Genomic DNA, 57,034 nt, shown 5'->3' with positions numbered 1-57,034 from the left:
CATCTCTCGCTTCATAGTCCAGTCCGGGGCGGCTTTCAGTCCCGCCAGACCCAGCCCTACAGAGCCCTCTCCCACCGCCGCGTTGACCCGGTCAATAATTTTTCCCCGCCGTTGAGCTTCCAGATCCGGGGCAAACATGGGTAGCGGCTCTTGCGGGTCAGGTTTGCCCAGGTCTGTCAGGCAGATGCCCGCCCGCACGTAATCCGCTCGCGGATCGACTTGTCCCAGCAGGACTTTCGCGGCCGCTTTCAGGACTGTCACCGGGTCGTCAGTGCGCGGGTGCAGCGGAGCCATCGCGCTGATTCGTGAGAAAGGCTCCTTGTACCAGGCGGTAGAGGCAAAAGCCCACAGAGCCCCGGCGGTCATCTGTTGACGACGCAGACGGCGCGTCACATTTTGAGAGTAAATGGAGAGGACCTGATAAGCCTGCGTGACTCCGCGCACCGGCGTAGAAAATGAACGCGAATACATGACTTGATAAGTGCGCACCGCATCCCGTTCAATAATCTCGATACAGGGCACCCCATTGAGTTCCAGCACTGTTTGCTGCAGATTTACGTTGAAACGGCGGCGAATTTCGCTGGGGTCAGCTCTCTGTAGTTGCAACGCATCCGTGATTCCCAGAGCCTCCAGGCGTTTTTTGAGGCGTCGCCCCACTCCCCATAAGTCGCCGATTTCGGTACCGCGTAGAATCCGGTCGTGCTGGGCTGGGGTATAAGCGTCCCAGCTGGCCACCCCGCCCAGGGCCGGGGTATGTTTGGCGCCGTGGGAAGCGAGTTTTGCCAAAGTCCGGGTCGGGGCGATTCCAACCGAAACTGGCACCCCCAGGTCGTGCAGGATTCGGGATCGTAAACTGCGGGCTATACCTAGGAGCTCCGCGGGTCTGCCGTAGAGCGTCAGGAATGCCTCATCGATGGAATAGACCTCTACCGAGGCGGAAAACTGGCGCAAGATTTCCATGATTCGCGCCGAGATAGATCCGTAAAGTTCGTAGTTACTAGACCGGGCTACCACGCCGCAGGCCTCGGCCCACGCCCGGATTTGAAACCACGGCATGCCCATCTTAATGCCCAAGGCTTTCGCCTCCCGCGAGCGCGCCACCACGCAACCGTCATTGTTAGACAACACCACTACCGGACGCCCGGAAAGCTCCGGATGAAAAATCCGTTCGCAGCTGGCAAAGCAGGAATCTACGTCTACTAAGGCAAACCGATGCACCAGCCCGCTCTGGTATTCCTCCGTCTCGCGGGCTGTTTCCCCGCAGCTGGGAGTGCACTCCAGTGCGCGGCGGACCCCTGGGCTCAGAGCCGGTGCAGACATCGCGTCACCACCCCCCAAATTTGCAATTCGGAGGGGTGAAGTATGGGATAGGTCGGATTAGCGGGGTGCAGTTCCGGGCCATGAACCCCAAAGCGCAGGCGTTTCACTGTCATTTCACCGTCAATAACAGCGATAACGACATTGCCATCCCCTGCCTCTAAGGAACGGTCCACAATGAGTTCGTCTCCATCGCTGATGCCCGCGTTAATCATGGAGTCCCCCGCGACCCGCACCAGGAAAGTCGCGGGTCGATTGCGGATAAGGTGTTCGTTCAAATCAATGTCGCGGTCAAAGTAATCCTGAGACGGTGAAGGCCACCCTGCCGGCACCAAATCCGGCGCAAAAGGAAGGCCGGGGTGCGGCGCTGACTGCGCTAATGCGTAGGGGCGCCACGATTTCACAGACCGCATATCATCGAACATATGTTCGATTTTAGCATGTTTTGTCCCGTTTGGTCAGTAAGCCAAAAATTCGCGGCAAGCCCGAGAGCCTACCGCGAATTTACACTGAAAGCGCCTAGCTGTTAGGCAGCTGCCGAAACCAAATCCAATCCCAAGAAATCCAGAGCCCGGACCCGGCGAGCACCGCCCTCGTTCAAGTCACGCAAAGCCGACTCGATCATCGGATCGTGGCGGTAAGCGTCAAACCAGGGACGCGCTACCTCGGACAGAATTGACCGTGGGGACAAGTTAAGCGCTTGACGATCAGAGTTACGGTCAAAAAGCGACCAAGTCAGATGATGTATAGATTCATTCATATTCATTATGTTTTACCTTCTTCCTCTTCATCCTCTGAGGGGCGGACGCATAGGTTGCGCCGGTAACCCCCGCAGTAAAACCCCCTTGGAATTACTGCTTCAATACGACCATTATACCGTAACATTCGTAAAATAGCTGTTTAATCTGGGTTAGGACCAGGTACAAGTTTATTTTTCGGGGTTTTTCAAAGTATCGGCAGTCGTGTTTGTCTCGGCTTCGGATTCGGCGTCACAAGAGGATTGTCCTCGGTTAGGCTCTGTGGGTGGCGTTTCCGGTGAATCCGGGACGGGGCGTGGAGCCTCAGTCAGGACAGCAGGCAGTTTGCGGTGCCGAGCCGCCGCGAACACGGCTAATCCCACAACGGCGATGACGCCAGCGACGACTTGGAACCAGCGGACTCCCCCGGCCACCGTGTACTGGTAGTCGATGCGCACAAACTCCAGGAAAAACCGTCCCAAACTGTACAGGAACAGGTACAGACCAATGATTTCCCACGCACACAGGCGTCCCCAGGACTGACCGGTCGCGGGGCAAACATTGACTTGTTGGGCGAACTCGGAATCATGGGAACGCTTGCGAATCGTTTCATACAGCAGCAAGATACCCATGGCCAAAAGGTTCCAGATGATTTCATAGAGGAAAGTTGGGTGGAACAGGGTTCCGGGGGCTGTGTTTGCCGGTGCCATCTGAGGGCTAATCTCTAGCCCCCAAGGCAGGGTCGTAGCTTTACCGTAGACTTCCTGATTAAAGTAGTTGCCCAGGCGGCCTAAGGCTTGGGCGGCCAGAACTGTGGGTGCCAGGGCATCTAAGAACACCCCCAGGGGTTGCTTCTTGAAACGCAGGAAGCACACGGCGGCGAGGAATCCACCAATCAGACCACCATAGATGGCCAAACCGCCTTGCCAGATGGCAAAGGGTTTCCACCACGGAATACCGGGGCCAAAGTAGTCGCCGGGATAGGAAAATACCGCCATAGCCCGCGCCCCGACAATACCCAAGAGGCAAATCCAGATTCCGATGTCGCCCACCAGTTCGGGGTTGCCTCCACGGGCTTGGTAACGCTTGGAGGTCCAAAAAATCGCCAGCGCCATGCCCAAGATAATCCAAAAAGCATACCAGCGGATTGTGAGCGGCCCGAGGCTGAGCAAAATCGGCGAAGGCGGGGAGGGAATGCTGGCACGAACAGCAGAAAAAAGGCAGCTGGAGGAAAGCGGTGCCGAAAGTGCTGCGGCAAAAGTCAGGGAGGACATCAATCGTGCCCCTCGGCGTTATGACGATAGCGGGAAGCTCGGTCAGGCCGTAAAGCGGGATGCTGCGCCGCGGAAGTCATCTTGCGCAACAGAGTCACGGGATCCGGGGAACGCACCAGTGCCTCGCCGACCAAGATAGCGTCAGCCCCGACTCGGGCATAGTCAAAAACTTCCTGTGGGCCGTGGACCCCGGATTCGGCCACCACGGTGATGTCGGGAGGAATCACGTCAATAGTTTGCTCGCACATGGACAGGTCTACCGCACCCGTTTCCCGGTCCCGGGCGTTGATGCCGATGAGGCGCGCCCCAGCGGAAATGGCTTGGCGCGCCTCCAAACGAGAATGACATTCCACTAGGGCGCACATTCCCAGCGAATGCGTCCGTTCCACCAATGCTTCCAGCACCATAGGCTCAAGCAAAGCCACCATCAGCAGCACCATGTCCGCGCCCATCGCCCGCGACTCGTGAATCTGGTAGGGAGTGACTACGTATTCTTTCCGCAACAGAGGTACGTCCAGTGCGCGGCGGACCTGCACAAAGTCTTCGGTGGTGCCCAGGTAGTTGGGGCGATCAGTCACCACGGAAACCGCTACTGCCCCTCCCTCGATGTATTCTCGGGCCAATTCCACCGGATCTTCAATGGGATTGAGAAAACCTGCTGTCGGAGTCTGCCGTTTAATTTCCCCCATAATGGCCACAAAACCGGGTCGGGAGTGCAGCACCGCCAGGCCGTCTTTCGGACTGGTAGCGTGGCGGGCCTGTTCTTTCACAAGTTCCAAAGGCAGGGTGGCCTCACGCAGGGCCACCTCGGCTTTGGCTTGACGGTAAAACTCCTCATAAGTCAGCATCAGGGTCCCACCGTCTCTGTCGTCGGGTCGCCGGGTCCACACGAGGATGTCGCGACATCGGCGTCCAATCGCGCTGGTTCGATGACTCCTCCAGCATCGAAGCAAGACCTGGTGCCAGTATGGCAAGCCGCACCTACCTGTTTGACCTGGAGCAGCAACGCGTCTCCATCACAGTCAATCTCGATTTGGCGCAGGAATTGAACATGACCGGAAGTATCGCCTTTACGCCAGTACTCCTTACGGCTGCGCGACCAGAAGGTGACCCGTCCCTCGGAGAGGGTGCGCGCCAAAGCCTCATCGTCCATATAGCCGACCATGAGCACACGCAACGTGTCAAAATCTTGGATGACCGCAGCAAACAGCCCCTGGGCATCACGTTTCAGACGCTGGGACACATCATCGGGTAATTCGGTCACGGAATTATATTGCCAGCTGACGGGATATTTACCCAAATCGCTTAGAGCAAAATTAATTTTCAAAATGAAAAGAGCAGTCACCCGTCACGAAATAAAGCCGCAAAAATTTCACGCTTTACCGCGAAAACTAGCGAATCGGGAAGCCCGCCGCGCTGAGAGCAGCCTTAACTTCAGCGACTGTAATCTCACCGAAGTGAAAGACGGAAGCGCCCAACACCGCATCCGCCCCGGCTTGTGCGGCCGCCACAAAATGTTCAACACTACCCGCCCCGCCCGAAGCAATAAGGGGAACGGGACAGACCGGACGCACCGCCTGCAGCATTTCAATATCGAAGCCTGCCTTGGTGCCGTCAGCATCCATCGAGTTCAACAACACTTCCCCGGCTCCGCGTTCACAAGCCTGACCAATCCATTCCAACAGGTCGATCCCGGTCGATTGTTTGCCTCCATGCGTGGTGACTTCATATCCCGAAGGGGTGCGTACCCCACCCTGGACCCGCCGGGCATCGGCCGACAGCACCAACACCTGCACCCCGAAGCGGGACGCAATCTCGGTAATGAGTTCCGGGCGGGCAATCGCGGCGGTGTTGATACTGACCTTATCGGCACCAGATTTCAGTAACCGTTCCACATCGGCAACGCTGCGTACGCCCCCGCCGACCGTTAGGGGTACAAAAATTTCACGAGCGCACTGCTGCACGACTTCCGCCATCGTCGCCCGACCCTCCACGGAGGCCGACACGTCCAGGAACGTGATTTCGTCCGCTCCGGCTAAGCAGTAGCGCGCCGCCAGCTCGACCGGGTCTCCGGCATCGCGCATATTTTCAAAGTTGACACCTTTGACTACGCGGCCCGCGTTGACGTCCAAACAGGGAATGACACGCACGGTTAGGGTGTCGTCTGCATAACGATTCGGCATTTGTCACCTCAAGATTCTTTCGTCGCTTCGGGATTATCCCAAGCCGCTAAAATGTCTACCACCAGGATGGTCGCCTGATTGCCAGAGCCTTCGGCGGGCGGCACCTCCAGGAGCATCCGCGAACCAATCTTGCGGTCCACGATGCCGCGCGCCACCCCCTGCTGCACTTTATCATCAAGTTTCAGCTTCACCGGTTCGGACCAGTGGTCTTTCAACAACGCGGGTGGATTCGAGTAAGAAAATACTTGATATTTCACCAGTACGGTTTGGCCGGGATCAACCGTCGCCCCGGAGCCGGTTATCAAGGGGTAAGAACGAAAATCACCGCTAAAGTCCGAAAGAATCGCCAGGCGAACCTGGCCTTGGTCTTCGCTTACGGACAGCCCAGCATCGGGTGGCAAGGCTGCCATCTGGGAGTCCAGGGATGTCGGGATAATATCGATAACCCCGATTTCCATGGTGGAAGTACCCTGTTGTTCGACAGGCTGTTTCAAGATAAAGCGCGAGCCTTCGGTAGCGCCGCGCACCGCGTTATACAGTTCCGTACCAAAGACCTTGGCTGAAAGCGAGCCGACCAGCACGGATTCATCGCCAGAGGTGGACTGCAGTTTCCCGGTCATTCCGGAAAAGACCGTGACCCGCAGCGCCACGATAGAATCGTCTATAATCTGTTGTCCCCTACCTTTTATCAAAAGTTCGGTGGAACTTTGTTCCAGAGGGATGGGTTCGGACAGAGTCAGCACAGGTTGGGCACCAATCGCTCCCAAGACTTCGATTTTTGATTTCGCGGGGTCGCTGACGGACACGGCACTGCGGTACCACATAATCAACAGCAACAATGCCACGCTTAGCGCCAGCAAAATCCCCAAGGTGAGGGCAATCGGAACAACTTTCGTTTTCGCCAACGGTTTCGGGGTTCGGGGTAAAGATGCGGCACGCCGGAGTTTTGCCGCTCGGCGCGGACTGTGAGTGTTCGGCTTTTTCGATTCCGTGACAGCGTGGTTTTGTACATCTTCACGCCGCAAACTGACCGTGGGCACGACTTCGGGAGGAAGATTCAAGACCGAGTCTCGCACCGGCGCTTCTGGTGGCGCAGCTATCTGAGCTGGCGTGTCCGCAACAGCAAGAGAGGAGGCTGCTGGCGCTTCCGGGGACGCGACAGGCAACACAACGTCAGGCTCGGCAGGTACTGGACGCGAGGTGAAATCCAGTTGACGGGAGGCCGCGGCGGGAGTTTGCACTCCCTGGCGTACCGCTGAGCGAGTGGCTCGGCGCGGCAACGTGCTTGGCCGTGGCGGTAGTGAGGAGGGCACCTCCAGGTTCGCAGGGTCCAAAGACCTGGACACAGGATTTTCCGCCGAAAGCGCTGGGGAGGGAGCGGGCGTATCGCCTGTCGGTGCAGTTTGACGAAGCTGGGATTCGGCTCTGCGGGTCATCTCTTGGAAAGACTCCAAGTCCTCGAAACCGTTCGCTTTCAGCCAAGATGTCAGCAAGTCCTTGGCGCCGTCCGTCATCGGCGGGGCGGCCGGGGCGGACTGTTGCTCGACAGCTTGTGCCTGCATTCTGGCACGCCGGCGCGGCGAAAGGTTCGGGTCAACCTCACGCCTGACGTAAGTTCCTGCATCAACCGCGCCCGCGGCTCGGTGCGAGGAACGCCGGGGAGTTTCTTCGCTCAAGCTGCCTCCATTGTTTTCATAAGCATATCGACTTCCGCGCTGTCAACCGCGAAGGGGTCGCTGAGTGTCACGGTTCCCAACCCTGATTCCGGCAAACGCAAATGAGTCCAATCGGCTTGCAAATCCGCCCGGTGTTCTCGCGCTGCGGCAATCAACGCGCCGCGTACCTTGGCGCGAGTGTTTTGCGGAGGCACATTTTTCGCAGCCTCAACCGCGTCCGGGCAGGTCAATCGGGTTGCTAAGCCGCGCTGATCCAGGCGAAGTCCCCCGGGAGTGATGTCGTGGTATGCCAAATCCAAACGAGCTATCTTCGAATCGTCCAACGCCAGATTATGTCGCTGGCGCAGGCCATTGAGCAAAGACAACTTTGTCGCCCAATCCAACTGGCCAGTCAAAACCTCCAATTCCTGATTCCGCAAAGCCTCTAACCATTGCCCCCACTGGGCCAGCACCTCGCGGTAATCCGCACCCAACTCAGCCCCGGAGAACACGTCTGACAGACGGTCGCGGAAAACCTCTTGCACGTCCAGGGCGCCGTAGCGCCGGCCGTCCGTCAGTTCCACCCGGACTTGTCCCCCAAAACTCGTGACGTCCGAGGTAATACCGCGTAACGCGGCGATGGGCGAAACCAGAGCTAGGTCGGAGAAATCCACGCCGGCCTCCAAAGCGGCCAGCAACAGGTTCATCGTCGCGATTTTGAAACGTGTCGGAGGCTCCAAAACGTTGGAATCCCCGACAATGACATGTAAACGGCGATACCGTTTCGCGTCCGCGTGGGGTTCATCACGAGTATTGACTAAAGGACGGGTGGAGGTCGTGGCGGCGGAGACTGCGTCATCTGTCTGGAAAGCTCGCTGCGAAAAGCAAAAGCGGGTTTCACCCTGGATTCGCAGCAGGGCGCCGGCCCCGGTAAAGACTTGGCGCGTCACCAGGAATGAGACGAGGGAATCGACCAGGGAACGAAACTTCCCGTCCCGGTAGAGCAGATAGTTTTCGTGGCAACCGCACGAGTGACCCGCCGCGTCCAGGTTGTTCTTAAACAGGTGTACCTGGGTTTTCGTGCCGGTTTGGGCACTCAGGCGCTCGCTGGCCGCACCTGCCATTTCCGCCAGAATTTCCGCCCCGGCCCGGTCCTGGTTCAACATGTCGTCCAAGCTCAGGCATTCCGCGGTAGCGTATTCGGGGTGGGACCCAACATCGAGATAGAGGCGTGAACCATTGGGGAGGAACACTGAAGTGCTTTGGCTGCGGGCTAAAACGTCATGAAACAACACCCGTCCGGCCGTGTCCGCGTCCACCACCGGGGCACCGCCCGACACCGCGGCGGCGAGAATGCCGTATTCCGTTTCGATACCGAAAATGCGGCGCGGCAACTGTTCCAGGTGAGCGTTTCGCGCCAAGGTTCACTCCCCGCCTTTTTGCACAAATCCTTGCACAAAAGTTCCGGCGTCCTCGGCGACCAGGTCCTCGATTTCGTCGAGCAAGTCGTCCAGTCCGGCCGGTTCTTGAATCTGACCGCGTCCGAACGGGACCGCGCTCGAGTCAGGTGAGGCGGGAGTCTCCGGATAATTCGTCTGGTCTTGTTTCATAACAGTCTCCATTGTGCTACTTCGTCTAATTCATTAGGTTATGCGCTATTGAAGCAATTACGAAGTTGGGACCTCATCCGAGAACGGATCCAGTAGGGAAATGCGCTGCAGCCGGTCCCACCCGACACGTACTACCAAAGATGTCCAACTGGCTGCGACCAGGTCTTTTCGCTGAGTTACCGCGTCCCCCCGCACTTTTGCACGAGTGCCGGCAGGAGGCTGGGTGGCCGCCAAAATAATTTCGGTGGCGGGCGCGATGTCCTCAACGTGGCCTTTAGCTCGCAACTTATCGACCGGTGACAAACCTGGACGCAAATCAGCCCACTGAATATCCAGGGCTGCCAGTTTCGCACTGGACCAGCCCCCGGGAATCCGCTCGCTCAGAGCCTGGAAAATCGTGCGTTTCGCCACCCACTCGATGCGCCGCGCTGCCGCTCCGAAATCTTCGCGCAGCATTCGCACGGTATCTACCCAGGTCAGAGCATCAGTGAGGGCATCAGCTACCAATACGTCCCGGTCTTGAGAATGTAAGAAATCCGCCACCGTGTTCGCCGCGGCCCACTGCCACTCCAAAGCACTGCGTTCTGTCCCGTCAGCACACCGCAGGGTCGTCACAAAGTCAATATCGTGGGAGACTTGCCACCCAGCTTCTACCGGATCGCACTCCAGGAACAGGCCCTCTACCGGCGGGGCACTGTGACTGGACTTCCAAGCTGCTTCCAAAGCCGCCAGCCACGCCCGGCTCGAGGCGACTTTTGCCAGGATAGAGCCGGGGAACCGGTTGGCATCGCCGTTAATAACGTGCAGGCGGCGCCACTTTGAATCGGCGTGGGATTCGTCACGAGTATTGACGATGGGGCGGTTGAAAGTCGTTTGCAAACCAACCAAATCCCCCACGAAATCCGCGCGCTGCGACATTTGGAAACCGCAAGTTTCACTGTTTTTCCCGATACCAACCCGCCCCGCACCGCAGATGACCGGCCGTGTCACCAAAAATGGCACCAGGCAGTCGCGCAGCAGCGCAAACGGCACTTCACGGGACAACAGATAGTTCTCGTGCGAACCGTATGCCAGCCCTTTGGAATCGGTGTTGTTCTTGTACAGTGCAATCGGAGAATCGTAGCTGGCGGCAACGCTCATGGCTCGTCTGGCTACGTATTCCCCAGCTACGTCCCACACCACCGCGTCGCGGGCGGTCAACACTTCGGGGGTGGAGTATTCGGGGTGAGCATGGTCGACATAGAACCGTCCCCCATTCGTCAACACCACATTCGTGAGCATGGGAGAAGATTGGCCCACCAGTTCCTGTTCGGAAAACGTGTCATCTGCGGCAGTGTCTGCAGGGGAAGCCGCCGGGGCAAACCGGTGGGGATTATCGGTCAGCATGGTTGGATCAGCGCTGGCACGTTCCAAACGAGTGCCGCGCAGGTCGTTCAAGGGGTCCTCCCCCTCCCAGTCCCAGCCGATGGCACGCCCGTCAGGACGCAAACTGGCTTGCCAGGAACGCACGGCTTGTGCCGTGACCACTGACAAGCCCTCGGGACTGTGCCGCAGACTGGGATTTGCGTAAACTTCTGTATCCGGGTCAAGCGCTACGCCATACTCGGTTTCGATTCCTACCACACGTTGATTTGTCATCAGCCCGGCCCCTGACTAGGAATATGACGGGTCGCGGACTACCCCGCTGGCGATACAGTTGATTCCCAAGTCCCGCGCTAGAGCCTCCGGTGGCAGCAGCGCCGTGAGCGCCGCGGTCTGGGCGATTGTGTCGGAAAGCGCGGCGTTGAGGTCCTCCAGACGAACCCCGCGGCTCTCGCCGTTCAGTTCGCGGCCAATGGCCAGATTTTTGGCTTGGTTCGCGATGGACACCAGTAAAGCCCCGGAAATCATGTCGTTAAAGAACACTTTGCGTTCCTGTTCTCTGCCCCCCACCTCAACGTAGCGCAGGGTGCACAGATACGTGGCTGGTTCCTGGACAAATAGGCGATTGACCGCGGCTTCCACCAGGTTTACAGCAAAAACTGTTGCTCCCCCGGCAGCGTTCGTCTGTACCTCATCGAAAGGGGTCGCCGGACTGAGATGGTGCGCCAAAATACCGCGTGCAGCTGACGCATCGGGACGCCCCACGCGAATTTTGACGTCGAAACGGCCGGGGCGCAGCAGCGCCGGGTCAATCATGTCCTCCCGGTTCGAAGCGCCGATGACAATGACATCGCGCAGTTCGTCCAAACCGTCCATCTCGGTTAACAGCTGGGGTACCAGCATATTTTCCACGTCGGAGGAAATACCGGAACCGCGGGTGCGGAACAGGGCTTCCATCTCATCAAAGAACACCACCACGGGGTGAGTACCCGCCGCCAGTTCCCGGGCGCGGTCAAAAATAGCGCGGATCTGCCGCTCGGTTTCGCCCACGAACTTGCTCAGCAGTTCGGGTCCTTTCACGGAGAGGAACACGCTGGGTTGATCGTATTGCACCGCCAGAGACGTGGCTACGGCTTTGGCCAGCATGGTTTTGCCGCAGCCCGGAGGCCCGTACAGCAAGACTCCTTTCGGTGCGCTCAGACCGTAAGAGGCGAACAGATCGCGATGGGTATAGGGCATCTCTACGGCAGCGCGGATATGTTTGATTTCCGTGTCCAGTCCCCCGATATCGTCATAGGTTACTTCCGGAACTTCGGGCTGCAGGGCCTGTTCCACGCCGGCGCTTTCCAGCAGTTCCATTCCCCAACCGGCACGCATATCCACCAACAGGGTGTCGCCGGCTTTCAGGGTTTTCGCGAATCCGGCACGCAGGCGCACTACAATTTCAGTTCCGCTGGACAGCCGCACGACCGCCCGGTCCATTTTCAGGTCACGAATGACCGCCACGCTTCCAGACAGGGCTCTGGTCGCAAAGCCCACGACTACCGGGGTGGCGTCTATCCACACGGTATCTCCCGGCTGCAGCTGGTCCACCCCCGCGAACTCCTGCACCGCCAAGCGAACGTGTTTGCCTTCCCAAGCGACCTCGGCCAGTCGGGGGGGCTGGCTCGCGTCCGCACCGGGTACCTTGTCGGTGGAAAAGCCTTCAAAAATGGCTCGCGACAAGGGAGGTTGACCGATTTGCCGCAGTTGGGAACGCAGGGACTCCAGTTGCGTTTTCGATTCTCGCAGGGCGGTTTTCAGGCGGGCGTTGTGTTCACCAACGGAGATGACCTCACGTTTCAAGTCCTCAATACTCGTGTCAGAATCATTCATCGTTTTCCTCCTCAAGCCCGGTGCGACGAGTCGCCTGTTCCCGCTGGTAGGCAGCTTTTTCCTGGGCATCTCTGATGACGCGCCGCAGTTTTTGGTCCGAAATCGGCCGCGATGCTTCGTAGTCAAGCTCCTCGTTTTCCCACAGGGCATCGCGGGGGTCGAACTGACCAACCGCTTCTTCACCGTGCCGAATGGAAGTTTCACCGTCAGCCAAGCGGCGGGCCGTAAATATAAATCCGGTGTGGGCAATCATGCGGTGATCGGGTCGCACCGCCAAACCGTCAACGTGCCAGGGTCGGGCCAGGGACTCCCAGGAGCGCAAGGCCGTAAATCCCCCGAAGTTTCGTAAGTCTTGGACCATCCGCGCCAGCTGCGGAATGGTGGTGAGATAGCAGGTCAGCACCCCGCCAGGCACCAACACCCGGTGAACCTGTTCCAAATGTTCCCACGGCTTCAACATATCCAACACCACGCGATCCACAGTCTGGTCCGCCACGCCCTCGTGCAGCCCCTCACTGAGATCAGCCAAGCGTAACTCCCAGTTGTCCACCTCCCCGCAGAACCACATTTCCACGTTGCAGCGCGCTACCTCAGCAAAATCTGGACGCAACTCAAAACTGGTGACGTGCCCGGACAGCCCTACCGCCCCCAGCAAACTCATAGTCATCGCCCCGCTGCCCACCCCGGCTTCAACAACGGTCGCGCCAGGGAAAATATCGCCTTCCATCACGATTTGCGCGGCATCTTTCGGATAGAGGATTTGTGCCCCGCGCGGCATGGACAGATGATAATCAACCAGCAGGGGACGCAGCGCGGTGAAGCGGTGTTCGCCGCGCTCCGCGGGAACAATTGTGCCCTCCGGTTTCCCGATGATTTCCCGGTGATGCAGGGCTCCTTGATGGCATTGGAAATAGCCGTTTTCGCGCAGCAGGGTCGTATGCACCCGACCTTTTTCATCGGTCAGTTGGACCCACTCTCCACTGCGAAAAGGGCCGCGGCGGCGCGCTGGACCGCCGGGAACGGATGGTTTTTCCTGAGATTGAGCCATAACCTTTATCTTAACCTATGGTTTTTCAACCCGACACAATCGGTTGGTAAACGGACGGATTTTTGGCGGCCCGGCGATTAGCCTGAAAGCATGAGTGAATCAGTTGCTGCCCAGGCCTCTCGTCCCCCGGCGCTTTCGGCATCTTCGGCGAAACAATTTCAACAATGCCCCCTGAAGTGGCGTTTCAAGTATGTCGACAAACTCCCTGAGCCGCAAAGCCCCGCAGCCCTGCGCGGCAGTTTAGTGCATAAGGTGCTGGAGGATATGTTTGATTTGCCGCCCGCCGACCGCCAAGCCCCCACGGTACGCGAAACCGTGGACAGCGCTTGGGAAAAAGTCACGGACGGAGCCTACAAACTTTCTGAAATCCTGGCCCAGACTTCCGAGGACGAATTGAAAGCTGCGGCCCGACAGCTTATTGATGCCTATTTTTCCCTGGAAGATCCACGCCGCCTGCGTCCCAGCGGTCGGGAGCTGGGGGTGGAAACAGTATTATCCAGCGGTTTAAGGCTGCGCGGTTTCATTGACCGGGTGGAACAGGCAGACAACGGGGACGTGCGCATTATCGATTACAAAACCGGCAAGGCTCCCGATATGCGCTTTACCGGGGAATATGTGTTTCAGATGCGAATGTATGCCCTGCTGTACCGGGAACAGTATCAGGTCACCCCCAAACGCACCCAGCTGCTGTTCTTGGGAGGCAACCCCCAGGTGTTGACGTTTGACCCGACCGATGCCGATGTGAGCGAATTTGAAACTGAACTTAACGCGTTGTGGTCAGACATAGCCGCTCACCTGCAAGCGAAACGTTTTGAAACCCGGCAATCCCGGCTCTGCGACTGGTGCTACTTTCAAAACCTGTGTCCCGCTTTTGGTGGCACAGCCCCGGACCTGGACCCGGCGCAGGTGGAAATAATTGCAGAAATCGGTCCTACCGCCGCGGGCTAGGCAGTTCGGAGCGCTTCCTCGGTTAGGCTGGAAACCATGGAAATGCGTCGTCTGGGAAATACCGGTATGCGGGTTTCAGCCTTGGGACTGGGAACCCTGACCTGGGGTCGAGATACCTTAGAGTCCGAAGCGGCCGCTCAGTTGGAGGCCTTTGTCGAGGCGGGAGGGAACCTGGTAGATACGTCCCCGACCTACGGAGACGGCCAGGCCGAGCAGGTGCTGGGGCGTCTATTGAGTCGCTCCGGTTCGACCGCAACGGATGCTACCAGCGTAGACTCGTCCGGTTTTCCACGTGAGGACTTGGTCATTGTGTCAAAAGCGGGGGTTTCACGGCGTCACGATGAGTCTTTCGTGGATGCCTCGCGCCACAACCTTTTGAGCAGCCTGGATCGCACTTTGACCACCCTGGGCACAGATTACGTAGACTTGTGGCTCATTCAAGTCCCCGATCCGCAAACTGACTTTGACATGGTGCTGGGCGCGTTATGGTCGGCCTGGTCGAGCGGAAAAGCGCGGTACGTTGGACTGTCCAACCATGCAGGTTGGCAATGCGCTTACGCGGCGACGCGCCTGCGGGAAGGCACGGTCAATGTGCCGGGTTTAGCGGCAGTGGAAAATGAATACTCGCTGTTAAACCGGCAGGCTGAAGCCGAAGTTTTGCCCGCCGCCCAGTCGCTGGGATTCGGATTCTTGGGATGGTCGGCGTTAGGACGCGGGGTTTTGACCGGTAAATATCGCAACTCCCTGCCCCCTGATTCCCGTGGAGCCTCCCTTCACCTGCAGGGTTTTGTGCAGCCCTACCTGCAAGGACGTTACCGCAGCATTGTGGAATCGGTGGCGACCGCGGCTCAGGGCCTGGAGGTTTCTCCGCTGGCGGTATCGCTTGCTTGGGCTTTGCAAAAGCCCGGTGTCTCCAGCGCTATCGTTGGTGCGCGTAGCGCCGAACAGTTCCACCAAATCTTGGGGGCACTAGGCACGAAAGTGCCGCGTCAGGTCATGTCGGCATTGGACGAAGTATCCGACCCGCGCCTCCCGGCGGCCTAGCGCTTTTGAATCCCACTCTCGCAGCGTGACCTCTCAGAGGCGACACCGAGACAGACGAAATCAGTCCTCGCCGTGCAGGTCAAAGTTTTCTAAATCGCCTTCATCTAGATAATCGTTATCATCGTCGTCATCACCGTCGAAGTCATCGATGAGATCATCTTCATCGTCGAGGTCATCTACGAAATCATCGTCGTCGTTGCCATCGTCATCGTAGTCATCGTCGTCCTCGTCTAAGATGTCGAAAGGCAACTCAACCCCGGTGGCGGTAAACAGCGCGTCATCATAGGTAAAAAAGGCATCACGAAGTTTTTCTTCGGCGTTGCTCAGAACCGGTGAATCGTCCATCTCACTGTCCGCCACAGACGCCACTTCCAAATGCCGCTGCAGCGCGGCAATCAAATTATCTAACTCCGTGCGAGGATCTCTCATAGGGTTAATTCTAATCGGCACGACCAAAGTTTGCAGGGTATTCCGGGCGAAACCAGCGGCTTAGCCCCGCGAACGTGAGCCAACCGATGATGCCAGCGCAGTGCCATGGTGCGGGCTCACCATTCGCCACGGTTGAGCCAGAAAACAGCCTAAGGCAAGTGCAGCTGACCTCTGACCATCGTCACCATCAGGTCGGTACCTTTGATTGCCGAGGTCTCATCGGGACCTACGATTTGAGATTCACCGTTTGGACCGGTCAACTGGGATGCTCCGCCCTCGACCCCCAGTGGGAGGACAATCCACATCTTGCCAGGGGTATAGGTAGTGGTAGGGGCCTGCCCGGCGATTTCTGCCTTAATGTTTGCCACCACTACCCGCGCGTGCGCCCGGGCGGCATCAGCCCGTTTAGACTCGTGAACATCGGTAATGTCGCCGACTGCGTAAACGTGATTTTGCCCTCTGACCCGCAGGTATTCGTCCACCGCGACCTGCCCCTCGCTGTTGAGGGAATCACCGTAGTTTGCCCGCAGATAGCCAGAAGCCGTTTGGGCACCGTAGCACAGGAACCACATGTCCGCGTCAATCCCGACTCCGGCCCCAGTCTCGACATGGAAAGGAGCCAACTCGCCGATGTCGGTCGGCGGCAAGTAAGCCAAAGGAGCGCCCAAAACCAGATGGACACCGGCCTGCTGCAACTCCGCGGTCAAAACGTTACGCAAGTCTTCGGCGTACTCGTTGGAACCCAAAATATGCGGGGAACGATCCACCATGATGATTTCCATATCGGGGAAGTTCGTGAACAACTCACCGGCGAATTCGATAGCGACAGTACCCGCACCAACCAACATGACCCGCTTCGCTTGAGACAGGTTACGCCGGGTTTCTTCCAGACGGCGTTTCGCCAACGATGCGGTCGGAATATTGTGCTTCGCTGGATAAGGGTAGGTCGTCCCCGTGGCTAAAACCAAATAGTCCGCTTCAATAGGGTCGTGATTTGCCAGGTGAACAGTGGTTCCCTCGACGCGGGTCGCTTCCCCGTGCACGACCCGGCCGTGCTTCAATAGGCGCGAGTAGGGCATGAATATGGTGTGGGTCCAAATATCGTCAACCGCGGCGCGCAAAGCAGCAGCGTGATGCACAAACTGGTCTTTTTGCTCCACCAAAGTTACTTCGGCGACATCATCCAAACCGCCGGCTACGGTAATTCCCCCGTAACCGCCGCCGACTACAGTAACTCGAACCACACTACCTCCCGCTTCGGCTCACGTAGATTTGACAAATTTCAAACAAAACGTCTTAATCCTAACCTAAAAGCCAGCTAGTGCACCGGTTTCACGTGAGATATTTCTCCCCGCGAAGCGTAGGTGTCTATAGCTCCGCGGCTAGCGGGACCTGCAAAGCTCGGGCGATATTCGGGGGAAAGAATCCCTCCCCTTTCAAAACTTTGCCGTCCTCGCGATAAATCGGTTTCCCATCGGGACCCAGCTTTGACATATTGGACGCCTGAACTTCCTGCAATACTGCCGGCAGGTTGATGCCCGCTTCCAAAGCCATGCCGTAAACCACATAAGTCAAATCCGCCAAAGCATCGGCGACCTCGACCGTATCGCGCTCTCCTTCATCAAGTTCGCTAATCCCGTCCATGACCCCGCGCAGGGCCGCATAGGCTTTCTGTCCATACAGAGCGCGCACTAGCTCGGAAGTTTCTTCTAAAATCAGCGACAAGCGCATATGCATCCGCTCATTTTCAATATTTGGTCCGGTAGTCACCACCGGCAGGCCGTAAACATAATGAAATTGCCGCACGAGGGCTTCGGGGTCGCGCGAGTCGGGGGCTGGCAGTGTTGGTTCACTCATTTTTGTACTTCTTTCCCTAGTCCGAGGCGTTTCCCCGGTGACTTTGCTGCAATAGTTTCATAAGGGCGGTCCACGAGGTCGCCGGTTCCAGCGGGTCCCCCGGCAGCAGCGTCGCCATGGCCCTGTCTTCCCGCTGGTCCTGATGCATTCCAATACCGCGCAAGATGCCGCCAAAACGGAATCCGCAAAGCCAGGCAACTCGGATAGACGCCAGATTATCCGGATGAGCCTGCAAAGTCACGCATTGGAAACCCAACAGGTTAAACGCAGTGGTGACCGCCAGTTGCAGCGCCTCGCGCATCAACCCGCGGCCCCGCCACTCTGGCGCCATCCAGTACCCGACATTGGCGGTCTTTTCCAACCCGACCCGCAAAGAAATCGTGCCCGCCACGTGGGGAGTTTGGAATTCATAAGTGCGGATAATCCAGCTGGCTCCCCCCTCATCCCACAACTGGGGGCAAAGTTCGTTTAAAAAGTTATCCGCGTGTTCCGGGCCGAAAGGCACCGGGACCGTCGTAAAACGCTGGATTTCAGGATCCTGGCAAGCGGCCGCAACTTCGGGGGCGTCCGCAGCCCGCGGCACGTCCAAGGTCAGGTTGGTGCCATGCACCGGAAAGGGCCGATGGGCGCCGATTTCCCCCATTTCGGCACTGGTAGAAACAGATTTGGCGATTCCTCGAACGAAAGGTGCATCTGACATGAATCCTCCCGAACGAAAATACGACAAAGACCCGGATTTCCGGGTCTTGTGCGAGGAAAGGGACTTGAACCCTCACGACCGCAATTGGTCACAAGCACCTCAAGCTTGCGCGTCTACCATTCCGCCACCCTCGCTGGCGCTAAAGGCAAATCAAATTTAGCGGGTTTAGGCAACATTCTCAAAACGAAGTCCGCAACGGAAAAGCACCGGTACGAAACTTTGGCGCAAAACCCTGGGATTGCCGGCTCGCGGAGCGAATTGAACTCAATCGGCTTCAGCGAACTGCCAAATCTCGACCATTGAAGCGGTCGGGGTCAGGAAAAAGGCATTCTCATCCACATCATCTTTGCCGGTTGCGCTGGCCTTCACCAACACGTAACCACTGGCTAACTTGATGCCAATCTGAGCTGGATCCGTCGCCGCTTCCGCAGAAAGCGTGCCATCAGGACGCATGAAACGAACCGTCTTTGCCGAGCCGCGCATCACCTCAGCGACTTCGGCGTTACCCGAGTACACCCCAATGACAATCAGACCCGAACCCACCAGCGGGTCGCCGCGTACCAAGGACTTCGCTCGGACGGCGGAACGTTGGAAATAATTACGCCCTTCAACAATGTCATCATTCATAGCTTTATTGTTTCATGCCCTTTCAGACAGCGCCGGAATTTGGGAAAAATTTACCGCGCGACAGCCTCGGCTATCCTGCCGAAAGCCCTAGCCCAGAAGGCTGCGCAACTGTTCCAGGGTGATTCCCGCGGACATGTCCCGGTTTTCTTGACCGGAGAGTACCGCCCCGATGAGGTCGCGTTTCTTTTCTTGCAGCTCCAAAACCCGCTGTTCAATAGTGTCGGCAGCGACCAGCCGATAGACGTTCACGAACCGTTTTTGCCCCAGCCGGTGCGCCCGGTCGACAGCTTGTGCCTCCACCGCCGGATTCCACCACGGGTCGGTGAGAAACACGTAATCCGCCTCGGTGAGGTTCAAACCAAACCCACCGGCCTTCAACGAAATCAGGAACACGTCGACTTCCCCGTTTTGGAATCGTGCCACCTGCCGGTCGCGGTCCCGACTGGTGCCGTCCAGATAGGCGTAATCAATCCCCGCCTCGTCCAGTTTTTCCCGCAGTATCGCCAAGAACGATGTGAACTGGGAAAATACCAGCGCCTTGTGGCGCTGCCGTGCCGTCACGCTGCTATCATCGCGCAACCCCTCCAACGTTTGTAGCAGATACGTGACTTTTGCACCGTCCTCGTGCGCGTGATGGTCTATGAGCCGAGCGCTCAAAGCGAGTTGCCGCAGGCGGGTTAGCGCCGTAAGTATGTTGATGCGAGGCGAGTTAGCGTCCGCCGCCTGGGCTCGGGCCGCCGTCAAATACTTGGCGTACCAGGTTCGCTGCACCGGCTCCAGGTCGATAGAGACTATCTGTTCAACCTTTTCGGGCAGTTCCTGGGCAACGCTGTCTTTGGTGCGACGCAGCAGGAACGGTGCCACCCGATTCGAAAGCTCGGTCGCCGCCTCGCTGCGATCGCTGAGTGTCTCGGCGGCAAAACGGCGCGTAAATACCGGCAAGCTGGGCAACACCGTGGGAACAGTCAGCGACATAATCGACCACAAGTCGGTGGCGGTGTTTTCGATAGGTGTACCTGTCAGGGCAAAAGCCCACTTCGCACGCAACCGCACCAAGGCTTTATGGGTGGCGGTGGAGGGGTTTTTCACAAACTGGGCTTCATCGAAAACTAAGCCCGAAAAACTCTGAGTTTGCCAGAAATCTATGTCCATTCGCGCCAACGTATAGGTAGTCAGCACCAGGTCGGCTTGCTCTACCTCGCGGGCCACCCTCTGACAGTCCGCGGCGGCTTTGCCCACGCTCGTCCTTTGGGTATATACCCGCAAATCCGGGAACCACCGCGAGGCTTGATCCTCCCACGTTCCCATCAAACTGGCCGGGACCACCACGAAAACCGCCGCTGCGGCGTCCGCGGGACTACCCGCCAACTGCAGCTTTTGTCCTTGAATGACCGCCAGCATCTGCATAGTCTTGCCCAAGCCCATGTCGTCAGCCAAGATGCCGCCCAAACCGGCCTCGGCCCGAGCCGTCATCCAACGGAAACCATCCTCTTGATACCCACGCCAAGTGCCTTGTGCCAACGCGGGAGTCGATACTTCGGGCGGATTCACCAGCAGATTGACGGCGTGTTCCCAATCGCCGGAAAACTGGCGCGTTGCGGCCATCGCATCCAATGCCGAAATCAGCCCGAAATTAGAAATCCCAACCGTAAAAGCCGCGCTTCCGGAAAAGTCGTTAAGCCCCAAATCGGTAAACTCGCGAATCAGGCGTTTCAGCTGCTGGTTTTTCGCCGCATACAAATCCACCCAGTTACCTCCGGGAGTTTGCCACCAGCGCTCCACCCGCCCCAGAGCCGCCAGAAACTCTTTCGTGTCCAAATCCTCCTGACCCAGGCGCAACCCCAGGTTCAGCCCGTAGCGCAGCCCCCAGCCACGCGGCTCGCCCTCGGGAGGTTCGCCTAAATCCGACTCGAAGTCCAGGGCGGTGTCGTCAGACCGAAGCGTCCCTTGAGTGGGAGAAATCGCCTGGTCAATCCGCAAGTCGAGCACCGGACCGTCAGAGAAAATCTGAATGTGTTGCAGTTCGGGGGAAATATTGACTTCAGCGCGTTCGGAAACGTTGATGGTGTTGATAAACTCGCGAATCCGATCCAACTCAAAAATGGGAAATTTTTTCGTAAAGAACGTCTGAATTTCGGATTCATTCCAGCCCCCCAGGGAACCGACGCCCTGCATAGCCGCCTGAATTTCCGAATCGGGGGTGTTGGGGTTCAAAACCACTTCTACCGTGGCGGCGGCCGAGCAGCGACGCACGGTCCAGTGGATTTCGACCAGTTTCGGGTTCATTTCGTTCAGGCGCAGCAATCCGCACAATCGGGGAGGACCGAAAACGTGTTCCTGGGACAGATGCATCGAGTCGCGAGACAGCACTCCCAGCTCCCCCAGGCGTTTGGCGTAATTGGCCCAAAATTCGTTGGCTTGCGCAGCCGGGATTTCCCATCGAGCCTGAGCCGCGGCCAACGCGTTCAGCTCCTCGTTCACACCAGCTTTTAAGCCGGCGCACGCCACGAAACGCCCACGCAAGGCGTCCAGTCTGGACCCGAGAGGCTGACAGTCAGCCCCGTTAGTTTCGGGCGTTTCTGAGGCAACGCCAGCCCTCGCAGTTTCAGTGCCGGCCGCCACCGTCACCGAGCCGTCCTCGTGCTGGGTGATGACCAAGACAGTTTGGGGGTCGGGAGCCGCGGGACGCAGCACGGTAGTGCGAGAAGTGTCAGCAAAGACACTGACTCCGCTGGTGATGCACTTTTCCAGGAGGTCCAGACCGGTAGCGTCCAGGTGACTCAACTTCACAAGCTGCGCCCGGGCACTATGTTCAAAAAGGTGGCGCATCGCGGCGAGCTGCGTGGCGTTCAGTCCGCGGGTGACCGAGGCCCAGCGCGAGGTCAGGTCACGCCAAGTGGCACGTTTTTCTGACCAGTCCCCGGCCGGGTTGATACGCAGGGGAACCAAGGTTTCTCCCTCTATCTGGATTGCCAAAGGCTGGTTCGTAACATCAACCTCGCCAGCGTTGAGCAAGCTGCCGAGCCCCGCGCGCCAATCCATTTCGTAAGCCATTCTGTCTATTTTACAGGTTTCCGCCACGGATTTTCCGTTGCGGCGAAAAACCTCCCTAGAATAGGGACGTTATGTTGCACGTGATTTTCTTTCAACCTCGCATCGCCGGGAATACCGGTGCCGCTATTCGTTTGGCCGCCTGTACCGGCGCTACCCTGCATGTGGTCGAACCGACCGTGTTTGACCTCGATAACGACACCAAGTTGAAACGGGCGGGACTGGACTATCACGACCTGGCGCACCTGGAGCGTCACCCCAATTTGGACGACTGCTTGGCGCGCGTGCCCGGAAAACTTTATGCCTTTACCGGCCACACTGACATCCTGCTGCCCCAGATTCAGTTCCGGGACGGGGACGGTCTCATGTTTGGCCCCGAAGATACCGGGCTGCCAGTTGAAGTCATGGATGACCCGCGTGTCACCAGTCGGGTTCGGATTCCCATGCTGGAGGGACGCCGCTCGTTGAACCTTTCGATTTCAGCGGCCATTGGGCTGTATTACGCCTGGGGTCAGCTCGGCTACACCGGCGGAATGTAGTTTCTTTTTTCCTGGTCACAAGTCTCGATTTCCCGGTTTTCCGTGTGCCTGCGCGGTTTTTCCCGTTTCCTCATGTTAATCTCGAGGAAAAGAGGGAGCACGTGTGATTAAGTATCTGGGTTCAAAACGCACTTTGGTGCCGGCATTGGCACAGATTGCGGACCTGTCGGGCGCACGCACCGCCCTTGACGCCTTTACCGGGACGACCCGGGTCGCCCAGGCTTTCAAGGCCCTCGGAATCGCCACTGCAGCCAACGATGTGGCCAGTTATTCGAGGGTACTCGCGGACTGCTATATCGCCACCGACAAACGTCAGATAAACGACCGCGAGCTACGAACTCTCTTGTGCGACCTAGAAGCCACCCCCGGCGAGCCGGGATACTTTACAGAAACGTTTTGCGAAAAGTCTCGGTTCTTTCAACCAAAGAACGGAGAACGCATTGACGCTATCCGCAATCGTATCGAGTCGGAGTTTGCCGCAGACCCCCGCTACCCTATCCTGCTGACCTCCCTGATGGAGGCGGCAGACCGGGTAGACTCCACGACCGGACTGCAGATGGCGTACCTGAAACAGTGGGCTCCGCGCGCATACAATGACCTGGAACTGCGAGTACCTGAGCTTTTGGACGGTACGGGCACCACCTACCAGCGTGACACGAACGCACTCATCGCCGACCCCGCGACCCCGCGTTTTGACCTGGTTTACCTAGATCCGCCCTATAACCAGCATCGTTACTTTACGAACTATCACATTTGGGAGACGCTGATTCGCTGGGATTGCCCCGAGGCTTACGGCGTGGCGCAAAAGCGGGTGGACGCCCGGGATTCCGCCACACATTCGGCGTATAACCGGAAACGCGAGATGCCCCAGGCCCTGCAAAGCCTGATTGCCCAGGTCGACACGGACACGCTGGTGCTGTCCTATAACAATGAATCTTGGATTGATTTTGACACCCTGTTTGACGCGGTGGCGGCTGGTTTTGAGGACTGCGTAGCGCTGGCTTTTGACTATAAACGCTACGTGGGTGCCCAAATCGGCATCTATAACCCGGAGGGAACCAAGGTTGGTAAAGTCACTCACCTGCGGAATCTGGAATACCTGTTCGTCGGGTGCAGCGCGCAGGTTGGCGCGCGTATCCGGGCTGCTTTTCACGTCCCCGACACCACGGAAGCGCCCTCAGAACCGCGCCCCCTCGCCCAAGTGGGCTAGTCTCCTTTCGCAATTAAACCAAACTAAAAACTATCGAGCCGTGGTTGAAACGAGCAATCGAAACGATATCGAAAACCTAAGGTTCAGCGAAGATTTTTGTACAGATACCATCTTCTAAATCTCTGATTGAGTATATGTGCTCCATGTTTTCAAAGGTTTCTCGCAGATTCCCCCGAGCGCCGTTCCATCCTTTGCCATCAGTGAACCAGACGAATTGAAAACCTGGAATTTGTTGAGCTTCCTGGGCAAGTTGTTTGTAGGAACGGGCGGTCTCGTTCAGTTTTGAGCCTCCTGAACCATAGAAATTCGTCTCAATTCCAAAAACCGTAGTATCAGTGCAAACCACGAAGTCAAAGCGCTTAGAGCTTTTGCCGCTATTGGTTAGAGGATCCATGTTCAAACCCCACAACCGCAGATTATTGGTGTTAATTTCTTTGAAATAGGTACCAGAGTCGGGCTTTTTCCGGCTGTCCTGCTCACAGCGGAGTCCCGCCTTTTTCAAGTAACTTTCGACGAGGTCCTCCATGAGGTGCCCGCCCCGGTTCTTCCGAGCGTTGGAATCAAGCCCCGCTTCAACCCCGGTCACATAGTCGTAAAGATTGTCTACGATACGGTTGCTAATCAGATTGAACAACCCGCTTTTTTCCATGAACAAAGCACAGTCTTGGTCACTGAGATGAACAGTCGAAAAGTCAAAAAGGCGGTAACCGTCATCGGGATCCAAGATTGAAATCGTGGTCTCACGTTTTGCGATTAAGATAGGGATAGCTCGACGCACCTCTGGGTAACGCGAGATTAGATTCATGAAATCAGAATAGATGTTCTTTGAACCGACCAGTGAATTAAGAATGTTTAACTCAACCTTAATACTGTCAGTTTGCCTAAATATTTTCTCCCAATCAGCATAGTAGTCGTAGGTGGCAATGGATTCTTTGAAATTACCAATCCAAGTTTCAAAATCACGCAACTGTTTGTCCCTTCCGCTACATAGCTGCTTTCTCTGGGGTTGAGGTCAAACCCAGCAGTCGTTTTTTAGCAATTTCAAGGTATTCAGGGTTGTTGTCAATGCCGATACCACTACGTCCCAGTCGGTTTGCGACCACCACAGTGGTCCCAGATCCCACAAACGGATCCAGCACCAAATCCCTTTCATTGGTTGAAGCCAGTATGATCCTTTCCAACAGGTACTCAGGTTTCTGGGTGGGGTGTTTGCCGAAAGCCTTTTCATTTTTGGGAGTCAGCGTTCCTTGCCAAACGTCCTTCATCTGTTTTCCACCGTTGAGCTCTTTCATCAAATTGTAGTTAAACTTGTGCTTAGCTTTCTTTTCGTCCTTACGTGCCCAAATGACGGTTTCCGTGGAATGCGTGAAGCACCGACAGCCTAGATTGGGAGGGGGATTAAGTTTCTGCCAGGTGATGTTGTTCAGTATCTTGAATCGTTCTTGTTCTAAAGCAAAACCAATGGAATAAATGTTGTGGAACGTGCCGGAAATCCAGATGCTGCCGTCTAGTTTCAAGACGCGCTTACATTCACGAACCCAACGTCTGTTGAACTCGTGTTTTTCTGACAGTGGCAGCCCCTTGTCCCAATCACCCTTGTTGACCGACACCTGTTTACCGCCAGAGCAAGAAATTCCATCATTGGAGAGAAAATACGGTGGGTCAGCAAAAATCATGTCAATGCTCTGTTCCTCAAGGCTTTCCAGAGCATCAAAAACATCTGCAAGAATCAGCTTCGCCATGGGGGTTTGAAAGAATATGCTTGATGCCTCAGCTTTCGTTATCCGGGGCTCCCAGATAATTGGTAACAATGACTTCGGTTCCTCTGCGCTTTGAGGCATCGGAATTAATTGCACGCCGTACCGAAACGACATCAATTCTGTAGTCTTTATACAGGTCCCGAATCAGGCGCGTATCATGGTTGGTAAGCATGACAAAACAACCCCGTTTATCCAAATCCTTAAATAAAACTGCCAGACGTTCGTGGTCCTCTTTATGGAACCCCTCTTTGGTGTAGTCCTGAAAGCTATCGGCCTTGATAGGCGCATAAGGACTATCAAGAAAAACAAAATCACCCCTACCCGCGTCCCGACAAGCCTGCTCAAAGTCAACATTGAGCAAAGTAGCGCCCTGGAGCATTCTAGAAACGGCATAAATGTTGTCCTCGTTGAGAGACGAAGCGGTAGAACCGTTATAGGGGACGTTGAACTCCCCTTTTGCATTGACCCGATACAACCCGTTGAAACAATGCTTATTTAAGAACAACATCAACGCGTCCGATTCCAGGCCATAGTCTTGTTTACGGATTAAATCGTTGTAGCGGCTACGCAGCGTGTAAAAATACTCGCTGGCGGGCTCTTTCTCCCGAGGCAACGCGCCATCAATCGCATTAACCGCGTCAATAATCCCCTCTGGGTCTGTCTGAATACGCCGGTAAAGGCTCATGAGCGCTGCATTTATATCGTTTACGGTCATCTTTGGCGGTTGCAGACTGAACAGAACCGCACCACCACCTAGGAACGGCTCAAAATAATGATCGTACTGGGCTGGCGCGCGCCCGATGATGCGGTCCAGCAACTGCCGCTTTCCTCCAGCCCACTTCACTACGGGTTCCGGATTCTTCACGCTCAATCGCCTCCGCCCACTCTCATCTTTACTAGTGTAGCGGCTACCCCGTACCGTGACAGAACACCAGGGCGCTGGCTTACTCTTTAGGGAGCAAAACGATTCCGTCCAGTTGGTCAACGGTTCTTGAAGTAACGGAATAGGTGTGATTCCTTGACTCCGCCCCACTGGAGCGCAGGCACTTCCCAAGGGGGTGCTTTTCTTCGCATAATCGCCCATCGCCATCATCAGAACTCCAAGTGTTCGTTTTCATGTCGGTGGTCAGTTACACGTTTAGGAGTTACTCCGTCCTTAATTCCAGTTGCCCCATTTTCACGGCGATTTCGCCGCGCCGGGCTCCGAGTTCGGTGATGACATCACGGACATAGCTTCCGACTGTATTTTCGGCGAGCCCAGTCGCCCGGGAGATTTCCCGGTTTGTCATTGACTGGGCCAGACAGTCGGCAACTTTGCGCAGTCGCGGGGGAAGATTCTCTAAACGGCGGGCAAATTCGGGGTCAACAGGTTCAGGCTCTCCTTGCAGGTAAAAGTCTCGCAGCATATCCAACGGGCGGTCATCCAACACGGTTTTTCCTTTATAAGCGCGGTGAATGAGTTCGGCGATTTCCTCTGACGGTGTGTCCTTGGTCAAAAATCCTTTAGCCCCGGTCTCGAGCGCCTGGCGTAAGGTTTCGGGACGCTCAAAAGCGGTCAGCATGAGTGCCACCGCTTCAGGGCGCTGTTCTAGGAGCCGTTGCAAAGTGGCGATACCATCCAAACCAGGCATCCCAATATCCAGCAGTGCCACATCCCACTCGACTTGCGAGGCCAATTCCAGCAGTGCAGTCCCGCAATTAGCTGTACCCACCAGGTCTAGGCTCGGCTGTCTACGGAGGAGAATGCTTTCCTGCTCCATATAGAGGGGGTCATCATCGGCAAAAATCACCCGCAACACTGAATCGTTATTGTTTTGCATTAAAGTCCCCCTCCTCGATGGGTAGCTCTGCGTGGACAATCCACCAACCGTTGCTCGACCACGCTTCGAGGCTGCCCCCGGAATCACCCAGGCGCTTTTCTAGCTGTAGAAGGCCTTTCCCGGAACTCATCACCGCGTCCTGAACTTCTTCAGATACCCGATTTTTCATCATAAATTCCACGAGGTTGCCGCTGCGAGAAATGCTTAGGGTCACCGACGCGCTGGGGGAAGCATATTTGATTGCATTGGTTATGGTTTCGCGCAAAATAGTGATTAGTTGATTCTCGATGTAATCAGGCAGCGCTTTCAGTTCTTGCCCGCTGGAATCCAGCTCGAGGCGAAGCCCCGCCCCGGCAGCGACGCTGGTGGCCCTGTCCAGTTCTTTTTTGAGGTGCGGGCGGATTTCTTTTTGATCCTGCCTGGTGTCTAACAGTTGGATAATCTCTCGCAACTCGCTAAGAGCGTTTCTCGTTTCTTGACGCAATAGTTCTGCCTTGGAATGCGTGGGTGAATCGGATGGTAGTTCCCCGCAAATTACCTCAGCGGTAGACGCCACAATGGAAAGAGTCCCAGCCACTGAATCGTGTAGTTGCACCGATAAACCATCACGAAAGGCCTGGGTTTCTTGGATGGTTTGGAGCTTTTGATTCCATAACTGGTTCAAAGCGCCGTCACGTTCATCAACGTATCTTCGCAGCATATACCCAGCAGTGAAACTGGCAATAAGCAGTATGGACGTAAGAATGCTCGTTGCTGGATAGAGCGGTGCACCCAGGAAGAAGCTCGCCGCAAGGAAGAATATTGCTAGTACAGCATCGACATAGTACCTACGCCACCCCCATAGAAAGATTACGGCCATGCACAGATATCCCAGCATTCCCACGAATGAGCTGGGAAGAGCCACAAAAATTGCATCAGCTAAGAGATAGACCCAGCCACCTAGTCGGGGCCAAAACAGGAATAATATCGACGAAATACTGAGAATGGCAGCGGCAATCAAGCTTGTTGGGCGGGGCGGGAACTGGAATAAAAAGAGGTCAACCACCAAAGCAAGGACTATAAGCAACAGCATTCCGAGACGATAGCCCCAGACTGATTTCTGCGGCCCCAATGACTCAAAATATCTCATGAAGACTTCCCAGTTCGCAGCAACTCACATTCTATCAGAGGCTACTTCCGCAAGGAAGTTTTTGCAATACCCCGATTTTGGGGTATTCACACGCTTGATGTTCGTTGTTAGTCTGAAAAAGGCTCTCAACCATTGTGAGCCAATTCTATTGTCGAAACTAGATAGATGTGCAATCTGCCCTGAAATCGAGAGAGGAGGGGAAACAATGGATGTTCAGGTTGAAGTCGCTGAAGATGTAGAAGCTGCCACTTGGTGGATTATTTTCTAAATGCAACGAGTTGTCCAATCGTATGGAGCCCTGTTGACTCGGGGCTCCATACGACAGCGACGGCTACAGATGGAGAATATGTAATGAAATACAAACGTCCAATAATAAAAAAGACACAACCGGTGTACAGAATCACCCCATCGACTTTTCGCATAGGTGCACAGCTTGGGACTACCGCGGAATTTACAGATCGAAAAGGAGAGATGTGGAACCTGATCAAAAATTTAGATGGAAGAACTGTAGATGAAGTCGTATCCTCCGTAAGGATGAGTTTCCCGGGGTTGAGCAGAGATGACGTCCTAGATGGGCTGCGTGTGCTGGACAAATATGGTTTTCTAGATGATGTAGCCTCAGAGGTCGGGGTTCCATCGAGATACCTACCAAACGTTCGCTATTTTTCGGCATCAGGTAATATTTTACGATCTACATTTCGCACAAATCTTAATCACATCTGGATGTGGTCAAGTCCTGCACGATTTGTTGCAATTTGCAGCGGACTTGTTATTGATATTTCGATTGCTGCTCTGCTGATTTTAATATTACCTGATTCCAGTCCCTGGTTGTCTAGCGCCTTGTCTACAATAATATTTCGTATTTTTTGGGAATTTAATATAACGAGAAAAACCGATGCTCGCTGGATTCTATGTTTGGCCTTCGACAATCCTTTATTAATGATTACTCTTAAGAAGGGGAAACTCGCTTTAGTTGTTCATTTACTAGGGATTGCTTATGATGTTACGTTATTTCTTTTATGGCCATTATTATTCGCTTTATCTTCGATTGGATTATTAATTTGATAAATGTTCAGACTAAGTCCTATTGCGCATTTCTTGCCGTACGGAAGTTAAGTAAACAATATCGAGGTACCTCCTCTTATGCTCTTAAGGATGTTTCGTTCGATGTAAACCTTGGTGAACTTACCGCACTTACCGGACCAAATGGCGCGGGTAAAACAACGTTATTAGGAATTATCTCTTCAGCTGTTAAGGCTACTTCCGGAGAAATCTACTACAAAGGTTCATCGCTTCTCAAATCACCAAAAGTTGCGCGTCAAATTTCCGCCTCTATGCCGCAATGGTATGCTCCAATTCGAGGTGTCAACGTGCTTGAATCTCTTAGTGCTGCAGTAATGATTCGAGGTGTGCCTAAAGCAGAATCAAAAAGGAAAGCCACTGCTTATTTGGAACAACTCGGTATAGGCTATTATGCAAAAACCAGCAGCGAAAAACTCTCAGGTGGTCTGCAACGCCTCGTGTCTTTCGGGATGACAGCTCTACAACCTGCAGAGCTTTATCTTTTTGATGAACCAACCAACGACATAGATGCTAGTCGTAGGCTTCAACTCTGGCAGCATATGAGGCAACTAGCTGATAATGGACATGCTGTGATGGTCGTTACTCATGACATGCAGCATACCACACAGTATGTTGATCGTTTTATGGTAGTAGAGTCTGGCAAACTTGTGCTTGATGCAACCCCAGATACTCTCACAAGTTTAGCTTCCAAATTGGTGATCAGATTTACTAATTCCAACTTGCCGTTAATCATTGAAAAAGGTATGCAACGGTGGAAACGAGTAGATGAAGATAAGAACGACTATTATCTTGTGCCTAAAACTCAGTTTTCACTAATTTCCAACCTATATCGGAATGCTCTACAATCCTCGCCCGATTTAGATTTAGTAGTCAGCCCAGTTACTTTCAACCTAATTTACCATGACTTACTCCAGCAAAGTAAGGGAGGTGTGCGATGAATTTCATCATTCATCACACCCGCCAGTTTGCTGGGGTATTTTTGTGGAGTTTCCTGCGTCATCGATATCTCTTGCCTATTCTTACGATAGTACAAGTCTTTTTCGCTTTAGCTATCGTTTACGGTGCGACTCTTTTAATGGGAGATTTAGATGCCACTGGTACTGAAATAGTTTGCGTTGGAACAATAGAGTTGTCTCTTATAGCTATTGCTATTTCGATAGCGCCTCAAATTTTGTCTCAAAGTCGAACCGAAAAATTCTTAGATTACCAAAAAAATCTGCCTATATCGAGACCTTTGCTGCTGTTTTCTGATTTTTTGATCTGGATTTTAGTAGCACTGCCTGGAATAGTCGCGATAATCATGGCGTGTTGGTTACGTTTTGGTCTCTTTCCAATGCTTTCGTGGCAATTGCTTACAGTTTTACTGATTAGCATAATCACTTATCTAGCTTTAGGATATACGCTGGCGTTATGGCTACCAGAAGCCGGGGCCCAGGTTGCGAGCCAGTTATTGATGATTACCGCGCTGCTGTTTGCCCCGATTCTCTATCCGGCATCGAGATTGCCAGAGTGGCTGAATGTGATTCATGATTGCTTACCTTTTGTCCCTTCGCGCAAGTTAATGGGCTATTACGCTTTTGCGCAACCATTGCCTGATTCGAAAAGACTATTGTATACTCTGATTGTCTGGCTCTGCGTAACCTTGACGCTTTGTTTAGTTGGATTGTCCAGAAGGAAGTAAAAATGTTAGAAACACAAAACTTGGCCAAGTCGGTGGAGGGCAAAATCCTGGTTGATGATATCAGTTTCTTAGCTGAGCCCGGACAAATCGTGGCAATCATCGGTCCTAATGGTGCTGGTAAGTCCACGCTGCTGAAAATTCTTGCCACATTAATTTGGCCTACTTCCGGCAGTTTCAGTTTCCAAAACCAGCAAGTTGACGGAAATTCTTCCGATTGGTACCTCAGTATAATGGGAACGAATCTGTCACTGCCTAAGGGGGAGGACTCGCGTAGTTGTCTTGAATTGCTGGACTCTCGGTTGGTTTACGGTGAGGTAGCCCATGTAACTCCGGAGAATATTCTCAAGACGGTAGGTCTGCTTGAGAAAGCACATATCCCCTTGTCGAAACTATCAACAGGGATGCGCTCTAGACTGGCTTTAGGTCTAGCGCTCACGAATCAGCCAGAATTGTTATTGTTGGATGAACCAACCATCGGAATCGATGCCTCCGGTGTAGAGGGATGTGTCGAAATCATTCGTTCTGCAACTGCTCGCGGAACAACGACAATTTTAGTGAGCCACGATTTTCCCCTCGTATCTTCATTAGCCAATCGGATTTTCTTCATGAACCAAGGTTCTTTCACAGACTCCTGCGTCAACCGCAATAAATATGATGCTTTCCTTAACAAATATTCAAATCTGATCAACGCACAGGTAAAAAAATGAAACAGTACGAACGGCGTATTTTGAACAAAAAAGCTTATTGGATACTAGCGTCGGTTTCCTTGGCCGTACCTCTGGTGTTCTCTTTATTCTTTAGCTTTCTTGGCGTGGATAGGGCGACTTCTCTCGGGCCGTTTCCACTAACCCTGAGCATCTCTATACCTGCCGCGATTACGTTATTCATCGCTACGATATACGTGAGCTGGATAGTATCCTACAGCGTTGTTTACGATTACCTTCCAGACAAACGCTCCTTCCTGTTTAGCCTCCCAGGTGGTCGGACGAAAGTGTTTCAAACTAAGTTGCATTTGCACTCTGCGCTAGGCGCGGGCGCAGTATCAATAGGATTTTGGATCTCTGAATCATTCTATTGCGCTGTCTCAGGAATCTCTTTACTGACGCCGCTATTCTACGCGGCAATTTTGGCCATCTCAGTATTTAGCATGGCAATAATCTGTGCTTGCGTTGGGGTTATATCCGGGTCCACGCGCGCAACAGTGTTGAACGGTATTATTTGGGCCTGCCTGATTCCGAATGCACTGGCAAATAGCGGTCCAGTCTGGGTGTCCTTAATCGCAGGCAGTAGTACCGCTGTTTTTTGTCTGGGTGTTGCTGCCGCATTGGGAATGTTGACCAGGCAGAAGGTGCGGAAAATCGACTGTTTTTAAAAACCAAACTTTTACTTCCGAAACCTGACTTCCCAATTTCTAATGACCTAAATCGACCTTTGCTGAGTAAAAATGAACGCGAGTATTTTCTTAGCCATGCCAAAATCATATAGCGCACCCCAGATACGATAATTGCCGTTTAGATAGGGACTGCGTAGCGCTGACTTTTGACTATAAACGCTACGTGGGTGCCCAAATCGGTATCTATAACCCGGAGGGAACCAAGGTTGGTAAAGTCACTCACCTGCGGAATCTGGAATACCTGTTCGTCGGGTGCAGCGCGCAGGTTGGCGCGCGTATCCGGGCTGCTTTTCACGTCCCCGATACCCCGGAAGCGCCCTCAGAACCGCGGCTGCTCGCCCAAGTTGGCTAGCTCCGGCGGGCTGTTGTAAGTCCGCGTGATCGGGTGGAAACCCTGTACGCTGCGAAACGTTTTCTTATAAACTGTAGCAGTAAATGGGCATTAGTCTGCGGACGGTTCTAGGCAACAGGGGGGTGCGTCGTGAGTGTGCGGGTGAGTGTGCGGGTGAGTGTTTCCCCAGAATTGCTATTGTGGGCGGTAGAACGCAGTGGTAAATCCCTGCTCGACCTGACCGAGAGCATTCCCGGTCTGGGGAACTGGATTAGCAAAAAAACCAGCCCGACTCTCAAGCAATTACAGTCTTTTGCGGATAAAACCCACACGCCTGTTGGGATGCTGTTCTTGGACACTCCTCCGGCAGAAGTTCTGCCTATCCCGGATATGCGAACAGTGAAGAACCGGGATCTTACGCACTTAACAGCAGACTTGCTGGATACGATCTATGATTCCCAAGCTAAACAAGACTGGTACCGTGACTATGCGCTGGAAAACGGTGCAGAACCTCTCGATTTCGTCGCTTCCTGTAGTACAGGAACTCCTGTACAAGAAGCCGCAGAAATGGCTAAAACGCTGTTGAAACTGCCCTTAACCCACCAAGAAGCCAGAAACTACGATGAGGCTTTTCGGATTTTATGCCAAAGGGTTGAAGAGACCGGGATACTCGTCATAGTGAACGGGATAGTTAAGCACAATACTCACCGGATTCTAGACGTTGACGAATTCAGAGGATTCGCCCTGACAGATGCAATCACACCGCTAATATTCATCAACGGTCAAGATACCCGTGCTGGGAAAATTTTCACCCTCCTACACGAGTTTGGGCACATACTTCTGGGGCAAAGCGCACTAGACAACCCCACGCTTACCGATACGGGAAAATCCGATAAGAACGATACAGAACTGTGGTGTAACGAATTCGCGGCACACACCCTGATTCCCGATTCTCTCATCACAAACATAACCACAAGAGAACTCAACCAACAATTAGTCGATAACCTGGCTCGACAAACCTACACCAGCACGCTAACAGTACTGAACCGGCTTTACGGAGCGGGGCTATTATCCTGGGACAAATACACCACCTGGTATAAACAAGAAGAAGAACAAGCATTAGAATACCTGCATAACTCGACCCCGGGCAGTGCAGGGGGAAACTTTTATAACATGCTCCCCTTGCGTGCTAGTAAAACCCTGACCCGCGCGGTAATTACTAGCACTCTCGAAGGGCAAACCCTGTACACCGAAGCGTTAAGCATCCTCGGAATCAAAAATCCGGAAGCTATAGATCACCTCGCAAAACACTTGGAGGTGGCGTGACGTACCTGTTAGACACAAACATTTTTATCGAGTCCAAAAACCGCTATTATGGTTTCGACATAGCTCCCGGGTTCTGGGAGTGGCTAAATAGAGCCATGACCAACGGTGATATTAACAGTATTAAAAATGTTTATGACGAGCTGATGAACGGTAACGACAAAGATCTCCTTACCTGGATAAATTCCAGGAAAGGGTTTTTCCTGGACATTGACGAAAACACCTTGAAATATGTGAAAGACTTGAGTACCTGGGCTGGAGACCAACACTACAAGCAACATGCGATTAACACCTTCCGGCAAAGCGCTGACCTGTTCCTAGTTGCTTACGCTAAAGCGCATGGCTTTGTTGTAGTAACACTGGAAAAACCAGAACCAAACCGGAAAAGCCGCATAAAGATACCCGAAGCCTGCCAACACCTTAAAGTAGAATACTGCAACACTTTTGACATGATGCGTTCACTAAAAGCCAAGCTGATACTTTGACCTTTAGTACTGCGCCCCAGCGGCGTTCCTTACATATTTTAATCACGATAAGGGGGCCTGGGACTTCTATTCACCAGGGCGCTGGCTTACTCTTTTGGCAGCAAAACGATTCCGTCCAATCGGTTAACGGTTCTTGAAGTACCGGAACAGGTGTGATTCCTTGACTCTGTTAATCCCCAGCACCACGCCGAAAACAAAACCTCCGCTTCCCGCTAGGAAAGTCCTTAGCCCTGCCCCAAAACTGACTAAAGCGTCTGGGGCTGCGCCGAAAGCAGCGGCAAACCACCCAAACGGCAGCCAGGTGATAAGGGAAAAAAACAGAACAATGCTAGTTTCGGCGAGACTTATCAGCAGCAAAGTTAACCGGTCTATTCCACAATGGAGGTTAGAAGACAACACTAAGCGGCGCGAAAATATCCAGACAAAACCAATCACGAAACCGGCAATAGCAGACAGACCAACCGCGAGTCTCAACAACGTGTCCCATGAATTCGCTGCGTTGAACGCCCGGCCAAGACTTGTGTTGAGTTGCTGTGGCGTAGGAATCTCATCCCCTGCCCCGGTGGATTGGTTTATTTTTAGCGATGACAACAGCAAACTCGCGTCCTCAGGGCTTGCCGGCCATGTCTCGATGAGGCACTGGCTAAAATCCTTTACGACCGCTACAGGCATAACGACCGCATATCCTAGGTCACGGTTACGACCATCATCGGGGTAGGCAAATATCCCGGCTATAGAGAGTTTCTGCCCGTCGAGCAAAACCACTTCTTCGCCGGGGCGCACCCCCAAAGTTTGTGCCAGAGTGTCAGTAATCCACACGCCGGGCTGATTCAGGAAAACCGCTCCGGTGGTGTTCGCTGACAACAAGCGCCAAAAATCAGGGGTGGCTTCAAAAGTGGAAACTGCCCGCGATGGCATAGCTGCGAAATAAATGTCTTTACCCTCCCGCAAGGCACCCGCTGCCTGCACCGAACCGACGCCTTTTAGATTAACGCACCTCTGTGAATCCACCATCTCGTTCGCACGTATCACATAGGTAGAGGCTCCCGACTCACGAAAGTGTGTTCCTGCTCGAGCCACCCCAGAGCCGTAGCTACTGACGAAAACGGATCCCAATCCCACAATTACTAAGAGCACCAATGCGCTCAACAATATGCTGCCTGCCCCTGTGCTAAAGTTGCGCCAGGCTTCGCGCCAGATTTCTGAGCCGCGCATCATTTTGCGAATTCCTTTAAGTTAATAACACGCTGCGCACTGCTGGCCGTATCCGGGTCGTGAGTGGCAATCACCACAATGGTGTTAGTCGAGGCAAGCTCCCCTAAGACCGCATTCACCGAGGCAGCTGTGTGGGTGTCAAGTTGCGCAGTAGGCTCGTCCACTAGCAGAAGCGCTGGCTGAGCGGCGAAAGCACGAGCCAGCATCAGCCGGGTTGCTTGCCCGCCCGAGAGCGTTGCGTAGGGCTGAACGGCTTGCTGGGACAGGTCGAAACGTTCCAATAGCTGGTAAGACAGCTTTTCTGCCTCTCGTCTTGACGCGCCGCCCGCCAATATCGGCAAGGACACGTGGTCAATAACGCTGCGCTTAGGTGAACCCAGCGGATTTTGGAAAACCCACGAAATTTTCCCCTCCCCTTCCCGGGTAATTTCGCCCTCCGTGGGTGACTCCCACCCGGCCAGTAGCGACAAGAGAGTCGATTTACCACACCCTGAAGGTCCGGTGATAGCAACCATTTCACCCGATTCGAGGGTGAAACTAAGGTTTTCAAAAAGGTTCCCAGTGCCCTGGAAACGATGTGCCAAACCGGAAACTACGAGGCGCACGGCGGCGCGTCCTTTCCCGGATTCACCCGCACCGTTTTCGGCAAGGTAGAGTCGCCAGAGCTTTTTCCTTGAGCCACCACAATGGTCTGACCGAGTTCAGAAGAAACAATCCGCACCCGGTAGGCTTTCTTTCCTGAAAGTACGCAGGCCGTATCAGCATCTATACCGTAAAGAGCAGCGGCCGGAACCGAGATAGCCGAAAGCGGATTCTTTAACTCCGCCGTCACGTTGAGCTGTTGGCTCTCAGGGTTTTCTGACCAGGCTCGATAGCTAGAGGTAGCAGCAAAAGCTGCTAAGAAAGCACTATCTGTGATTTTACCGTCAGGGGGAATTTCAACTTTTGCTTTACCCGCTACCGCCATGCGCGCGGTGTCAGGAACCGGATCCACCTTGAGTGCGGAGATTACATCACTGATGGTTGCTACCGAAGTTCCCGCCCCAATCTCAGTTCCGAGTTTAGACGAGCAGGCTTTCACCCCGACTTCCACAGCCGGAATCCAGATAAGACGCATTTTGGGCAATGACTGCGTGTCATGCACGCCGAGCGTGCCCCATAGTTTCTTTAGCGCCAAGCTCGTAGCTTGATTCCATTTTCCGCTCGGGGTGACTGGATAACCGAGTTTTTGCAGCTCAGCTTGGAGGGCATTGACATCAACGCCGTTGGTATCCGGTTGGAGGTCACGCCACAACGGCACCTCGGTGTGCAAGGCCAGCAATGGTTGTCCATCAAGCGAAATGAAACTGGTTCCAGACTTGATAGTGTCTCCAGGCGTGCAGGTATATGCCGTGATAGTGCCTGAACCATTGACCACCAGCTCGCCTCCAGATAGGAGCGTGGCCGTAACTGGCAGACGCTTGGGGTCAAGGAACTTAATTGTTGGCGTGGAAATCTCTTTAGAATCATCACTAACCAGGCTCAGTCCGGGTGTTTTCACGGGTGCCAAAACGAAACCCAAACACGCCCCCAAGGCAAGAGCCAGCGTAACCGCCACTACAACCAGCCGCCAGGACACTTGACTTTTTTTATTAACCGTTTCCAACAGTTCTCCGCTCCTAGATTTATTCACCAATTGTGACACTCGAGGGCTGTTTATTGTGCAATTTCACCACTGCGGGTCAGCCTGGCAATGCGAAATCTCCGGGTCGTCACCGTTGAGTTCACGCCCGCCAGGAAGAACAATAGTGGGCACCTCCGAGTTTGCAATCTTCTCGTTGATTTTCGCGTTTTGAGCTTCAAGACACTGATAATAATCCTGCTCATTCTTATCGCATTGATTATCTGCAGAAAAAGTCGGTAAATCAGCCTGTAGGGTTTTCAAGTCTTTACCGGTGAAATCTTTGGGAACCAAATCATGGCGCACAAAACAAGCCGCCAACACATCATCCAGGTCCTCGTTCTGCGGGTTTTCACGCATCCGATCATACAAACTCAATACGTCTCGAGTGTCCACGGAGCATTTATCATCCACTTGCAGCGGAACGTCGCCAACAGTGTCTATCTGCTTAATTCCGTATTGGTCTGTACTTACCTGCGTCTCATAACCGTTTTCACTAAGACAACTTATATATTTACTGCGGGCTTCCTCGGCTTCCTCATCACTGATGTTTCTGTCCGCCAGCACATTCTTTACAAAAGTCGAGGAATTCTCGTCAAGTAGTTGAGCAATTTCGGCTGAGTAGGCGCCCTCTGTCTCATTATCGTGACTGGCACAACCCGCTAGGAGGACACAGGCGGAAAACAAAACGAGGATACTTGTCTCAAGTTTCCGCACCATCGCAGTTACACCTCTAGAGCTGACTAATTGAATTGTAAAATACCAGAACCACCATCGAGAGTTCCCTGGGGTCGTACGGCAATACTCACCGCCCCTGGGCTTCCAGCCCAGTTACCATTCACATAGTAGAGACGAGGGTTATTGTCATTTAAATAGTACGGTTTCTTAGCTTTCAGCCACTTACCTGAGCTACAGCTGTTTACCTTCACTCCAAAACCCATACTGTCGTTCCTGATTACCGTAAAGGTACATCCCGCCGATTGTGTAGAGTTGCCGAGGAGTTCGTCATTGGAAAAGTCTGTTTCCGATGCATAGCCCAACTGGGCGGGCAACGAAATGGTTAGAGCCAGCATTGCCATTGGAATGAGTTTTGCTACGTGTGACATCTTCGTCTCCTTTCACGAATTTACCCTATCACACATCTGAGTCTACCCCGTGTCAACGAACCGGAGTACCTTAGGTATATTGAGCGCGATAGTGGGTTTGGGCTACAGATCACAAGGGCGCTGGCTTACTCTTTTGGCAGCAAAACGATTCCGTCCATGTCGGCGTGCAAGATGTCTCCGGGGCGCCACGTGATGCCCCCGAAGTTTAGCTCCACATCGCTTTCACCCACGCTGTCTTTGGCGGATTTACGAGGGGTAGTGCCCAGCGCTTTCATGCCCAGAGCCAGACCGCGGATCGTTGCGGAGTCGCGAATCGCCCCGTTGATGACGACCCCGGCCCAACCGTTCTTTACTGCGGCACCCGCAATCATGTCCCCGCACAAGGCCGTGTGCAGGTCCCCCTCTCCGTCAACGACCAGGACCCGGCCCTCCCCCGGCGTGTTGAGCGTGGCTTTCACCAGGCCGTTATCCAGGTGGCAGTGGATTGTGGTAATCTGGCCGGCGAAAGCCTTGTGCCCGCCAAAGTTAGCCATCTGAATATCGCAAACCCGCAGTTTGTCACCGTATTCGTCATACAAATCCGTGGTCGCGAGAGGGGCTATCATGTTCTGTTTCATTGTCGTTTCCTTTCCGAAACACCACTGCATACCGCAAGAATGGTACTAATGCACCGGTCTCGGGGAGCTGGCGTCACCAGTCTAACGAATTTCTCGAACTTACCGAGGGGGAAAGGCAACTCCCAGGAATTTGGCGACTTCACGGGTCTCCGGGTGGGTTTTCAGCTCCTCCAACGTGCCGGTCTGACGAATCGCCCCATCGAGCATGATCCCCACCCGATCCGCCACCAGGGCGGCCTCCGACTGATCGTGAGTGACGTAAACGGCGGTGATGTGGCTGCGTTTCACAATGTCGCGGATTTCGGCGGCTAACTCGTACTTCAGCTGTTCGTCAAGGGCGGAAAGCGGCTCATCTAGCAGCAGCAGTTTCGGCCTAGCCGCTAGGGCGCGAGCGAGGGCGACCCGCCCGGCCTGTCCTCCCGAGAGAGTATCGACACGGCGCTTTTCCATGCCCTCTAACCGCACCAGCTGCAGCATTTCGGCGACCGTGGTGGCTATTTCCGTTTTGCTAGGGCGCGGTCGGCGCAGTTCCAGGGCGTAGCCGACATTGCGTTCCACGTTGCGGTTGGCAAACAGCTGGCCGTCTTGGAACAGCATCGCGAATCCGCGCCGATGGGTGGCAATGGGCTCCTGGTTGACGCCGTCCCAGGTCAGAGTGCCGGAATCGGCTGGCAGCAATCCCGCCACAACCTGCAGCAGGGTTGATTTCCCACAGCCCGACGGCCCCAGCAGCACCATGATTTCGCCCCGGTTTACGTCCAGGTTCACGTCCTGTAAAACCGGCATGGGAGCCTCACCGCGTCGGTTTGGCGGGTAGGAAAAGGTCACTTGCCGCAGGCACAAGCCTGGGTGGGCAGTATCATTCACGTGTTTATTCTCCCCTCTAAGACTGTCGCCGCCGCGGGCCTCGCGTAGTAGCGGCAAAACTGTTTTCTGCCACGAACATGACCAACGCACAAGTCAGCGCCAGCACCACACTCGCGGCGGCGCTCGCCCCTTGTGCCTGCGCGGACGGACGGGAACTCAAAGCAAAAATCGCCACCGGCAGTGTCGGCTCCAGCGGCCTGGCCAAGAAGCTAGTCGCCCCGAACTCCCCCAGAGAAATCGCGAAAGCAAAACCAGCCCCGACCCCGCTGACCCGCGCCAAAACGGGCAGCTCCACCGTGACGAAAGACTGCAGACGATTGGCCCCCAAAGTCGCTGCCGCCTCCCGCAGATGCGGATTGACGGCTCGCAAGGTCGGCAAGACCGAACGCAACACCAGCGGCACCGCCACCACCGCTTGTGCGGCCGCCAGAAACGCCGCGTTAGCGGGCAGGGAAAGCGGCGGAGCCTGCAAAGTTATCAACATTCCGAAACCCACCGTAACCGCGCTGACGCCTTGGGGAGAGGAAAACAGCATATCGAACAGTTCCTGAGCCCCGCGCCACCGCGAGTTCGGCGGCACTCGGCGGGACACGACCAGAGCCACCGATAGCCCCATGACCAGGGAAATCGCGCAGGACAGTAACGCCACCTGCAGGGAATACCCCCACGCTGCCCAAGCCGTACCCGGCAACTGCGCCACGATTCCTGGCTGGCCCAATGCCCGATAGTTCGCCAGCGTCCAGCGACCCGCCAAACGCAGCGAAGCCACCACCATGAAAATCAGCGGCAGGGCCACCAACAGAATCCCGAAACCGGTCAAGACCAGCGCGAAAGCGTCCTCGCGGCGCACCCGCCGAGGTGGCACGGTGCGCAACGCCCCCGCACGTTCAAAACGCGCCCGCGCGACCCCATTAATACCCAGAGCCGCCAACACGATGAGAATCTGTAGGATAGACAAAACCGCAGCTCCCGAAAGATTGAGGTAACTGGCGGTTTCAAGGTAAATCTCGACTTCCAACGTCGTGATTTTTACCCCGCCCAGCACCCGAATCAGGCCGTAAGACGTAATGCAATACAGAAACACCAGGGAAGCCGCAGCAAAAATCGCCGGACCCAGCCGCGGCAGGGTCACGGTCAAAAACGCCCGGGCCGGACTGGCCCCGAGCGCCCGCGCCGCTTGTGCGGGACGCGGATCCAAACGCGTCCAAGCGTTGCCGACAATCCTCGCGACCAGGGAAAAGTTAAAAAACACCATCGCCAAGATAATCGCAGCACGGCTCTCGGACAGACCCAGGAAACCCAAGGGTGCTCCCGGCCCCAACAAATTCTGGAATGCCACCCCTACGACTACCGATGGCAACACGAAAGGCACCCCGGTGAGGGTGCGCCACACTCGACGCCCCGGGATCCGCAGCCCGTAGAGCACCCAAGCCCCGGCGACACCCAGGAAAACTGAGAATATGGTCCCCAGCAAACCCATCTCCAGGGTCCAAAACAGGGTCGTCCAGGTCCGGGTTCGACCGAGCATCTCGCGCAAAGCCCCGCCGAAGCCAGCACTCCCGCCAGAACCCAAACCAGCCGCCGTACCGCTCAAACCCAGGCCGATAATCCGCAGGGTCGGCCACAGAAAAAACAGCCCCAGGAAGGCCAGCGGCAGGAAAACCATCACCGCTATAGCCACCCTGGGGGCTGTTTTTTCCATTTATCGCCTTTCGAACGCTCGGGACGACTAGCCCATAATCGAGGCCCAGGAACGCACCCAGGCTTCGCGGTTCTTAACTACGTCAGAAACTTTCAGCATGGCCGCCTGTCCCGACGGGGCGCCGAACTTGGCCAACGGTTCGGGCAGCTGCACCGTATCCAACACCGGATACATATAGTTGTTCTCGGTCAGGTCCTTTTGCGCCGTTTCCTCGGTCAGGAACTGGACCAACGCCGCGGCACCCGCCGGGTTCTTGGCGCCCTTCAGCACCCCGGCGTATTCAATCTGCTGGTAGCAAGTCGCCGGCACATTACCGATGGTGGAAACGCTCCCGTCATCGCTGACTGCCCAAGCCGGGGAGGAAGCATAGGACACCATGATGGGGTAAGCCGCGCTGCCGTTGTCATTGGAACCCGCCGTAAAGTCAACGTTGAACGCATCATCCCATGAGCTCACGGCCTTTACCCCGTTATCTTTCAGGGACTTCCAGTAGTCCATCCACCCGTTTTCGCCCTTGGCATTGATAGTGGACAGCAGGAAAGCCAGGCCCGGCGTGGAAGTGCGGGGATCCTCTACCACGGTGAGGTTTTTGTATTCAGGTTTCGCTAGGTCGTCGAAGGTTGCCGGGGGCTGCTGGCCTTTCTTTTGGAAGTAGGCGACATCGTAGTTCACGCAAACCTCGCCGCGATCCACGGGAACCAACTGTTTCGAATCCCCGCGTACCTTTTGCACGCTGGGAGCGAGCTTCCCGGTAAAATCCGCCAAAGCGCCGGCATCAACAGCGGCCTGAGCGGTGTTGTTATCAAAGCCGAACACAGCGTCGCCCAACGGCGCATCTTTGGTCAAAATCAGTTTGTTGGTCAGTTCTACCCCATCGCCGTTCTTAACCACCTTTAACTGGTAACCCGTTTTGTCGGTAAAGGCGGCGGCGGTTTCATCGCTCAGGGGGAATGAATCATAGGTCACAAGGGTTACCGTGCCGCTGGACGTGTTTTTGTCAGTTCCCGGGGTGCTGGTGGCGCTGTCGGCCGGACGCGAATCGCTGCAGCCCGCCAGAAAAGCCGCGCACAGCCCTGCTGCGGCCAACGCTGCCAAAGTCCGGGACGAGGCTGGTCCACGAGTAATAGAAAACATAACTGCCCTTTCTAAAATCAGTAAGAGCAGGGGAAAAGTTCGCGTCCTGGGCGGCGCGAACCGAGATTTACTCGACTTCCTCGGCAACATTACTTGCCTGGTGCGAGGGTCTGCCCGCTTCATGCAACGCAAAAAGCCACGGCACTCTCAGCGAATTTCGCTCCCCTGTCGTGCCTCTAAGTATATGCCATCGCCAGACAAAATCTGTGGGCGCGCCGATTTGGCGGACACCTGGGCGAAAGGTAAAAATAGAATGGTAAATATGTATAAATTTTTGCCTTGCAGGAGGTTCCGGAGTGTTTAATGATTCGCAGTCAGTAATTAATTTTGTGAAAGAGAAAAACATTCGTTTCATCGACGTGCGCTTTTCCGACCTTTACGGAACTATGCAGCACCTCACTATCCCCACAAATATGTTGGAGGAAACACTTACTGACGGAATGATGTTTGACGGGTCGTCCATTAATGGTTTCACCGCGATTCATGAATCCGACATGAAACTGATTCCCGACCCCACCGCGGCTTTCGTCGATCCGTTCCGCCGGGAACCGACCCTGGTGCTGTATTCCTCTATCGTGGATCCCTTTACGAACGAACCGTTTTCCCGCGATCCGCGCGGCGTGACCCAAAAGGCGGAGGCGTATCTCAAGTCCACTGGCATCGCTGATACGGCATACCTGGCTCCCGAACCGGAGTTTTACCTGTTCGATTCCATCCAATTTCGCACCGATCCGCACGATACTTTCGTAAAAATCGGTTCGCGAGAATCCCCCGTAACCTCGGGCGATTGGGAGGACGGGCACAACTTGGGCAACAAGATGCCATTCCAAGCCGGCTACGTCCCCGTCCCCCCGATGGATGCCACCGCCGACGACCGGGACGCCATTGTGCGCGTCTTGCAAGAGACTGGTTTTGAAATCGAACGAGCTCATCATGAAGTCGGGGCTTCGGGTCAACAGGAAATCAACTACACCTATTCCACGCTGCTGCACGCTGCGGACAATCTCACAGTGTTCAAATACATCGTGAAAAACAAAGCTATCGAACTGGGCAAGACCGTAACTTTCATGCCCAAGCCCTTGTGGGGGCAGGCCGGTTCGGGAATGCACTGCCACGTGTCACTGTGGAAAGACGGTAATCCCCTGTTCTACGGTGAAAACGGCTATGGCGGTCTGTCTGACCTGGCACGTTGGTTTATCGGCGGGTTGCTACGTCACGCGGCCGCGATTCTGCCGTTTACGAATCCGTCCATTAACTCTTTCCGCCGCCTGGTGCCGGGCTTTGAAGCCCCGGTGAACTTGGTGTATTCGGCGCGTAACCGGTCGGCTTGCATTCGCATTCCGGTCACCGGGACTTCCCCGAAGGCCAAACGCGTCGAGTACCGCGTACCCGATCCTTCGGCGAACCCCTACCTGGCTTTCCCCGCGATTCTGATGGCGGGCCTGGACGGGATTCGCAATCGTATCGAGCCGGCCGAGCCTATCGACAAAGACCTTTACGAGCTGCCCCCCGAGGAGTACCGCGACATCGACAAGCTGCCGCCGTCATTGGATTTGGCATTGCGCGCCCTGGAGGACGACTACGAGTTTCTCACCGAGGGCGATGTGTTCACGACTGACCTGATAGAGACGTGGATTAGGCTGAAGCGCGAAAATGAGGTGCAAAAGTTATTCGTGCATCCCCATCCGCTGGAGTTTGAACTGTACTACAACTGCTGATAGCTGCCGTTTTTCCGTAGGTTCACAAGGAACCTGGCGCACTTTCGCGTTGCCGTCACCTTTTTCCGGGTGGCGGCGGCGCGTTTTTATCTCTGGGCTTGTCCCGCATCAGCCACGGCCCTATCATCAGCATGATTCCGATAATGGCCGCGAAGCTCAGCGCGACAATTTCCTCTGGAACCACCCCGTCAACAAAAATTCGCATAACGACCAGGGTTATCACCAGCACGCCGCAGAAACTGATGAGGTTGCCGGCTGTGAGGTTGGCGATGCCCAGGTTCAGGTTCAGGCTCTGCTGCAGCCTGGCCCCAAATCCGCTGGCTGCCGCGACTTGGCTCATATACATCGGGTCCTCCGATACACCACTCACGCTGGTGCCTAACTGACCGGCTTTCGGGGCTGGATCTTGAGGTGTCGTCGGGGCTGGCAAAGCGGGTGCAGGGTTAGCGTCGGGGGCTACTGCGGCGTTGCGTGCCTGGTTCTGGGAATGCGCGGCCGCGGTTTTTCCCTCACTAGCGGTTGAAGTAAGTGCCTGAGTGACGGCTTGCTGAGCGTTGGCTTGGGCCGCGTTGGCCTGACGCACCGCCGCTTCGGGCAATGCGGCCGGAACCGCCGGCCCACCGGGAGCACTCGCGGGAGTGCCGGCCGGAGTTGCCGGGGCAGGAGCGGCCTGAGTCTGGGCTCCTTCCGCCCGCAGGGTCGCCGCGCCGGCAGCTGTCTGTGTGGCTGTTTGGGCGCCAGCCTGCTGTGGAGCTGCCGACTGGGCTGTAGTGGCGGTGGCGGGATTTGGGCTGGCCGCGGCATTTGCCGGGGTGGGCAGGGCACTTTGGGCCGTAGTTGCGGCCGCGGCTGTGCCTGGATTTGCGGCTCCCGGCGCGGGTGCGGGGTTCGCGGTGGCTGCAGCCCCGCTGTTTTGAGCCGCGGCATATAGGTTCGCACCCTGTCCGGGAGGAATTATCTGGGCACGACCCAAAGACGTTTGTACCGTGCCGGGAGACACGGTGGATTGGGAAAAGGTTTGCAGCATTCGTGCCAAAGAATCCGGATTCGCACCACCCCTTTGGGCGGCGGCTTGCCCGGCGGCGTTTTGCCAGGCACTGCGGGAGTTTTGCAGTGCGGAGTCCAGGGTGGTGCTGGAAGTTCCGGTGTTGGGCAGCAGCTGAGTTGCTGGAGAAGCGTTGGATTGGGCGGACGCCGGATTGGGCTTTCCGGTAGCGGCCTTGGATGTGTTTTGCGCCGAAGCTAGCCCCGCCACCACATTGGCAATCGCGGCTGAGTTTTGTGGCATCGGCAGACCGGTTGCATTCAGATTTTGCTGGGTCGCCGCTCCCATATTGGCTGCCGCATTGTTGACCGCAGCTTGCGCGTTTTGAGCGGCGGTAGCGGCGTTTTGGGCGGCATTAGCCACATTGGCAGCGTTGGCAACCCCCGGATTTCCCAGCGTAAAGGAGGGGCCGACCGCAGGTATACTCATGGACGCTCCTCCTCTCAATGAAATCTATCTGGCAAATTTCACCCACCGAATGGATAACTCTCACATCGGCACTCCTGGTTTCATTATGAGACTACGCGGTCACAAAGTCCATCATTTCGGCAGATTTGAGCCAAGTGCTATGTCTAACCTTCCGACCCATTTTGCGGTATGTTAAACATATTGATTCAGGAGGCTCTGTTGACCACGAATTATTACGCCACCCCCGCCCAAATCAGCTTGGAACCCAACGATTCCATACCCGCGCTGTTTTTCACCCGGGCACGCCGCACTCCCCAGGCTGTCGTGATGATGCGGCCCCAGCCTTTCGGTGACGGTTGGGAAGAAATCACCGCCTCCACCTTTGCTAACCAGATTATCGATGTGGCACGCGGGTTTATCGGCATGGGCTTAGAGGCTGGGGACTGCATCGGCATTATGGCAGGCACCTCATACGACTGGATTTTATTGGATTACGCTGCCCAGTCGGCTGGCCTGACTGTGGTTCCCATCTATGAAACCGATTCGGCTGCCCAGGTGGACTGGATTTTGGAGGATACCAGGGCGCGTTTTGTCATTACCGAAACCGCAACCCAGACCCGTTTGGTTGAGTCCACTGGACGAGTTGTGGATTGCGGAGTGGCCGCCATCCAGGACGGGGCGCTGGACCAGATTCGTCTCAAGGGAACCAATATTCGCAAACAGGAGGTTCGGAATCGTCTATCCTCGGTCAACCTCGATTCGCTACTCTCCATCGTCTATACCTCCGGAACGACGGGAAAACCGAAAGGCGTGGAGCTGACTCAGCGCAACTTCGTCTATATGGCTCTGATGATTGGGGACAGCCTGCCCGAAGTCGTCGACAACAAAAAGACCCGTCTGCTGCTGTTTTTACCGCTAGCTCACGTGTTTGCCCGTTTCTGTTCCTACACGGTACTCTCCGGGCGCGGCGTGCTGGGCTGCGTCCCAAATGTGAAAAACCTGCTGAATGACCTGCAGTCGTTCCGTCCCACCAGCATGATTGTGGTTCCACGGGTTCTGGAAAAAATTTATACCGCAGCTCAGGTCAAGTCCGGTCGTGGCCTGAAACACACGATTTTCAGCTGGGCAGTGGCGCAAGCCATTCACTACTCGGAAGCCTTGGAGGATCCGAACCGCAAATTTGTCGGATTCCGCTTGCATCGCTCCCACGCGATTGCGGATAAACTGCTGTTTTCTAAACTCCTGGAGCTGATGGGAGGGGACTGCCGGTGGGTCATCAGCGGCGGTGCCCCCCTGGGCGCACGCCTGGGACATTTTTTCCGTGGCTTGGGCCTGACAGTAATCGAAGGCTGGGGTTTAACGGAAACCGCCGGTCCCGTTACCGGTAACCTTCCCGGCAATATCCGAATGGGCAGCGTGGGACGTCCGCTGCCCGGCGTGGAACTAAAAATTGATAGCAGCGGGGAAATATTTGTCCGTTCCGACCTGGTAATGCGCGGCTACCGCAACAACCCTGAGGCGACCCGCGAGGCTTTGGACCCGAACGGATGGTTCGCCAGTGGAGACTTGGGCGAAATCGCCGACGATGGATTCCTCAGCATTACCGGACGCAAGAAGGAACTCATCGTCACCGCCTCGGGAAAGAACGTCTCTCCGGCGCCGTTGGAGGACTCGTTCCGCGGTCACCCCCTGGTTTCCAACGTGGTCGTCATCGGGGACAAGAAGCCGTTCGTGTCGGCTTTAGTGACTTTGGACCGAGAAATGCTGCCCACGTGGCTGGCCAATCACAAACTTCCCCCCATGGATCCGGCGACTGCCGCTGTGCACCCTGCCGTTCAAGAATCTCTGATGAAAGGCGCCCAGCGGGCCTCTGCCACTGTCTCCCGAGCCGAATCTATCCGCAAAGTGCGGGTTATTATCGGCGACTTCACCGTAGACAACGGCCTGTTGACGCCGTCCTTAAAAGTTCGCCGGGAACTGGTAATCCAAAAATACGCCAAGGAAATCGAAGCCATCTACGCCAAATAGACTCCGCGCGGAACAAGGAAGTTAAATCATGTTGGACCCGCGAATGGCGGGTCCAACAAGTGGAGGTTTTGTTATTTAGATTGAACGAATCAGTGTTCAACCGTGGTGGCGCGTCGCCGTGAAGTGACGACTGCGCCAGCCAGCAATCCGACGCCAGCAATCAGGGCCGCGACAGAGAGCAAAGCAGCGTACTGGGCAACGGAACCGGTGCGAGCCAAGGAGCGGCTCAAGCTGCCAGCTTCGGCAACGGTCTGAGCCCGATTTGCTTGCGCCTGCTGAGCAGGAGCTGCCTGCACAGCGGAAGTCTGAACATCGGTGGCAGGAACCACGTTCGCGTTGACTGCCGGAGCTTCAGAAACTGCGGCGTTCAGCAACGGAGTGGCCTGACCGGGAACCAGTGCCGGACCGGCAGGTTCCGGAAGTTCGAACCACACGACCTGGGACTGACCATTCGGGTCAGCTTGCGGGGTGTTTTCGGTCTTGGCCATGGTCAGCAACGGAGCAGGAGCCTGGGGGTCAGGTGTGGCCACCGGAGTGGACACCGGAGCCATCGCGCTGTAATGAGGCACCACGTAAGTGACGGGAACAATTCGCGCCGGGGCGGGCTCAGGAGCCTCAGCCGGCTCGGCGGGAGCAGCTTCCTCCGCTTCTACCCGCGTTTCTGCAGGAGCGGCCTCTTCAGCGGGCTCAGTCTCGGTGGCAGTGCCTTCTTCGGCCGGAGCGGTCTGTTCCTCAGCAGGTTCGGAAACCTCAGTATCAGGGGTTTCAGCAGCTGGCGTAGTTTCCTCCGCGGCTGGCTCTGTACCCGGTGCTGGTTCCGCTCCGAGGCCCGGAGTAGCTTCTTCCGTGGCTTCCTCTGAGGTAGCAGGTTCAGCCTGAGTTTCCTGCGCTTCGGCAGTTTCCTCAGTACCTGCGACAGTAATGTCATTTTCAGTAGCTGTAGCGCCCGCAACTTCGATAGCGGGGTCAGCTTCGATTGCGGCTTGAGTGCCGTCATCCGCGAAGGACGGGGCAAAGCCCATCATCGCAGCTATAAGTAAGCCGCCTCCTGCGGCGTAAAGCTTATGCGAGTTTTTCATGATAGGAGACCTCCATGCTCCAGCGATACCCTGTATATCGCTCCTCAGTCAGCGCCTGACAGTTACCTGTCCGACGGCCAACCTGTACTCATAAGTATAGTCTTTTTTTGGCTTAATGACGCGGATTGGTTGCTGTGCCAAGCACTCCAAAATTTGGTGAAATTATTCATTTCAGTAAGTTTTCAGCTAGGTGACAGGAAAAATCGCTGAATTATCAACATTCAAAACCCTTACAGACGGTAAAAGATAGGAAATTGGTGTGAGCAATATCACATATTGGAGGTGTGGGCGGGAGTGTCATTTGACCTGACATTAAAATGATTTTTGTATTGACATTTACACGTATCGGAAACACATTTTTTAACATAATTGCACTTAGAGCCATATTTCTCAGCCTGAAGTGTCTATTGTCTATTCAAAACACTGAGAAAGTCGAAAATGTGCTGTCCGACCACCAACTCATTTTTCACAGATACTCCGAAAAAACTCAGACATTCAGGAACGCTCGGCGAATTTAAGTGATTTCCCAGCTTGTCCACAGATTTGGGATTAACTCAGGGTGGTTGTCTCGCCGTAACAGCTAATCGTGCGGCGGTATTTGCAAATGTTTATGAGCACGTTTTCAGGCCTACCGTTGGTTTGAATTAATTGTTGATAGCGAACTTTGAGGAAAACATTTATTCTCAGCAATTCGGAAGTCAGAAACTTCCCGGCCGCCACCGCCGATTGTGGGAAACCGCTCGTTAAACAAACTGTCGGGCTGACAGGATTTGAACCTGCGACCCCTTGACCCCCAGTCAAGTGCGCTACCAAACTGCGCCACAGCCCGATTGCCCGAAAAGCAACATAGACACTTTACCCTATTGGGAACCGAAGAAAAAACCGCTGCTGCCTCCGGGAGCCAATCAACTGATAAAGCGTTGAAAAACCGGGAAAATCCCTAACGACCTTTCCGCTTTTCCCGCACCCGCACTCCGATGCGCACCGGAGAACCCACAAAACCGAAAGTCTCGCGCAACCGACGCTCGATAAACCTGCGATATTGGGGATCTAAAAAACCGGTCGTAAACAGGACAAAACGGGGCGGACACACCCCCGCCTGGGTCGCGTAGAGGATACGCGGCTGTTTGCCGCCGCGCAGTGGATGGGGATGAGCCGCGACCAGCTCGCCCAAAAACGCGTTCAAACGCGAGGTTGGGATACGAATCGTCCACCCCTCTAATGCGGCTTGCAACGCCCGCGTAATCCGGTTCGTGTGCCAGCCGGTTTTCGCCGAGATGTTAATCTTTGGCGCCCACGACACGTGCGCCAAATCCGCTTCTTGCTCGTATTTCAGCTCACCCTGACGATATTCGTCCACTAGATCCCACTTGTTGTTCACCAGCACTAAGGCTCGGCCCGCATCGACGACTTGGTTCACGACCCGCACGTCTTGTTCCGTGAGAGGTTCTCCACCGTCCAACAAGACCAGCGCCACATCAGCGTTTTCGATGGCGGCTTGGGTGCGCAACACCGAGTAGTAATCCGCCCCCACGCTGCGTTTGACCCGCCGACGCACCCCCGCGGTGTCTACAAAAACCCACTGCTGCCCGTCCAGCTCCAAAACCTCGTCTACCGGATCGCGAGTGGTGCCGGGAACTTCTGAAACCACGGCTCGTCCCGCCCCGGACAGGGCGTTGAGCAGCGAGGACTTGCCCACGTTGGGTCGACCCACGAGGGCGACCCGTGGCGTAGAGTCCTCGGCACGAGTCACCGGTGTGGCCCCAGCTTCGGGCAGTACCTGCAAAATGGCGTCCAGCAAGTCCCCCGTCCCGCGCCCGTGCAGGGCAGAAATCGGGTAGGGCTGACCCATGCCTAGGTTCCATAAGGCGGCGGCATCGGCCTCTTGCCGCTCCGAGTCGACTTTATTGGCCACCAGCATCACCGGCTTACCCGAACGACGCAGCAGCTTCATTAAACGCTCATCGGTGGCGGTCGCCCCCACATTCGCGTCCACCACGAACAGAGCGGCGTCCGCCAGGTCAATCGCGATTTCGGCCTGATCCGCAACCGCCCGGTCCAGCCCGGAAACCCCCACGTCCCAGCCGCCGGTATCAACTAGGTGGAAGTTGCGCCCGTTCCAGTTTGCATCGTAAGTGACCCGGTCCCGCGTCACTCCCGGTTCGTCCAGCACGACAGCTTCACGGCGGCCCAAAATGCGGTTCACCAGGGTGGATTTGCCGACATTGGGACGACCCACCACGGCGAGGGTCGGCCAGTTTGGGGTGGCGGGCAATCCGGCGGCGTCCAGCGTCATATCCCCGGAGAGTAAATCCAGGTCCTCCGGCTCTAGGTCGTAGTCTTCCAACCCCTCGCGCAACATCGCTTCCCGCGCCGCGTCCGCGGGGTCTACCGTGCCATCATCGACAAAGTTTTCGTATTCCATTTCCGGAAGTTCACCGCTGGGCGCAATCGGATTGGGCTGTTGAGACAGCGTCGTGTCCCCGGTGTCTCCGGTGGTTTCCTCGGTCATTTCTCCCCCGTGCGTAACTGCCTGGCCAGAATCCGGTCCAAGCCTCAATTCGTCGCCTGATCAATCAGACGCATAACCGTATCTAAAGTTTGCGACACGCTCAAATCGGTGGAATCCACCGTGGTCACTCCATCGGCGGCTTTGTGGAAAGAAGTGACTTTGGCATCGCGGGCATCGCGGTCCAAAACCAGGGAGCGTTCCCGGTCCAAAGTTTCACTGCGAGCATCGCCTTGATCTTCCAAAGCCCGCCGACTGACCCGCGTCGCCTCATCGGCCGTCAAAAGAATCCGCACTTGTGCCTCGGGTGCCACCACGGTGGTGATGTCCCGGCCTTCCACCACGATACCGCGAGTGGATTCGCGAGCCTGGGCGATAATGTCGCGCTGTAGCGCAATCAGCGTGGTCCGCACTTCCGGCACACTCGAGACGGCGGACACGATGGTGTTGATGTGGTCCGTGCGAATCACGTGCATGACATCCACGCCGTCCACAAAAATCCTGGGTGCGTGGGGAACCGCGTTGACGGTGAACTTCATGGTCTGCACCGCTGCCGCGATGGCTATGGGATCGTTGAGATCCACGCCGCGGTGTTCCACGCCCCAGGCGGCGGCACGGTACATCGCTCCCGTATCTAGGTATCCCAAGTCCAGGGCTGCCGCCACACTACGCGAAATGGTGGATTTGCCCGAACCGCTGGGTCCATCGATGGCGACCACTACCCCGCGTCCCAAAATTTTTTCGCGCAATGCCTCATAGTTCGCGTATTCCATGCTCCCCTACACTTTCCAAATATTAAGCAACGCTCCAGTATTCCACAGTGAAACCGGTAACGCCCTAAGCAAACCTATCTTACCGACAAATAGGGCCTGTAATGACCCGTTATGCCAAAAACTGCGGTATCGTGCCCCCGGTTCAGACCTCTGCCAGCGACCAGCCCTGCTTCGCCAGATGTTCCATCAGCGGCTCTACCGAAGCCGGCGTCACGTACAGGTAGGCCAGCCCGCGCGCTTGCCCCAAAGAGTGTTCCAGGCGGAAATCCTCCACGTTGATACCGGCAGAGCCCACCTCGTTGAACAAACGCCCCAGGAAGCCCGGCTCATCCGGGACCAGCACTGCCACCACTCCGTACTTCGAGGCGGCATCACCGTGCTTGCCGGGAATCCGGCCCACGCCCTCGTTACCGCGCACCAACACGGTATTAATTGCGCCCACTGCGGGAGAATTCCAGGCGGTGCGCGCGCTATTCTGAGAGGGGTCACAAGGCCGGGTGGGCGGGATTGTTTCGGTCGGATTACCGTCCGGGTTGCCGGCTTCGCGAGGGCCTTCCGGGCTCAGTCCGGCGATGAGAGCCTGCAGGTGACCTTGCAGTTCCACCAGGATTTCGCGCACCGCGGTTTCGTTGCCAGCCAAGATGGCGTTCCACAGACGCGGGTCCGAGGCTGCGATGCGGGTAACGTCGCGCAAGCCGCCCCCCGCTAGTTCTAAAGCGGCCGGAGGGGCCGTCACCAGCAGCCCGGCCATCAAGGATGACACCAACTGAGGCACGTGCGAAACCAACGCTACCGCCCGGTCGTGCTCGTCAGCGTCCAAAGTCAACAGGAACGCACCCAGGTCTGTCCCTAAAGTCCGCGCCGCCAACACCACATCAGGGCGGGTCGCCTGGTGCGCCACCACCACCCAGGGCCGACCCGCGAATAAGTCCGCGGTGGCGGCCCCCACTCCATTCACTTCCTTGCCAGCCATGGGGTGTACCGAGCAATAGCGCGGTGCCGCGGCACTATCCCCCGCCACGACCTCGTGCACCACCGCATCCTTCACGGAACTGACATCAAACACGAAAGCCGCGGGAAACTCCCGCAACGCCGCCAAAACGACACCGGCGGTCACATCGGGAGGGGTAGCGACCAACACTATGGAAGGCACGGGCAGACCCTCGCGCCAGACCCGGCCGGCTCCCAGGCTTTCACCCAAAGCCATCGCCGTTGGGGACGCATCTCGCAGGTAAACGTTCACTCCCGCGCGGCACAGCGCCAAACCAACAGACCCCCCAATCAAACCTGCGCCGATAATTAACACCGGCCCACGCGTACCGACCACGGCGGCACCGGGCTGCGGGGTGGAATGCGGCAAAGTTTCGCTCATAGTCCCACCATTTCTTGCAGGGTGGCCAACTCGTTGCCATGCAGCAGCCGGAACTGGCCTTCTTTCAGACCGTCCAAAGTCAGGTTGGCGATGCCGGTGCGAGTCAGGGCGGACACCGGGTGGCCCACCTCAGAGAGCAGGCGGCGCACCACGCGGTTCTTGCCCGAATGGAGGGTCAGCTGCACGATTGAGGAGCCCTTGCGCACTTCGATGAGCTTAAATTTATCGACTTTCACCGTGCCGTCCTCCAGCTCGACCCCGCGGCGCAGCACCTTACCCAAACCCATCTTGACCTGGCCTTGCACCACCGCAACATAGGTTTTCGGGACTTCGTAAGACGGGTGCATGATTCGGTTCGCCAGCTCACCATTGTTGGTCAACAGCAGCAATCCCGCCGTAGCTGCATCCAATCGACCCACGTTATAAACCCGCTCGGGCAGTTTCGTCACCCAGTCCCCGATGCAGGGACGATCGTCCTCGGGCTGCATCGAAGAAACCGTGCCAACGGGCTTGTGAAAAGCCCAGACCTGCAGGACCGTATCGGTGTGAATCCGCTGCCCATCTACCGTAATCCGGTCCGTAGGCAGGACTTTTACCCCCATTTCTCGCACGGTTTCGCCGTTTATCTGGACGCGGCCCTGCGCAATCAGGTCCTCGCTGGCACGCCTGGAGGCGACGCCGGCACGGGATAATACCTTTTGGAGACGCTCGGGTTCGCTGGTGGCTTCGGGACGGGTCTGGGTTTCAGTTTCCGGCTCGGGCAAGGGCGTGTCGGCACTGGTCACGGTGTTTTTGGTTTCCGACTCAGTCATCTGTACTGCTTTCTGTGTCATTGATTTCGCTGTCTTCCGCACTGCGTTGAGTTTGAGCATCCCACAGCATGTCGGCCGTTTCCGCCGCCAAGACCTGAGACAAATCGGGGTTAGCCGGCATATATGGAGCTAAGGGCGGTAGCTGATCCAGGCTGTCCAGCCCGGTCTGTTCCAGGAAAGCCGCGGTGGTACGGTACAGCAAAGCTCCAAGGTTCGTTTGGCCGCATTCCTCGATGAGCCCGCGCGCCGCCAGGTTACGCATTACCGAATCCACGTTCACCCCGCGAATGGCTGCGACTTGGGCGCGGGTACAGGGCTGTTTGTAAGCCACTACCGCCAAAGTTTCCAACGCCGCTTGTGAGAGCCGACCGGTAGAACCCAAGGTGACGAAGCGCTGCACCAAGGTTTGAAACCGCGGCGCCACGTAGATACGCCACCCGCCGCCGACTTCTCGCAGCTCAAATCCGCGCGGGCGGCCGAACAGGGCTCCCTCCCCGCCTTCACCGCGATATTCCGCAGCCAACCCCTGCAGGGCGGCGTACACCTCTGTTTCCGGGGTCTGCAGGGCTACGGACAACACGTCCACACCTACCGGCGCTTCGGTAATCATCAAAATAGCTTCCAGTGAAGCCCATAATTCTTGGTCGTCGCTCATTCCCATTCGTCCTCAATCTGGGGTTCGGTCTCGGTTTCGCTGGAGCCGACCCAGGTGATAACTAACTTACCTAAAGGATTTTCCTGGGTAAAACTCAATACCCCGGAGCGATACATATCCAGCAGAGCCAGGAATCGCGAAATGATTACCGGCAGTGTTTTGGCGTCTGCCACAAGTTCTTTAAACGTGAGGGTGCGGGCACGTTGCAGACGCTCGGTCAGCACCGCGGTCTGCTCATGAACCGAAACGAGCGGATCGTGCAGGTGGGAGACCAGGACTTGTGGAGGAACCGCGTACAAGGTGCTGGCGGCGCGGCGAGCCAACTCCTCGGGGTCAATCTGGGTTTTCAGTTCCGCTAGGACGTGTTTCAGAGCCGGCTCGTCTCCCGGCACGCGTCCTGTCACCAGTTGAAAGACCTCCAGCTGCTCCTCAACATAGTTCGAGGCTTCTTTATAGGTTTGGTATTGAATGAGTCGGGAAATCAGCAGGTCCTGGGCTTCCAGGAGTTCCAAGTCCTCCTCGCTGTCAGCCATGCCCGGCAAGAGCCGCGCCGCTTTGATGTCCAACAGAGTTGCCGCGATAACCAGGAATTCGGTCGCTTCGGCCAGATTGGGCCATTTGTCCAGGTAAGCGAGGAAATCCGCGGTCACTTCGGCGAGGGCAAAAGCCGTGATGTCCAGTTTGCGTTTCGCAACCAAGTCCGCCAGCAGGTGAAACGGCCCGGTGTACTCGGGTGAATGAACCTCAAAAGCGGGGGTATCCGCCGTGTCCAAGTCTGCCGGTTCTTGGTTGTCCGGTGACGTGACGAGCAGGTTCGGGTCAGGGTTAGGCGACATAGCCCTTAGCTATCACTTCGCGCGCCAAGCGGCGGTAGGCTTGGGCTCCTTCATGGGTGGGGGCAAATTCGGTGATAGGCCGGGTCGCCACGGTAGAGTCGGGGAACTTCACAGTGCGTTTGATGACGGTGGAGAACATTTTGTCTTGGAAGGCTTCGAGCAGGCGTTCCTGAACTTCCTTGGAGTGGAGGGTTCGCGAATCCACCAGCGTCGCCAAAATGCCGTCCAACTGCAGTTTCGGGTTCAACCGGTCACGCACGGTTTCAATAGTCTCCATCAGCAGCGCCACCCCGCGCAGGGCGAAAAATTCAGTAGATACCGGAATAATGACCCCGTGAGCCGCCGTCAAAGCATTGACCGTGAGCAAACCTAGTGACGGCTGGCAGTCAATAATAATCGCGTCATATTCCGGCTCTACTTCCCGCAGCACCCGAGCCAGGATAGATTCCCGCGCCACTTCGTTTACCAGTTGCAACTCCGCGGCGGAAAGGTCAATGTTGGCCGGAATGATGTCGAGGTTTTCCGTGCTGGTGTGGTGAATGACATCGGCAGTCGTCAAGTCGCGGTGCGGGCCGACCATCAGGGAATAGATAGTTGTGTCCATCTCGTGACCGTTAATTCCTAAACCGACCGAAGCCGCGCCCTGTGGATCGAAATCTACCAGCAGTACTTTGCGGCCGTATTCTGCCAAGGCTGCCGCCAAGTTGATGGATGTCGTAGTTTTGCCAACCCCGCCCTTTTGGTTACACATGGCGATAATCCGCGCCGGACCGTGGCCTTTCAGAGGCTTCGGAACGGGGTACTCTTTATCCGTATCAGGAACAGGCATCATCGCGGGTTGGTTAGCATTCACCCTTACAGTTTACCCAAAGTTGTTCCCTTGATATGTCACCACACCACCGCGATGGCTCACTCGCTTCGCGATGCCCCTTCCCGCTTGGAGCTACGGCGGCGCGACGTCCCCCAGACGTCGCTTTTACGCCGCCTCCGCCATCAACGCGATGGCTCACTCGCTTCGCGATGCCAT

55 protein-coding genes and 2 tRNA genes (1 of these 57 cut by a window edge) are annotated in these 57,034 nt (G+C 55.7%); 13 read left to right on the top strand and 44 right to left on the bottom strand.

Features of this window, described 5'->3' with window-relative positions; translation table 11 throughout:
• The 13 genes from SPI05_RS03010 to SPI05_RS02950 form a co-directional block, all read right to left on the bottom strand.
• Positions 1-1,320, bottom strand: partial view of a Y-family DNA polymerase gene (locus tag SPI05_RS03010; RefSeq protein WP_321076051.1) — the 5' portion only. 51 nt of this gene lie to the left of the window's left edge; only the first 1,320 of its 1,371 coding nucleotides appear in the window; the start codon lies at positions 1,318-1,320; the stop codon falls past the left edge of the window.
• Positions 1,302-1,742 (bottom strand): translesion error-prone DNA polymerase V autoproteolytic subunit, encoded by a 441-nt coding sequence (locus SPI05_RS03005; protein ID WP_321076049.1) that lies wholly within the window; start codon positions 1,740-1,742, stop codon positions 1,302-1,304. The genes SPI05_RS03010 and SPI05_RS03005 overlap by 19 nt, the downstream gene beginning before the upstream one ends.
• A gap of 101 nt (positions 1,743-1,843) precedes the next feature.
• Positions 1,844-2,083: a hypothetical protein gene (locus SPI05_RS03000; protein WP_296179808.1), complete on the bottom strand. Its 240-nt coding sequence runs from the start codon at positions 2,081-2,083 to the stop codon at positions 1,844-1,846.
• 162 nt (positions 2,084-2,245) lie between these two features.
• The gene (gene lgt / locus SPI05_RS02995; RefSeq protein ID WP_321076045.1) at positions 2,246-3,328 is read right to left on the bottom strand and encodes a prolipoprotein diacylglyceryl transferase; all 1,083 of its coding nucleotides are present in this window, start codon (positions 3,326-3,328) and stop codon (positions 2,246-2,248) included.
• On the bottom strand, positions 3,328-4,176 hold the full coding sequence (locus SPI05_RS02990) for an indole-3-glycerol phosphate synthase TrpC (protein ID WP_321076043.1): 849 nt from the start codon (positions 4,174-4,176) through the stop codon (positions 3,328-3,330). Before SPI05_RS02990 ends, lgt begins: the two co-directional genes overlap by 1 nt.
• Positions 4,176-4,592 (bottom strand): phosphoribosyl-AMP cyclohydrolase, encoded by a 417-nt coding sequence (gene hisI / locus SPI05_RS02985; protein WP_321076041.1) that lies wholly within the window; start codon positions 4,590-4,592, stop codon positions 4,176-4,178. The genes SPI05_RS02990 and hisI overlap by 1 nt, the downstream gene beginning before the upstream one ends.
• A 127-nt stretch (positions 4,593-4,719) precedes the next feature.
• On the bottom strand, positions 4,720-5,511 hold the full coding sequence (gene hisF, locus SPI05_RS02980) for an imidazole glycerol phosphate synthase subunit HisF (RefSeq protein ID WP_321076039.1): 792 nt from the start codon (positions 5,509-5,511) through the stop codon (positions 4,720-4,722).
• Between the two features lie 8 nt (positions 5,512-5,519).
• The gene (locus tag SPI05_RS02975; protein WP_321076037.1) at positions 5,520-7,187 is read right to left on the bottom strand and encodes a hypothetical protein; all 1,668 of its coding nucleotides are present in this window, start codon (positions 7,185-7,187) and stop codon (positions 5,520-5,522) included.
• Positions 7,184-8,587, bottom strand: a complete 1,404-nt coding sequence (locus SPI05_RS02970; protein ID WP_321076034.1) for a proteasome accessory factor PafA2 family protein — start codon at positions 8,585-8,587, stop codon at positions 7,184-7,186. Before SPI05_RS02970 ends, SPI05_RS02975 begins: the two co-directional genes overlap by 4 nt.
• Positions 8,588-8,590: 3 nt before the next feature.
• Positions 8,591-8,788: a ubiquitin-like protein Pup gene (locus tag SPI05_RS02965; RefSeq protein WP_321076033.1), complete on the bottom strand. Its 198-nt coding sequence runs from the start codon at positions 8,786-8,788 to the stop codon at positions 8,591-8,593.
• 45 nt (positions 8,789-8,833) lie between these two features.
• On the bottom strand, positions 8,834-10,414 hold the full coding sequence (locus SPI05_RS02960) for a proteasome accessory factor PafA2 family protein (protein ID WP_321076030.1): 1,581 nt from the start codon (positions 10,412-10,414) through the stop codon (positions 8,834-8,836).
• Between the two features lie 15 nt (positions 10,415-10,429).
• Positions 10,430-12,013: a proteasome ATPase gene (gene arc / locus SPI05_RS02955; protein ID WP_321076028.1), complete on the bottom strand. Its 1,584-nt coding sequence runs from the start codon at positions 12,011-12,013 to the stop codon at positions 10,430-10,432.
• Entirely contained in the window at positions 12,006-13,061 is a 1,056-nt protein-coding gene (locus tag SPI05_RS02950; RefSeq protein ID WP_321076026.1) for a tRNA (adenine-N1)-methyltransferase, read from the bottom strand. The genes arc and SPI05_RS02950 overlap by 8 nt, the downstream gene beginning before the upstream one ends.
• Before the next feature lie 90 nt (positions 13,062-13,151).
• Between SPI05_RS02950 and SPI05_RS02945 the strand changes: the two genes are divergently transcribed.
• Positions 13,152-14,009, top strand: a complete 858-nt coding sequence (locus SPI05_RS02945; protein ID WP_321076025.1) for a PD-(D/E)XK nuclease family protein — start codon at positions 13,152-13,154, stop codon at positions 14,007-14,009.
• A gap of 36 nt (positions 14,010-14,045) precedes the next feature.
• Positions 14,046-15,053, top strand: coding sequence for an aldo/keto reductase (locus SPI05_RS02940; RefSeq protein ID WP_321076023.1), 1,008 nt, complete (start codon positions 14,046-14,048; stop codon positions 15,051-15,053).
• A 60-nt stretch (positions 15,054-15,113) separates the two neighbouring features.
• On the opposite strand, the gene SPI05_RS02935 is transcribed toward SPI05_RS02940, so the two are convergent.
• The 7 genes from SPI05_RS02935 to SPI05_RS02905 form a co-directional block, all read right to left on the bottom strand.
• Positions 15,114-15,482, bottom strand: a complete 369-nt coding sequence (locus SPI05_RS02935) for a DNA primase (RefSeq protein WP_321076021.1) — start codon at positions 15,480-15,482, stop codon at positions 15,114-15,116.
• Positions 15,483-15,631: 149 nt separating this feature from the next.
• Positions 15,632-16,726: an FAD-dependent oxidoreductase gene (locus SPI05_RS02930; RefSeq protein ID WP_321076019.1), complete on the bottom strand. Its 1,095-nt coding sequence runs from the start codon at positions 16,724-16,726 to the stop codon at positions 15,632-15,634.
• Positions 16,727-16,850: 124 nt separating this feature from the next.
• Positions 16,851-17,339 (bottom strand): nucleoside triphosphate pyrophosphohydrolase family protein, encoded by a 489-nt coding sequence (locus SPI05_RS02925; RefSeq protein ID WP_321076015.1) that lies wholly within the window; start codon positions 17,337-17,339, stop codon positions 16,851-16,853.
• A gap of 16 nt (positions 17,340-17,355) precedes the next feature.
• Positions 17,356-18,039: a GNAT family protein gene (locus SPI05_RS02920; protein WP_321076013.1), complete on the bottom strand. Its 684-nt coding sequence runs from the start codon at positions 18,037-18,039 to the stop codon at positions 17,356-17,358.
• 49 nt (positions 18,040-18,088) lie between these two features.
• A tRNA-Leu gene (locus tag SPI05_RS02915) sits at positions 18,089-18,173 on the bottom strand.
• Positions 18,174-18,303: 130 nt separating this feature from the next.
• Positions 18,304-18,666 (bottom strand): hypothetical protein, encoded by a 363-nt coding sequence (locus tag SPI05_RS02910; RefSeq protein ID WP_282921536.1) that lies wholly within the window; start codon positions 18,664-18,666, stop codon positions 18,304-18,306.
• Between the two features lie 87 nt (positions 18,667-18,753).
• Positions 18,754-21,720, bottom strand: coding sequence for a DEAD/DEAH box helicase (locus SPI05_RS02905; protein ID WP_321076009.1), 2,967 nt, complete (start codon positions 21,718-21,720; stop codon positions 18,754-18,756).
• 71 nt (positions 21,721-21,791) lie between these two features.
• On the opposite strand from SPI05_RS02905, the gene SPI05_RS02900 reads away from it, so the two are divergent.
• Positions 21,792-22,256: a tRNA (cytidine(34)-2'-O)-methyltransferase gene (locus SPI05_RS02900; RefSeq protein WP_321076007.1), complete on the top strand. Its 465-nt coding sequence runs from the start codon at positions 21,792-21,794 to the stop codon at positions 22,254-22,256.
• 103 nt (positions 22,257-22,359) lie between these two features.
• Positions 22,360-23,466 (top strand): DNA adenine methylase, encoded by a 1,107-nt coding sequence (locus tag SPI05_RS02895; RefSeq protein WP_321076005.1) that lies wholly within the window; start codon positions 22,360-22,362, stop codon positions 23,464-23,466.
• A gap of 76 nt (positions 23,467-23,542) precedes the next feature.
• Here the strand turns inward: SPI05_RS02895 and SPI05_RS02890 are convergent, their stop codons facing one another.
• From SPI05_RS02890 to SPI05_RS02870, 5 genes are all read right to left on the bottom strand, one after another.
• A complete protein-coding gene (locus SPI05_RS02890; RefSeq protein ID WP_321076002.1) occupies positions 23,543-24,433 on the bottom strand; it encodes a type II restriction endonuclease in 891 nt (296 codons plus the stop codon).
• Positions 24,434-24,449: 16 nt separating this feature from the next.
• Positions 24,450-25,208 carry a site-specific DNA-methyltransferase gene (locus SPI05_RS02885; RefSeq protein ID WP_321076001.1) on the bottom strand — a complete coding sequence of 253 codons (759 nt, stop codon included), beginning with the start codon at positions 25,206-25,208 and terminating at the stop codon, positions 24,450-24,452.
• A gap of 28 nt (positions 25,209-25,236) precedes the next feature.
• Positions 25,237-26,091, bottom strand: a complete 855-nt coding sequence (locus SPI05_RS02880; RefSeq protein ID WP_321076000.1) for a DNA adenine methylase — start codon at positions 26,089-26,091, stop codon at positions 25,237-25,239.
• Positions 26,092-26,371: 280 nt separating this feature from the next.
• On the bottom strand, positions 26,372-27,046 hold the full coding sequence (locus SPI05_RS02875) for a response regulator transcription factor (RefSeq protein ID WP_321075998.1): 675 nt from the start codon (positions 27,044-27,046) through the stop codon (positions 26,372-26,374).
• Positions 27,033-28,175 (bottom strand): sensor histidine kinase, encoded by a 1,143-nt coding sequence (locus SPI05_RS02870; protein WP_321075995.1) that lies wholly within the window; start codon positions 28,173-28,175, stop codon positions 27,033-27,035. The genes SPI05_RS02875 and SPI05_RS02870 overlap by 14 nt, the downstream gene beginning before the upstream one ends.
• 351 nt (positions 28,176-28,526) lie before the next feature.
• Here SPI05_RS02870 and SPI05_RS02865 point away from each other — a divergent pair, with 351 nt between their 5' ends.
• The 7 genes from SPI05_RS02865 to SPI05_RS02835 all read left to right on the top strand — a co-directional run bounded on the left by SPI05_RS02865 (position 28,527) and on the right by SPI05_RS02835 (position 34,471).
• The gene (locus SPI05_RS02865) at positions 28,527-29,240 is read left to right on the top strand and encodes a hypothetical protein (RefSeq protein ID WP_321075994.1); all 714 of its coding nucleotides are present in this window, start codon (positions 28,527-28,529) and stop codon (positions 29,238-29,240) included.
• Positions 29,195-30,196 carry an ABC transporter ATP-binding protein gene (locus SPI05_RS02860; RefSeq protein WP_321075993.1) on the top strand — a complete coding sequence of 334 codons (1,002 nt, stop codon included), beginning with the start codon at positions 29,195-29,197 and terminating at the stop codon, positions 30,194-30,196. Before SPI05_RS02865 ends, SPI05_RS02860 begins: the two co-directional genes overlap by 46 nt.
• Complete coding sequence (locus SPI05_RS02855) at positions 30,193-30,939, top strand: ABC transporter permease (protein WP_321075990.1); 747 nt, start codon at positions 30,193-30,195, stop codon at positions 30,937-30,939. Before SPI05_RS02860 ends, SPI05_RS02855 begins: the two co-directional genes overlap by 4 nt.
• A gap of 2 nt (positions 30,940-30,941) precedes the next feature.
• Positions 30,942-31,646: an ABC transporter ATP-binding protein gene (locus SPI05_RS02850; RefSeq protein ID WP_321075988.1), complete on the top strand. Its 705-nt coding sequence runs from the start codon at positions 30,942-30,944 to the stop codon at positions 31,644-31,646.
• Positions 31,647-32,495: 849 nt separating this feature from the next.
• Entirely contained in the window at positions 32,496-32,684 is a 189-nt protein-coding gene (locus tag SPI05_RS02845) for a hypothetical protein (protein ID WP_321075986.1), read from the top strand.
• A 129-nt stretch (positions 32,685-32,813) separates the two neighbouring features.
• Complete coding sequence (locus tag SPI05_RS02840) at positions 32,814-33,989, top strand: ImmA/IrrE family metallo-endopeptidase (RefSeq protein WP_321075980.1); 1,176 nt, start codon at positions 32,814-32,816, stop codon at positions 33,987-33,989.
• Positions 33,986-34,471, top strand: coding sequence for a DUF4411 family protein (locus tag SPI05_RS02835; RefSeq protein ID WP_321075974.1), 486 nt, complete (start codon positions 33,986-33,988; stop codon positions 34,469-34,471). Before SPI05_RS02840 ends, SPI05_RS02835 begins: the two co-directional genes overlap by 4 nt.
• A 123-nt stretch (positions 34,472-34,594) precedes the next feature.
• Here SPI05_RS02835 and SPI05_RS02830 read toward each other — a convergent pair whose 3' ends face one another.
• The 9 genes from SPI05_RS02830 to SPI05_RS02790 all read right to left on the bottom strand — a co-directional run bounded on the left by SPI05_RS02830 (position 34,595) and on the right by SPI05_RS02790 (position 42,772).
• Positions 34,595-35,608, bottom strand: a complete 1,014-nt coding sequence (locus SPI05_RS02830; RefSeq protein ID WP_321075971.1) for a hypothetical protein — start codon at positions 35,606-35,608, stop codon at positions 34,595-34,597.
• Between the two features lie 77 nt (positions 35,609-35,685).
• Positions 35,686-36,291: an ATP-binding cassette domain-containing protein gene (locus SPI05_RS02825; RefSeq protein WP_321075970.1), complete on the bottom strand. Its 606-nt coding sequence runs from the start codon at positions 36,289-36,291 to the stop codon at positions 35,686-35,688.
• A complete protein-coding gene (locus SPI05_RS02820) occupies positions 36,279-37,304 on the bottom strand; it encodes a hypothetical protein (protein ID WP_321075967.1) in 1,026 nt (341 codons plus the stop codon). Before SPI05_RS02820 ends, SPI05_RS02825 begins: the two co-directional genes overlap by 13 nt.
• A 90-nt stretch (positions 37,305-37,394) precedes the next feature.
• Positions 37,395-38,066: a hypothetical protein gene (locus SPI05_RS02815; RefSeq protein WP_321075965.1), complete on the bottom strand. Its 672-nt coding sequence runs from the start codon at positions 38,064-38,066 to the stop codon at positions 37,395-37,397.
• 23 nt (positions 38,067-38,089) lie between these two features.
• Positions 38,090-38,452, bottom strand: a complete 363-nt coding sequence (locus SPI05_RS02810; protein WP_321075963.1) for a hypothetical protein — start codon at positions 38,450-38,452, stop codon at positions 38,090-38,092.
• A gap of 125 nt (positions 38,453-38,577) precedes the next feature.
• Positions 38,578-39,069: a ribonuclease E activity regulator RraA gene (rraA, locus tag SPI05_RS02805; RefSeq protein ID WP_321075961.1), complete on the bottom strand. Its 492-nt coding sequence runs from the start codon at positions 39,067-39,069 to the stop codon at positions 38,578-38,580.
• Positions 39,070-39,168: 99 nt separating this feature from the next.
• Positions 39,169-39,936 (bottom strand): ABC transporter ATP-binding protein, encoded by a 768-nt coding sequence (locus SPI05_RS02800; protein WP_321075959.1) that lies wholly within the window; start codon positions 39,934-39,936, stop codon positions 39,169-39,171.
• Between the two features lie 16 nt (positions 39,937-39,952).
• The gene (locus tag SPI05_RS02795; protein ID WP_321075955.1) at positions 39,953-41,638 is read right to left on the bottom strand and encodes an iron ABC transporter permease; all 1,686 of its coding nucleotides are present in this window, start codon (positions 41,636-41,638) and stop codon (positions 39,953-39,955) included.
• Between the two features lie 27 nt (positions 41,639-41,665).
• The gene (locus tag SPI05_RS02790; RefSeq protein ID WP_321075953.1) at positions 41,666-42,772 is read right to left on the bottom strand and encodes a thiamine ABC transporter substrate-binding protein; all 1,107 of its coding nucleotides are present in this window, start codon (positions 42,770-42,772) and stop codon (positions 41,666-41,668) included.
• A gap of 296 nt (positions 42,773-43,068) precedes the next feature.
• On the opposite strand from SPI05_RS02790, the gene glnA reads away from it, so the two are divergent.
• Positions 43,069-44,490: a type I glutamate--ammonia ligase gene (gene glnA / locus SPI05_RS02785; RefSeq protein ID WP_321075950.1), complete on the top strand. Its 1,422-nt coding sequence runs from the start codon at positions 43,069-43,071 to the stop codon at positions 44,488-44,490.
• A 55-nt stretch (positions 44,491-44,545) separates the two neighbouring features.
• Here glnA and SPI05_RS02780 read toward each other — a convergent pair whose 3' ends face one another.
• Entirely contained in the window at positions 44,546-45,964 is a 1,419-nt protein-coding gene (locus SPI05_RS02780; protein WP_321075947.1) for a hypothetical protein, read from the bottom strand.
• Positions 45,965-46,132: 168 nt separating this feature from the next.
• On the opposite strand from SPI05_RS02780, the gene SPI05_RS02775 reads away from it, so the two are divergent.
• Positions 46,133-47,971 carry an AMP-dependent synthetase/ligase gene (locus SPI05_RS02775; RefSeq protein ID WP_414601959.1) on the top strand — a complete coding sequence of 613 codons (1,839 nt, stop codon included), beginning with the start codon at positions 46,133-46,135 and terminating at the stop codon, positions 47,969-47,971.
• 89 nt (positions 47,972-48,060) lie between these two features.
• Here SPI05_RS02775 and SPI05_RS02770 read toward each other — a convergent pair whose 3' ends face one another.
• From SPI05_RS02770 to SPI05_RS02730, 9 genes are all read right to left on the bottom strand, one after another.
• On the bottom strand, positions 48,061-49,050 hold the full coding sequence (locus tag SPI05_RS02770) for a hypothetical protein (RefSeq protein ID WP_321075943.1): 990 nt from the start codon (positions 49,048-49,050) through the stop codon (positions 48,061-48,063).
• A 755-nt stretch (positions 49,051-49,805) separates the two neighbouring features.
• Positions 49,806-49,879: transfer RNA gene (locus SPI05_RS02765), tRNA-Pro, on the bottom strand.
• Between the two features lie 111 nt (positions 49,880-49,990).
• A complete protein-coding gene (der, locus tag SPI05_RS02760; RefSeq protein WP_321076259.1) occupies positions 49,991-51,562 on the bottom strand; it encodes a ribosome biogenesis GTPase Der in 1,572 nt (523 codons plus the stop codon).
• Between the two features lie 44 nt (positions 51,563-51,606).
• Complete coding sequence (gene cmk, locus SPI05_RS02755; protein WP_321075940.1) at positions 51,607-52,332, bottom strand: (d)CMP kinase; 726 nt, start codon at positions 52,330-52,332, stop codon at positions 51,607-51,609.
• A gap of 142 nt (positions 52,333-52,474) precedes the next feature.
• Positions 52,475-53,704: a prephenate dehydrogenase gene (locus SPI05_RS02750; RefSeq protein ID WP_321075936.1), complete on the bottom strand. Its 1,230-nt coding sequence runs from the start codon at positions 53,702-53,704 to the stop codon at positions 52,475-52,477.
• The gene (locus tag SPI05_RS02745) at positions 53,701-54,537 is read right to left on the bottom strand and encodes a pseudouridine synthase (protein ID WP_297346698.1); all 837 of its coding nucleotides are present in this window, start codon (positions 54,535-54,537) and stop codon (positions 53,701-53,703) included. Before SPI05_RS02745 ends, SPI05_RS02750 begins: the two co-directional genes overlap by 4 nt.
• Positions 54,509-55,177 (bottom strand): SMC-Scp complex subunit ScpB, encoded by a 669-nt coding sequence (gene scpB, locus SPI05_RS02740; protein ID WP_321075931.1) that lies wholly within the window; start codon positions 55,175-55,177, stop codon positions 54,509-54,511. The genes SPI05_RS02745 and scpB overlap by 29 nt, the downstream gene beginning before the upstream one ends.
• A complete protein-coding gene (locus SPI05_RS02735; RefSeq protein ID WP_321075929.1) occupies positions 55,168-56,007 on the bottom strand; it encodes a ScpA family protein in 840 nt (279 codons plus the stop codon). The genes scpB and SPI05_RS02735 overlap by 10 nt, the downstream gene beginning before the upstream one ends.
• Positions 55,997-56,839, bottom strand: a complete 843-nt coding sequence (locus SPI05_RS02730; RefSeq protein ID WP_282922652.1) for a ParA family protein — start codon at positions 56,837-56,839, stop codon at positions 55,997-55,999. The genes SPI05_RS02735 and SPI05_RS02730 overlap by 11 nt, the downstream gene beginning before the upstream one ends.
• Between the last annotated feature and the right edge of the window lie 195 nt (positions 56,840-57,034).

Source organism: Mobiluncus sp., assembly GCF_034180645.1.
Taxonomy (GTDB): domain Bacteria; phylum Actinomycetota; class Actinomycetes; order Actinomycetales; family Actinomycetaceae; genus Mobiluncus.
The sequence above is the reverse complement of the archived record's forward strand: the minus strand, read 5'-3'. Positions and strand labels throughout refer to the sequence as shown.

What these genes read in the sequence shown, in the direction of transcription:
- SPI05_RS02745 (WP_297346698.1), bottom strand. Translation starts at nt 54,537, where the DNA reads ATGACACAGAAAGCAGTACAGATGACTGAGTCGGAAACCAAAAACACC.
- SPI05_RS02960 (WP_321076030.1), bottom strand. Translation starts at nt 10,414, where the DNA reads ATGACAAATCAACGTGTGGTAGGAATCGAAACCGAGTATGGCGTAGCG.
- SPI05_RS02925 (WP_321076015.1), bottom strand. Translation starts at nt 17,339, where the DNA reads ATGAGTGAACCAACACTGCCAGCCCCCGACTCGCGCGACCCCGAAGCC.
- SPI05_RS02900 (WP_321076007.1), top strand. Translation starts at nt 21,792, where the DNA reads ATGTTGCACGTGATTTTCTTTCAACCTCGCATCGCCGGGAATACCGGT.
- SPI05_RS02795 (WP_321075955.1), bottom strand. Translation starts at nt 41,638, where the DNA reads ATGGAAAAAACAGCCCCCAGGGTGGCTATAGCGGTGATGGTTTTCCTG.
- SPI05_RS02965 (WP_321076033.1), bottom strand. Translation starts at nt 8,788, where the DNA reads ATGGAGACTGTTATGAAACAAGACCAGACGAATTATCCGGAGACTCCC.
- SPI05_RS02950 (WP_321076026.1), bottom strand. Translation starts at nt 13,061, where the DNA reads ATGGCTCAATCTCAGGAAAAACCATCCGTTCCCGGCGGTCCAGCGCGC.
- SPI05_RS02850 (WP_321075988.1), top strand. Translation starts at nt 30,942, where the DNA reads ATGTTAGAAACACAAAACTTGGCCAAGTCGGTGGAGGGCAAAATCCTG.
- SPI05_RS02730 (WP_282922652.1), bottom strand. Translation starts at nt 56,839, where the DNA reads ATGATGCCTGTTCCTGATACGGATAAAGAGTACCCCGTTCCGAAGCCT.
- SPI05_RS02870 (WP_321075995.1), bottom strand. Translation starts at nt 28,175, where the DNA reads ATGAGATATTTTGAGTCATTGGGGCCGCAGAAATCAGTCTGGGGCTAT.
- der (WP_321076259.1), bottom strand. Translation starts at nt 51,562, where the DNA reads ATGACCGAGGAAACCACCGGAGACACCGGGGACACGACGCTGTCTCAA.
- SPI05_RS02810 (WP_321075963.1), bottom strand. Translation starts at nt 38,452, where the DNA reads ATGTCACACGTAGCAAAACTCATTCCAATGGCAATGCTGGCTCTAACC.
- SPI05_RS02865 (WP_321075994.1), top strand. Translation starts at nt 28,527, where the DNA reads ATGAAATACAAACGTCCAATAATAAAAAAGACACAACCGGTGTACAGA.
- SPI05_RS02750 (WP_321075936.1), bottom strand. Translation starts at nt 53,704, where the DNA reads ATGAGCGAAACTTTGCCGCATTCCACCCCGCAGCCCGGTGCCGCCGTG.
- lgt (WP_321076045.1), bottom strand. Translation starts at nt 3,328, where the DNA reads ATGTCCTCCCTGACTTTTGCCGCAGCACTTTCGGCACCGCTTTCCTCC.
- cmk (WP_321075940.1), bottom strand. Translation starts at nt 52,332, where the DNA reads ATGGAATACGCGAACTATGAGGCATTGCGCGAAAAAATTTTGGGACGC.
- SPI05_RS02875 (WP_321075998.1), bottom strand. Translation starts at nt 27,046, where the DNA reads ATGCAAAACAATAACGATTCAGTGTTGCGGGTGATTTTTGCCGATGAT.
- SPI05_RS02815 (WP_321075965.1), bottom strand. Translation starts at nt 38,066, where the DNA reads ATGGTGCGGAAACTTGAGACAAGTATCCTCGTTTTGTTTTCCGCCTGT.
- SPI05_RS03005 (WP_321076049.1), bottom strand. Translation starts at nt 1,742, where the DNA reads ATGTTCGATGATATGCGGTCTGTGAAATCGTGGCGCCCCTACGCATTA.
- SPI05_RS02770 (WP_321075943.1), bottom strand. Translation starts at nt 49,050, where the DNA reads ATGAAAAACTCGCATAAGCTTTACGCCGCAGGAGGCGGCTTACTTATA.
- scpB (WP_321075931.1), bottom strand. Translation starts at nt 55,177, where the DNA reads ATGGGAATGAGCGACGACCAAGAATTATGGGCTTCACTGGAAGCTATT.
- hisF (WP_321076039.1), bottom strand. Translation starts at nt 5,511, where the DNA reads ATGCCGAATCGTTATGCAGACGACACCCTAACCGTGCGTGTCATTCCC.
- SPI05_RS02860 (WP_321075993.1), top strand. Translation starts at nt 29,195, where the DNA reads ATGGCCATTATTATTCGCTTTATCTTCGATTGGATTATTAATTTGATA.
- rraA (WP_321075961.1), bottom strand. Translation starts at nt 39,069, where the DNA reads ATGAAACAGAACATGATAGCCCCTCTCGCGACCACGGATTTGTATGAC.
- arc (WP_321076028.1), bottom strand. Translation starts at nt 12,013, where the DNA reads ATGAATGATTCTGACACGAGTATTGAGGACTTGAAACGTGAGGTCATC.
- SPI05_RS02790 (WP_321075953.1), bottom strand. Translation starts at nt 42,772, where the DNA reads ATGTTTTCTATTACTCGTGGACCAGCCTCGTCCCGGACTTTGGCAGCG.
- SPI05_RS02905 (WP_321076009.1), bottom strand. Translation starts at nt 21,720, where the DNA reads ATGGCTTACGAAATGGATTGGCGCGCGGGGCTCGGCAGCTTGCTCAAC.
- SPI05_RS02935 (WP_321076021.1), bottom strand. Translation starts at nt 15,482, where the DNA reads ATGAGAGATCCTCGCACGGAGTTAGATAATTTGATTGCCGCGCTGCAG.
- SPI05_RS02855 (WP_321075990.1), top strand. Translation starts at nt 30,193, where the DNA reads ATGAATTTCATCATTCATCACACCCGCCAGTTTGCTGGGGTATTTTTG.
- SPI05_RS02780 (WP_321075947.1), bottom strand. Translation starts at nt 45,964, where the DNA reads ATGAGTATACCTGCGGTCGGCCCCTCCTTTACGCTGGGAAATCCGGGG.
- SPI05_RS02735 (WP_321075929.1), bottom strand. Translation starts at nt 56,007, where the DNA reads ATGTCGCCTAACCCTGACCCGAACCTGCTCGTCACGTCACCGGACAAC.
- SPI05_RS02990 (WP_321076043.1), bottom strand. Translation starts at nt 4,176, where the DNA reads ATGCTGACTTATGAGGAGTTTTACCGTCAAGCCAAAGCCGAGGTGGCC.
- SPI05_RS02910 (WP_282921536.1), bottom strand. Translation starts at nt 18,666, where the DNA reads ATGAATGATGACATTGTTGAAGGGCGTAATTATTTCCAACGTTCCGCC.
- SPI05_RS02775 (WP_414601959.1), top strand. Translation starts at nt 46,133, where the DNA reads ATGTTAAACATATTGATTCAGGAGGCTCTGTTGACCACGAATTATTAC.
- SPI05_RS02885 (WP_321076001.1), bottom strand. Translation starts at nt 25,208, where the DNA reads ATGGCGAAGCTGATTCTTGCAGATGTTTTTGATGCTCTGGAAAGCCTT.
- SPI05_RS02940 (WP_321076023.1), top strand. Translation starts at nt 14,046, where the DNA reads ATGGAAATGCGTCGTCTGGGAAATACCGGTATGCGGGTTTCAGCCTTG.
- SPI05_RS02945 (WP_321076025.1), top strand. Translation starts at nt 13,152, where the DNA reads ATGAGTGAATCAGTTGCTGCCCAGGCCTCTCGTCCCCCGGCGCTTTCG.
- SPI05_RS02920 (WP_321076013.1), bottom strand. Translation starts at nt 18,039, where the DNA reads ATGTCAGATGCACCTTTCGTTCGAGGAATCGCCAAATCTGTTTCTACC.
- SPI05_RS03000 (WP_296179808.1), bottom strand. Translation starts at nt 2,083, where the DNA reads ATGAATATGAATGAATCTATACATCATCTGACTTGGTCGCTTTTTGAC.